The sequence below is a fragment of the Ktedonobacter sp. SOSP1-52 genome (genome assembly GCF_016587395.1).
In genome coordinates, this window is the sequence record NZ_BNJH01000003.1 from 749,731 (window position 1) to 807,401 (window position 57,671).

48 protein-coding genes and 1 riboswitch (2 of these 49 only partly in view) are annotated in these 57,671 nt (G+C 53.4%); of the genes, 28 read left to right on the forward strand and 20 right to left on the reverse strand.

Annotated features, from left to right (window positions below; all coding sequences use genetic code 11):
* Positions 1-352, reverse strand: the start of a protein-coding gene (locus JMJ16_RS28825) for a glycosyltransferase family 39 protein (protein WP_201387226.1). Its footprint begins 1,400 nt before the window's first position; 352 of the gene's 1,752 nt are visible here — the first part of the coding sequence; its start codon is at positions 350-352; the stop codon falls past the left edge of the window.
* A 409-nt stretch (positions 353-761) separates the two neighbouring features.
* On the opposite strand from JMJ16_RS28825, the gene JMJ16_RS28830 reads away from it, so the two are divergent.
* From JMJ16_RS28830 to JMJ16_RS28845, 4 genes are all read left to right on the forward strand, one after another.
* Positions 762-2,336 carry a DUF1800 family protein gene (locus JMJ16_RS28830; RefSeq protein WP_201387227.1) on the forward strand — a complete coding sequence of 525 codons (1,575 nt, stop codon included), beginning with the start codon at positions 762-764 and terminating at the stop codon, positions 2,334-2,336.
* 19 nt (positions 2,337-2,355) lie between these two features.
* Entirely contained in the window at positions 2,356-3,618 is a 1,263-nt protein-coding gene (locus JMJ16_RS28835) for a DUF1501 domain-containing protein (protein WP_201387228.1), read from the forward strand.
* Between the two features lie 294 nt (positions 3,619-3,912).
* On the forward strand, positions 3,913-5,835 hold the full coding sequence (locus JMJ16_RS28840) for a hybrid sensor histidine kinase/response regulator (protein WP_201387229.1): 1,923 nt from the start codon (positions 3,913-3,915) through the stop codon (positions 5,833-5,835).
* Positions 5,836-6,034: 199 nt separating this feature from the next.
* A complete protein-coding gene (locus tag JMJ16_RS28845; protein WP_201379680.1) occupies positions 6,035-6,625 on the forward strand; it encodes a hypothetical protein in 591 nt (196 codons plus the stop codon).
* Positions 6,626-6,700: 75 nt separating this feature from the next.
* Here JMJ16_RS28845 and JMJ16_RS28850 read toward each other — a convergent pair whose 3' ends face one another.
* The 3 genes from JMJ16_RS28850 to JMJ16_RS28860 all read right to left on the reverse strand — a co-directional run bounded on the left by JMJ16_RS28850 (position 6,701) and on the right by JMJ16_RS28860 (position 9,310).
* A complete protein-coding gene (locus JMJ16_RS28850) occupies positions 6,701-7,228 on the reverse strand; it encodes a hypothetical protein (RefSeq protein WP_201387230.1) in 528 nt (175 codons plus the stop codon).
* Between the two features lie 155 nt (positions 7,229-7,383).
* Complete coding sequence (gene mctP, locus JMJ16_RS28855; RefSeq protein ID WP_201387231.1) at positions 7,384-8,997, reverse strand: monocarboxylate uptake permease MctP; 1,614 nt, start codon at positions 8,995-8,997, stop codon at positions 7,384-7,386.
* 88 nt (positions 8,998-9,085) lie between these two features.
* Positions 9,086-9,310 (reverse strand): DUF3311 domain-containing protein, encoded by a 225-nt coding sequence (locus tag JMJ16_RS28860; RefSeq protein ID WP_201379674.1) that lies wholly within the window; start codon positions 9,308-9,310, stop codon positions 9,086-9,088.
* Between the two features lie 414 nt (positions 9,311-9,724).
* On the opposite strand from JMJ16_RS28860, the gene JMJ16_RS28865 reads away from it, so the two are divergent.
* From JMJ16_RS28865 to JMJ16_RS28875, 3 genes are all read left to right on the forward strand, one after another.
* Positions 9,725-10,954 carry a hypothetical protein gene (locus JMJ16_RS28865; RefSeq protein ID WP_201387233.1) on the forward strand — a complete coding sequence of 410 codons (1,230 nt, stop codon included), beginning with the start codon at positions 9,725-9,727 and terminating at the stop codon, positions 10,952-10,954.
* Between the two features lie 250 nt (positions 10,955-11,204).
* The gene (locus JMJ16_RS28870) at positions 11,205-12,371 is read left to right on the forward strand and encodes an FIST signal transduction protein (protein WP_201387235.1); all 1,167 of its coding nucleotides are present in this window, start codon (positions 11,205-11,207) and stop codon (positions 12,369-12,371) included.
* Between the two features lie 54 nt (positions 12,372-12,425).
* On the forward strand, positions 12,426-13,604 hold the full coding sequence (locus JMJ16_RS28875) for an FIST signal transduction protein (RefSeq protein ID WP_201387237.1): 1,179 nt from the start codon (positions 12,426-12,428) through the stop codon (positions 13,602-13,604).
* Between the two features lie 7 nt (positions 13,605-13,611).
* Here JMJ16_RS28875 and JMJ16_RS28880 read toward each other — a convergent pair whose 3' ends face one another.
* From JMJ16_RS28880 to JMJ16_RS28890, 3 genes are all read right to left on the reverse strand, one after another.
* Positions 13,612-14,628 (reverse strand): hypothetical protein, encoded by a 1,017-nt coding sequence (locus JMJ16_RS28880; protein ID WP_201387239.1) that lies wholly within the window; start codon positions 14,626-14,628, stop codon positions 13,612-13,614.
* Positions 14,629-14,878: 250 nt separating this feature from the next.
* Positions 14,879-15,781, reverse strand: a complete 903-nt coding sequence (locus JMJ16_RS28885) for a hypothetical protein (RefSeq protein ID WP_201387241.1) — start codon at positions 15,779-15,781, stop codon at positions 14,879-14,881.
* Complete coding sequence (locus tag JMJ16_RS28890) at positions 15,775-16,320, reverse strand: hypothetical protein (protein WP_201387243.1); 546 nt, start codon at positions 16,318-16,320, stop codon at positions 15,775-15,777. The genes JMJ16_RS28885 and JMJ16_RS28890 overlap by 7 nt, the downstream gene beginning before the upstream one ends.
* A 709-nt stretch (positions 16,321-17,029) precedes the next feature.
* On the opposite strand from JMJ16_RS28890, the gene JMJ16_RS28895 reads away from it, so the two are divergent.
* Complete coding sequence (locus JMJ16_RS28895; protein ID WP_201387245.1) at positions 17,030-19,864, forward strand: amino acid permease; 2,835 nt, start codon at positions 17,030-17,032, stop codon at positions 19,862-19,864.
* Positions 19,865-19,894: 30 nt separating this feature from the next.
* On the opposite strand, the gene JMJ16_RS28900 is transcribed toward JMJ16_RS28895, so the two are convergent.
* A complete protein-coding gene (locus JMJ16_RS28900) occupies positions 19,895-21,079 on the reverse strand; it encodes an RNA polymerase sigma factor RpoD/SigA (RefSeq protein ID WP_201387247.1) in 1,185 nt (394 codons plus the stop codon).
* Positions 21,080-21,806: 727 nt separating this feature from the next.
* On the opposite strand from JMJ16_RS28900, the gene JMJ16_RS28905 reads away from it, so the two are divergent.
* The 3 genes from JMJ16_RS28905 (at position 21,807) to JMJ16_RS28915 (ending at position 25,520) form a co-directional block, all read left to right on the forward strand.
* Positions 21,807-22,394, forward strand: a complete 588-nt coding sequence (locus tag JMJ16_RS28905; protein WP_201387249.1) for a hypothetical protein — start codon at positions 21,807-21,809, stop codon at positions 22,392-22,394.
* A 191-nt stretch (positions 22,395-22,585) separates the two neighbouring features.
* Positions 22,586-23,719 carry a hypothetical protein gene (locus tag JMJ16_RS28910; RefSeq protein ID WP_201387252.1) on the forward strand — a complete coding sequence of 378 codons (1,134 nt, stop codon included), beginning with the start codon at positions 22,586-22,588 and terminating at the stop codon, positions 23,717-23,719.
* Positions 23,720-23,813: 94 nt separating this feature from the next.
* Positions 23,814-25,520: a HEAT repeat domain-containing protein gene (locus tag JMJ16_RS28915; RefSeq protein WP_201387254.1), complete on the forward strand. Its 1,707-nt coding sequence runs from the start codon at positions 23,814-23,816 to the stop codon at positions 25,518-25,520.
* Positions 25,521-25,632: 112 nt separating this feature from the next.
* Here the strand turns inward: JMJ16_RS28915 and JMJ16_RS28920 are convergent, their stop codons facing one another.
* Together JMJ16_RS28920 and JMJ16_RS28925 are read right to left on the reverse strand one after the other, a co-directional pair.
* The gene (locus JMJ16_RS28920; protein ID WP_201371427.1) at positions 25,633-26,925 is read right to left on the reverse strand and encodes an NAD(P)/FAD-dependent oxidoreductase; all 1,293 of its coding nucleotides are present in this window, start codon (positions 26,923-26,925) and stop codon (positions 25,633-25,635) included.
* 10 nt (positions 26,926-26,935) lie between these two features.
* Entirely contained in the window at positions 26,936-28,240 is a 1,305-nt protein-coding gene (locus JMJ16_RS28925) for a DUF1015 domain-containing protein (RefSeq protein WP_201387256.1), read from the reverse strand.
* 732 nt (positions 28,241-28,972) lie between these two features.
* On the opposite strand from JMJ16_RS28925, the gene JMJ16_RS28930 reads away from it, so the two are divergent.
* The gene (locus tag JMJ16_RS28930; RefSeq protein WP_201387258.1) at positions 28,973-30,979 is read left to right on the forward strand and encodes a protein kinase; all 2,007 of its coding nucleotides are present in this window, start codon (positions 28,973-28,975) and stop codon (positions 30,977-30,979) included.
* 113 nt (positions 30,980-31,092) lie between these two features.
* Positions 31,093-31,386, forward strand: coding sequence for a hypothetical protein (locus JMJ16_RS28935; protein WP_201387260.1), 294 nt, complete (start codon positions 31,093-31,095; stop codon positions 31,384-31,386).
* A gap of 107 nt (positions 31,387-31,493) precedes the next feature.
* On the opposite strand, the gene JMJ16_RS28940 is transcribed toward JMJ16_RS28935, so the two are convergent.
* Positions 31,494-32,099 (reverse strand): YbjN domain-containing protein, encoded by a 606-nt coding sequence (locus tag JMJ16_RS28940; protein WP_201387262.1) that lies wholly within the window; start codon positions 32,097-32,099, stop codon positions 31,494-31,496.
* A gap of 505 nt (positions 32,100-32,604) precedes the next feature.
* Here JMJ16_RS28940 and JMJ16_RS28945 point away from each other — a divergent pair.
* Together JMJ16_RS28945 and JMJ16_RS28950 are read left to right on the forward strand one after the other, a co-directional pair.
* Positions 32,605-33,636: an aminopeptidase gene (locus JMJ16_RS28945; RefSeq protein WP_201387264.1), complete on the forward strand. Its 1,032-nt coding sequence runs from the start codon at positions 32,605-32,607 to the stop codon at positions 33,634-33,636.
* Positions 33,637-33,802: 166 nt separating this feature from the next.
* Complete coding sequence (locus tag JMJ16_RS28950) at positions 33,803-35,557, forward strand: serine/threonine-protein kinase (protein ID WP_201387266.1); 1,755 nt, start codon at positions 33,803-33,805, stop codon at positions 35,555-35,557.
* Positions 35,558-35,626: 69 nt separating this feature from the next.
* Here the strand turns inward: JMJ16_RS28950 and JMJ16_RS28955 are convergent, their stop codons facing one another.
* Entirely contained in the window at positions 35,627-36,988 is a 1,362-nt protein-coding gene (locus tag JMJ16_RS28955; protein WP_201387268.1) for a GNAT family N-acetyltransferase, read from the reverse strand.
* Between the two features lie 267 nt (positions 36,989-37,255).
* On the opposite strand from JMJ16_RS28955, the gene JMJ16_RS28960 reads away from it, so the two are divergent.
* The 7 genes from JMJ16_RS28960 to JMJ16_RS28990 all read left to right on the forward strand — a co-directional run bounded on the left by JMJ16_RS28960 (position 37,256) and on the right by JMJ16_RS28990 (position 43,347).
* Positions 37,256-37,519 carry a ferredoxin family protein gene (locus JMJ16_RS28960; RefSeq protein WP_007906263.1) on the forward strand — a complete coding sequence of 88 codons (264 nt, stop codon included), beginning with the start codon at positions 37,256-37,258 and terminating at the stop codon, positions 37,517-37,519.
* A 197-nt stretch (positions 37,520-37,716) separates the two neighbouring features.
* Positions 37,717-38,415, forward strand: coding sequence for a hypothetical protein (locus JMJ16_RS28965; RefSeq protein ID WP_201387270.1), 699 nt, complete (start codon positions 37,717-37,719; stop codon positions 38,413-38,415).
* A 253-nt stretch (positions 38,416-38,668) separates the two neighbouring features.
* Complete coding sequence (locus tag JMJ16_RS28970; protein WP_201379637.1) at positions 38,669-38,893, forward strand: hypothetical protein; 225 nt, start codon at positions 38,669-38,671, stop codon at positions 38,891-38,893.
* A 246-nt stretch (positions 38,894-39,139) separates the two neighbouring features.
* Positions 39,140-39,910 carry a Bax inhibitor-1/YccA family protein gene (locus tag JMJ16_RS28975; RefSeq protein ID WP_201387272.1) on the forward strand — a complete coding sequence of 257 codons (771 nt, stop codon included), beginning with the start codon at positions 39,140-39,142 and terminating at the stop codon, positions 39,908-39,910.
* A 453-nt stretch (positions 39,911-40,363) separates the two neighbouring features.
* The gene (gene trxA, locus JMJ16_RS28980; RefSeq protein WP_201371438.1) at positions 40,364-40,720 is read left to right on the forward strand and encodes a thioredoxin; all 357 of its coding nucleotides are present in this window, start codon (positions 40,364-40,366) and stop codon (positions 40,718-40,720) included.
* Positions 40,721-40,875: 155 nt separating this feature from the next.
* A complete protein-coding gene (locus JMJ16_RS28985; protein ID WP_201387274.1) occupies positions 40,876-41,619 on the forward strand; it encodes a GntR family transcriptional regulator in 744 nt (247 codons plus the stop codon).
* Positions 41,620-41,889: 270 nt separating this feature from the next.
* Positions 41,890-43,347 carry a lipopolysaccharide assembly protein LapB gene (locus JMJ16_RS28990; RefSeq protein WP_201387277.1) on the forward strand — a complete coding sequence of 486 codons (1,458 nt, stop codon included), beginning with the start codon at positions 41,890-41,892 and terminating at the stop codon, positions 43,345-43,347.
* A gap of 110 nt (positions 43,348-43,457) precedes the next feature.
* Here the strand turns inward: JMJ16_RS28990 and JMJ16_RS28995 are convergent, their stop codons facing one another.
* From JMJ16_RS28995 to moaD, 3 genes are all read right to left on the reverse strand, one after another.
* Complete coding sequence (locus JMJ16_RS28995) at positions 43,458-44,294, reverse strand: HepT-like ribonuclease domain-containing protein (protein ID WP_201387279.1); 837 nt, start codon at positions 44,292-44,294, stop codon at positions 43,458-43,460.
* A gap of 239 nt (positions 44,295-44,533) precedes the next feature.
* Entirely contained in the window at positions 44,534-44,947 is a 414-nt protein-coding gene (locus JMJ16_RS29000) for a molybdenum cofactor biosynthesis protein MoaE (RefSeq protein WP_201371442.1), read from the reverse strand.
* Positions 44,948-44,977: 30 nt separating this feature from the next.
* Complete coding sequence (gene moaD / locus JMJ16_RS29005; RefSeq protein ID WP_201387281.1) at positions 44,978-45,250, reverse strand: molybdopterin converting factor subunit 1; 273 nt, start codon at positions 45,248-45,250, stop codon at positions 44,978-44,980.
* Positions 45,251-45,592: 342 nt separating this feature from the next.
* Between moaD and JMJ16_RS29010 the strand changes: the two genes are divergently transcribed.
* Positions 45,593-46,552 (forward strand): ABC transporter permease, encoded by a 960-nt coding sequence (locus tag JMJ16_RS29010; protein WP_201387283.1) that lies wholly within the window; start codon positions 45,593-45,595, stop codon positions 46,550-46,552.
* Positions 46,553-46,665: 113 nt separating this feature from the next.
* On the opposite strand, the gene JMJ16_RS29015 is transcribed toward JMJ16_RS29010, so the two are convergent.
* From JMJ16_RS29015 to JMJ16_RS29035, 5 genes are all read right to left on the reverse strand, one after another.
* Entirely contained in the window at positions 46,666-48,168 is a 1,503-nt protein-coding gene (locus JMJ16_RS29015; RefSeq protein WP_201387285.1) for a leucyl aminopeptidase, read from the reverse strand.
* 241 nt (positions 48,169-48,409) lie between these two features.
* Positions 48,410-48,802 (reverse strand): response regulator, encoded by a 393-nt coding sequence (locus JMJ16_RS29020; RefSeq protein ID WP_201387286.1) that lies wholly within the window; start codon positions 48,800-48,802, stop codon positions 48,410-48,412.
* Positions 48,803-48,859: 57 nt separating this feature from the next.
* Positions 48,860-50,533, reverse strand: a complete 1,674-nt coding sequence (locus JMJ16_RS29025) for a cell wall metabolism sensor histidine kinase WalK (protein ID WP_201387288.1) — start codon at positions 50,531-50,533, stop codon at positions 48,860-48,862.
* A 466-nt stretch (positions 50,534-50,999) separates the two neighbouring features.
* A complete protein-coding gene (locus JMJ16_RS29030; RefSeq protein WP_201387290.1) occupies positions 51,000-51,599 on the reverse strand; it encodes an anti-sigma factor in 600 nt (199 codons plus the stop codon).
* On the reverse strand, positions 51,596-52,132 hold the full coding sequence (locus tag JMJ16_RS29035; protein WP_007906236.1) for an RNA polymerase sigma factor: 537 nt from the start codon (positions 52,130-52,132) through the stop codon (positions 51,596-51,598). The genes JMJ16_RS29030 and JMJ16_RS29035 overlap by 4 nt, the downstream gene beginning before the upstream one ends.
* 448 nt (positions 52,133-52,580) lie before the next feature.
* On the opposite strand from JMJ16_RS29035, the gene mtnA reads away from it, so the two are divergent.
* The 5 genes from mtnA to metK all read left to right on the forward strand — a co-directional run.
* The gene (gene mtnA, locus JMJ16_RS29040; protein WP_201387292.1) at positions 52,581-53,690 is read left to right on the forward strand and encodes an S-methyl-5-thioribose-1-phosphate isomerase; all 1,110 of its coding nucleotides are present in this window, start codon (positions 52,581-52,583) and stop codon (positions 53,688-53,690) included.
* Positions 53,691-53,842: 152 nt separating this feature from the next.
* The gene (locus JMJ16_RS29045; RefSeq protein WP_201387294.1) at positions 53,843-54,469 is read left to right on the forward strand and encodes an HD domain-containing protein; all 627 of its coding nucleotides are present in this window, start codon (positions 53,843-53,845) and stop codon (positions 54,467-54,469) included.
* Positions 54,470-54,524: 55 nt separating this feature from the next.
* Entirely contained in the window at positions 54,525-55,463 is a 939-nt protein-coding gene (locus JMJ16_RS29050; RefSeq protein WP_201387296.1) for a PfkB family carbohydrate kinase, read from the forward strand.
* Between the two features lie 90 nt (positions 55,464-55,553).
* Positions 55,554-56,822: an adenosylhomocysteinase gene (gene ahcY / locus JMJ16_RS29055; protein ID WP_201387297.1), complete on the forward strand. Its 1,269-nt coding sequence runs from the start codon at positions 55,554-55,556 to the stop codon at positions 56,820-56,822.
* A gap of 254 nt (positions 56,823-57,076) precedes the next feature.
* Positions 57,077-57,217: riboswitch (SAM riboswitch) on the forward strand.
* Positions 57,218-57,547: 330 nt separating this feature from the next.
* Positions 57,548-57,671: the 5' portion of a methionine adenosyltransferase gene (gene metK / locus JMJ16_RS29060; protein WP_201389177.1), read on the forward strand. It continues 1,121 nt past the right edge of the window; only the first 124 of its 1,245 coding nucleotides appear in the window; the start codon lies at positions 57,548-57,550; its stop codon lies beyond the right edge, outside the window.

Sequence of the window (57,671 nt, forward strand, 5' to 3'; positions counted from 1 at the left end):
GAAAGAGCGCAGCGACAAGCAAGGTGTGTGTCCAGCTTGTGAGCACGCTGGGGGTAGGGAGATTGTGATGAAACAGGCGGGGGTTGAGTGCTTGCCCCGGAAAGAGCAGGTGCGAGAGCTGGATGGTCCAGGGAAAGAGATCGCCCAGGAGAGAGGGGAAAAACATCAAGCCTTGAAGCGAGAACGCACCACTGAGCAAGAGAAAACATGCCAGCATGGCAGGTAGTAAGGCATGTGCGCGCAAGGGCATAGGGCGCGAGGTGTGCAAGGGCGTTTGTTCAGGGGAGATGGGGCTAGCAGGCAGCGCTTCAGCTACAGTGTGTCGCTCTACTCGACGATCCGTTTTCAACATTACACTCCGTTTTTTATAAAAAGCGCAATAACTCTAGTTAACGCTGTGTGCAAATCATTGCTGGTAGGTGGTGTGCTCAAGCTCAATTGAATAGGAAAGTGGGGAGTGCAGAGGGGCGCCAGCCCCTCTGCGTCTCTCACCCCTGCCGCCGCAGGCGGCATGAATATCTTTTAAATGAAAATTGACAGAGCACTAAGCATGATCTTGCGAAAAGCTATAAGGCCTCTTGAGCTTTTCTTGAATTCTCTCTGGTAGAATCAGGTCGACAAACGATACAACGAATAGGCTCTTATCACAGTGACAAAACCTGAGACAGGAGAGAGAAAAGAGCTACTCGCAGACTCATCTTCAGGGAAGTAGAAAGGCAGCGAGCTCCCAGGAGGAGCAGGCTTAGGAGGTTTTTCCTATCATGGACTTGTATGAACAGCCAACGCAGCCGGATAGGCGAAGCGAGAGCCAGGGGGCATCGCCTTCCAGCACTCGAGGCATGTCGCGGCGCAAGGCTCTAGGACTGGGGGCCGCGAGTTTAGTAGGAATTGGTGCAGTCGGCGCGGGTGGTGTGGCGTTAGAGCGCTGGTGGCAGGAGAGCCATGGGCAGCAGGGAGCCATTGGTGGAGACATCAAGATTGGGCACCTCCTGCGCAAGGCTGGCTTTGGAGCCAGTGCCAGTGAAATTCAGAGCTATGCTGGACTCGGCTTTGAAGGCGCAATTGATCGCTTGCTTAACTACCAGCAGGTCTCGGAGGAGGCGACTGAGCAGCGCCTCTCGCAGCTTCAACTGGACATGAGCAAACCCGCTGAGATGCAGCAGTGGTGGCTGATGCGCATGGCGTGGACCCAGCGACCATTGCTCGAGAAAATGACGCTTTTCTGGCACGGGGTCCTGGTCAGTAGCTACCGCAAAGTGGGAGGAGCCAGGGGGTATGAGCGCATGATCGTGCAGAATAAGTTTCTGCGTGAGCATGCCTTTGATACCTATGATAACATCCTGCTGGGCATCACGGCCGACCCGGCGATGCAGTTTTACCTGGACCTTAATAAAAGCACCAGCCAGCATCCCAATGAGAACTATGCTCGCGAACTGATGGAGCTCTTTACCCTGGGTCTGGGCAACTATTCGCAGCAGGATGTCTTTAATGGTGCCGCGGCCCTGACGGGCTGGCGCCTGAGCAAACAAGATCCCCTCAAGTCAACGTATGTCCCCAGCGCGCATACCAACCTGCAAACGACGTTTCTGGGGCATACCGGCAAGCTGGACTATAAAAATATTGTAGATATCTTAGCGAATCATCCGGCATTGCCCTGGTTCATCTGTCGGAAACTCTTTACCTTCTTTATCTATGAAAATCCTAGCAAGGACGATTTGCAACCCCTGGTCGACGCCTATAACCAGAGCAAACATAATATGGGGGCTGTGATGAAGGCGCTCTTGCACTCACCCCAGTTCTCCTCTTCCCAGGCGTATCGCAGTCGCCTGAAGTCGCCCGTTGAATTTACCATTGGGGCCTATCGTGCGCTGGAGTTGCAGGGAACGGGGAAGGCGCTGCCTGCCATCACTCTCAACATGGGCCAGGAGATCTTCAATCCGCCCAACGTAGCGGGCTGGCCCGGCGACAAGGTGAGCACAGCCTGGCTTAATAGTGGAACCTGGATGGCACGTCTGAACTATATTAATGGCCTCTTGTTGGGACAGAAAGTGGGGAAGAAAGGGACCACGCTGGGCCAGCAACCCCTGGACTTCCAGCATATCGTGGATAGTCAGAAGATAAGCTCTCCAGAGCAGTTTGTGACCTACTTTGCCAACTTTCTTCTTGATGGCAACCTGCCCGCGGAGCGGAAAACTGTGCTGGTAGATTACCTAATCACCAGGGATACGAGCCGTGGGGCAAGCGTGAAGTTTGGCAATGGAACGAGTTACCCACTCAATCGTGTCCGGGGAACACTCTATCTGCTCATGACCCTGCCAGAATACCAGTTGAACTAGAGAAAGCCAGGAGGATAGCATGAAGTTATCGCGGCGTGCAATGGTGCGAGATGGCCTGCTGGTCGTCTCGGCTGGCATGGTCATGCCAGGCATTTTTAGTCGAGGCGTCGCCTCCGCCAAGGAACTCGCGCTCCAGGGAGCGCGCTTCTCACAGCAAGCAGGCACAAAAACATTGATTGTCGTGCAGATGGCGGGCGGCAATGATGGCTTAAATACGGTCATCCCCTATACCGATAGTGCTTATCATCAGCTTCGGCCTACGCTGGCCATTCCTGACGAGCAAGTCTTAAGTCTGGATGGGCGCCTGGGGCTGCATCCTGAATTAGCTCCCTTGAAAAAGCTCTGGGATAGTGGGCATATGGCGGTCATTGAGGGGGTGGGCTATCCTAATTCCAGCCTCTCGCATTTTCAGGCTATGGACATATGGCAGACCCTTGACCTGAATGGTAATGGTCGTGACGGCTGGTTAGGCAAGCTTGTGAGTGGCTGGGTCGATAAGGATGGGCATCCCTTTCAGGCGCTGAACGTGGGGACCCAGACAGCTCAGGCGCTCCAGTCAATCAACGCCCAGGTTCCTACCTTTAATACGGTCAATAACTATCGCGTTACCCCCGATCCAGTGGATAGCGATGGCGGCAGTAGTCGGCTGCAAACCTTGATGAAGCTCTACTCCACTTATCCCAAGTCTTCTCCCTATGCCGCGCTTCTGGAGGCGACCGCTCTGAATGCCCAGGAGGGAAGCAAACAGATACATGAGGCAGCCACTCAGTATCACTCGCTGGCGACTTATCCTCAAGGGCCGTTCAGCGCTGGCTTGCAGGTCCTGGCTGAAGCGATTGTGCAGAACCTGGGCCTGCGTGTGGGCTATGTCACGCTTGGCGGCTTTGACACGCATGCCAATCAGCAAACAACTCATGCTCAACTGATGAAAACGCTGGCAGAGGGACTCTCCGCATTTTATAGCGACTTGCAGGCGCATGGTCGGGCGGATGACGTTGTCGTGATGACCTGGTCAGAGTTTGGACGCCGCGTCGAAGAGAATGGCAGCCAGGGCACCGATCATGGCACCGCGGCCCCCCTCTTTATTCTCGGAAACGCGGTGAACAGGGGCATCTATGGCGAGCCGCCCAGCCTGACCAGCTTGGATGATGCTGGCAACCTAAAGTATACCGTGGATTTTCGTTCTGTGTACGCGACCGTCCTGGATCGCTGGCTGGGGGCCTCGTCCAAAGATGTCCTGGGTGGCGCCTTTGGCAACCAGAGTTTCTTACCATCTCTCTAATTTCCTCTAGCACCTGTCTGCCTGCCTCGCTACGCGAGCCCTCGGGGTAAGGGGTGTGCACGGAAAACGGCTCTGCTGTTTTCCGTGCACACCCCTTACCCCTGACTTCTTCTACACCACAGCCAGGGGTCTGGCTCTGAAACGAAAAGTAGTTAAGAAAAGTGTAATGTCTAAGGGGTGTGGTTGAGTTGTTTTCCATGCACAAGAGAGTTACAGCGAAGAGTGCTTTGCGTATTGGCATAGACATGAAAAGTATTTTTTTGAGCGAGTTGGTACATTGCTTGGAGTTGATCTGTGAGGTTTCTCATTATTGACGATAATGCAGCGGATCGCGAGCTGATTATTCGGCAGCTGCAAAAAGAGTTTCAAGATGCCGAGTTTACTCAGGTGGGGCGACCGACCGAATTGGAGGCCGTTTTGGCTCAGGCTCCGGCTGATTTTATTTTAACTGATTATCAACTGAACTGGGCAAACGGATTACAGATCTTTGAACGAGTCAAGGCGCTTTACCCTGACGTGCCCGTGGTGATATTTACGGGAACAGGTAGTGAAGAGGTGGCGGTTGAGGCGTTGCGCGCTGGAGTAAATAACTATGTCCTCAAAAAGCACCTGGACCGGCTTCCCATTGCCGTACGTGAGAGCCTGGAAAAGACGCGTCTGCGCAAGCAATATGAAGAAGCCATCTCCCAGTTACAACGCTCCGAAGAGCGCTATCGCGAGATTTTTGAGCAAGGACTAACTGGAGTCTTTGCGGTCACGCTTGAGGGAAAACTACTAACCTGCAATCCTGCTTTTGCCCGCATCTTTGGCTTTGCTTCCGTGGAGCAGGCGCTTGAGGCGAACTTGAGCACGCTCTATGGCGGACCTGAAAAGTATGCCAGTTTTGTGCAGCAACTGAGCCAGGAGAAACGCCTGGAGTATAGTGAGTTAGAGCTGTTGCGTCGAGATGGTAGTCCGGTCTATATCGTGGCGAATGTCGTTGGTTCCTTTGATACACAGGGCAAGCTTAAAGAGTTTACTGGCTACTTTTTTGATAACACTGAACAGCATCGCCTGGCTGGCCAGTTACAGCAAGCCCAAAAACTGGAGAGCGTTGGTTTGCTAGTGAGCGGCATCGCGCACGATTTCAACAACATGCTAGGTGGTATCCTTGGCTATTCCAGTCGTGGGCTTTCGCGTATTTCGACCAGCCATCCCCTCTATAATAACCTGGCCCATATCCATGAAATTGCGACAGGCGCGGCGAAAATGACTCAGCAACTGCTGGCCTTCTCGCGCCGCCAGGTGCTTGAGCCAACGGATGTTGATCTCAATAAAGTCGTGAAGAATCTGCTGGAGTTTCTCGGCAAGATTTTGGCTGACCATATTGATATCATGTTTGTCCCTGATCTGGAGCTGCATACCGTTCATGTCGACTACGCCCAGATTGAGCAGGTTGTCATGAACTTATGTATTAACGCACGTGACGCTATGGCTGAAGGGGGCAGGTTAACTATTCGCACGCGCAATGTGGGTTACGAAGAGGCGCAGCGTATCAGCCACGGCGAGATGCCAGCTGAGGCCTATGTGCTTTTGACGGTGCAGGATACGGGCATAGGCATGGATGAGCAGACGCGTAGTCGCATCTTTGAACCCTTCTTTACCACAAAAGAGGTCGGGAAAGGGACGGGGCTAGGTCTCTCGATGGTGCATGGGATTGTAGGCCAGCATAATGGCTACATCTCAGTTGATAGCCAGATGGGGAAAGGCACGACCTTTAATATCTATCTCCCCGCTGTTGATGTCATGCACACACTCCCCTTGCCTTACCTACAGGACGCGAGTGAAGATGTTCAGGAGGTACGTGGTGGTGACGAGACCATTCTGGTCGTCGAAGATGATCCTGACTTGCGCTACTTGATGGAGGAGGCGCTAGGGGATTATGGGTATACGGTCATGAGTGCGCGCGACGGAGTGGAGGGCTTGCGACTCTTTGAGAAGCACAAGGACTCCATTGCCCTGGTGATCTCTGACCTGGTCACTCCCAAGATGAAGGGGAAAGAACTCTATGATCGTATTCACGCCATGAGTGCCGAGACACATTTCTTGTTTGTGAGTGGCTATCATGCCAACCAGATCAGCCAGAACTTTGTGCTTGACAAAGGCTTTGTCTTCTTACAGAAGCCCTTTGACCTGGATGACCTGGCTGCCAAGGTCCGTGAGATCCTGGTTCAGTGACTGCTCCAGCAACGACATTGCCTCTGTCAGGCCTGCATTTTTTAGTGTGGTTCATTGGTACGCGGATTGGCAGCCAGTGGCTGCCAATCCGCGTACCAATGAACCACATCTATTCAGTAGGACCCTTAGCAGGCTTGCACAGGCTTTGCTATAATATGGTTACTAATTTTGACTCAGCACCAGGGAGTTCACATATACAATGACACAGACAGATAAAAAAGTACAGTCACCGCAGTCTGAAGAGGGGGAGACCGTCACACATTCGCCAAATGAGCGCGGAAAATGGGTCACCCTGATCTGGGTTTCGGCCCTCATGGTCGTTGGTATCTTTGGATGCATGTCTTATAGCCACTTGCCGCGGGCGAACGATGCGCAGAGCAACGCTGTTGACACACAGTTGACTCCCACGCCAACGGCAACGGGCCTTGTCGACTCAATCCAGTTGAACAAATCAGTGACTGTAAATGACACGCAGGTTACGGTGAACCAGGTGCAACAGGCAACCGGGTTCTCCGATGTCAAGAAGAAGGCAGGCAACTATACTGTGCGTGTCTATGTGACAATCAAAAACGTAGGCAAGCAAGTAAGTGGTCCGCAATATGATAAAGTACTGCACTTGAAACTAGCTGATGGCACAATTGTTGCTCCAAGCTTCATCTCTGCCTCGCCTGATCTTGTCCCAGGCACCTACCAGAATGGCTCATTTGATTTCGGCGTTTCCAGCCCGGTGACGCTCTCCGACCTGACCCTTTTGATTGAGGATAAGAGCATTTCGTTTAGCAACAAGTAGATTGGTGGCATACGTTGTGGGCAGCGATGATGGGCTGGCTTCGCCAGCCCATCATCGCTGCCCACAACTATTTTTTTAATCAGTTTCGGGAGCGGTCACGCGCTCCAGGCGATGGAGAACCTCCTCAAAGACCTGCTGGCGTATCGCCTGGCTGCCTTCTGCTTCCTGAGGCGCTTCTGTCAGCTCAAGGCAGAGATTTTCGATGGCCAGGTAGTATTCGACGAGTACCCGGTCGCTACTGGTAGTATGAGTGAGGTAATCTTCAAAGAGCTCTTCCGCCTCTGTATAGGCTTGCAGATGATCCTGCGCTGCCTGGAGTTCTTGCTGAAGTTCAAGCACGCGCGTGTAGGGGTCGGTCTGCTGAACGCGGCGTCGCCGAGGACGGCTGGACTCTGGCTCATCCTGCATCAGCATTTGGAGCGCCAGCGCCACCTGGCCAATAGCGAGATCTGCATCTTGCCTACGCCGGGTCAACCAGGCACGGACTGCATGTACACGCACAAGAACATTCGCCCCCTCGGGCAGGCGCAGGTCATCTTCTGAGAGTAAGTCATCGCTGCCGGTTTCGTGTGCGATTGTCTCGAAATCATCTTCTGAAAACATAGAGAGAATACCTTACCAAAATCTTCTAAAAATTGACTTGATCTAGTTATATCACAAGGCGAAGAGAAAGCGTAGGAGCCAGGGACCGGGTGTCTTCTGGCTCCTACGCTTTCTCTTCATAACAGGCTGGGGAGAATGAATGAGTGATTCTGGATCTAGCCCAGCGCCTCCTGCCCAATCTCCGGTGGCTCGACCGGAGCCGTGGCCTCTGCGTAGTCTTCTGGCTGGGTGATGTCTTCACCACGCCTGGCGCCAATCATCTCGAAGACAGGCGTAAGAATGACTGCCAGCACCAGGTTCAGAATGACGCCACTGATAGCGGCATAGACCGCGGGAACGTGGATAAACCAGAAATCGATCGGGGCGGTCGACTTAATATTGTTGCTGAAAACGGTCCAGGTGCCAAAGGCCATGCCTACCAGCCAGCCGATCAGTAAGGCCCAGCGATTGAACCAGCGTGTATACAACCCGAAAAAGACGGCGGGCAGGGTTTGCAGTATCCAGACACCACCCAGGAGCTGGAAGTTAATAACGATGCTCTTATCCAGGAACACAATAAAGAGCAGTGCACCAAATTTGATAAGGAAAGAGGTAATCTTGGCCACGTTGGTTTCTTGCGTCTCATTTGCATTGCGATGGAAGAACTCAATGTAAATGTTGCGCGTGAAGAGGTTGGCGGCGGCAATAGACATGACCGCGGCAGGTACCAGGGCGCCAATTGCGATAGCTGCAAAGGCAAAGCCGGAGAACCAGGAAGGGAAGAAAGCATTAATCAAGGCTGGAATGGAGCCATTATTGCCTAAGTCCGCCAGTGGCTTAACTTTAGCCGCGATGGCCATATAGCCGAGCAACGCTAGCAAGCCCAGCATCAGGGAGTAGATCGGGAGTAGCGACACATTGCGCTTAATGACTTTCACGCTGTTGCTACTGAGAATACTGGTTAAGGAATGAGGATAGAGGAAGAGTGCCAGGGCGGAACCCAGTGCCAGGGTTGCATACGCCAGGTACTGATTAGATCCCAGGAGGTCATTAAAGGCCGGAGCGGTCCCCTTCGCCTTCGCGGTCGTGGCTGCGGCCAGCGTCTTCATATGTGCGGCATCGAAGATCTTGGAGAAGCCACCCAGCTTATAGGGGATATAGATGATCGTGGCGAAGAGCACGATAAAGATCATGACATCTTTGACCAGCGCGATCATGGCTGGTGCGCGCAGGCCACTGGAATAGGTATAGGCGGCCAGGATAAGGAACGCCACAATCAGCGGAAGATCTACATCGACGCCAAAGATGGGGATGACAGTAGGAAAGCCAATTGCCTCCAGGGAGACCTGAATGCCAAACATTTGCAGTGCAATATAGGGCATGGTCGCCAGAATACCGGTAAAGGCAATGGCCAGGGCCAGCCATCTGCTGCCGAAGCGCCCGCGAACAAAGTCCGCGGCGGTCACATAGTTATGCTTTTTGCATACCGACCAGAAGCGTGGCATGACGACGTAAATGAAGGGGTAGACCAGGATGGTATAGGGAACCGCGAACCATCCTGAGAGGGCGCCAGCCCCATATAGTGCCGCGGGAACCGCGATAAAGGTATAGGCGGTATAGAGGTCGCCGCCAAGCAGGAACCAGGTAATCACCGTACCAAAGCGGCGGCCAGCCAGGCCCCACTCGTGAATCTGGTTTAGATCTCCGCGACGCCAGCGCGCGGCCACAAAACCCAGTACCGTGACGAGCAGGAAGAAAAAGATAAAGACGGCAATTGCATCCCAGCGCATAAGCTACTGTACCCTTTCTCAAAAGACAACGGTGTCGTTGATCGACGAATAGCAATATATGAGGTGCGCTTGCGCTCCTGACGAGCAGCTATGAACGTCCTCTGGAGGCCAGGAAGCCTTCCAGGAAATACACGGAGGCGGTGATGATAGCTGTGAGAATAATCCAAAGTAACTGGTACCAGTAGAAGAAAGGGAAATCCAGGAATGTTGGCTCACGAAAATTGTAGAAGCCGGGGAAGAGCAGGCCAAGAAATGGAATGATCAGGAGGAGGCGGAGCCAGCGATGGCCTTGCCTCTGTGGATGAGTCTCCATAGTTGTTGCTCCTTCTGTGTGGTAGCGACCACGAACATCATTGTCTTCTTCTCCGAACACCCTGAGCGCGAAGCGCTAGACACGCCAGTGATGGCTAGTCCCCGAATGGGGATGAGCTTCGGAATAAGATCTGTTAAAACGCAAAAGGAAAGCTGGAGTTCTGCTGCCAATACTATGGGGCTGCAAAATAGTTCTATACATAGTTTCCAGGCGTAGTGTTTAATAAAAAGGGGTATGAAGCAGGTCATGCCATACTGGTGAAAGCTAAATATAGAAACTATCTTAGCCTAAATCGTACGGTATTTTTTTATAAATGTCAATCCAATAAGGCAAGGTGAAAAGCCAATTTTGTAGTATTCGTGTGAATGGGTATAATAGGTTTCAAAGGACAAATTTAAGGTGGAGGAGGGGTATTTGCAAGTGAGTGAAAAAATGCAAGAGCAGATAGCCGAAGAACTGTTCGATTATAGTGATGAGTTAGAGGCGGCGAACCAGGTTACGCGCAGAGTGACGCAAGAACTGGCTTGCCAGGAGACCATGTTTTCCTCGTTAAGCCCCCTTGAGCAGAATTTCCCTCTCGACGTGGGAGAAGTTATTCTCGGGGGGCGCTATCGTGTTGAGCGGCGCCTATACTCGCGCCCTCGCTTGAATCTTTATCTGGGGAGAGCAGTAGGACGACATTGGGAACGCGGTGGCGTATTTTCTGTGTTTCGCTGGTTGGCATGCAGGTGGCGTCGGATGTGTAGGAAGCCAGAGATGACAACAGCGCCACTGGTCGCTATTCGCGAGATCGTCTTGACAGGACTGGACGCGCATCGGCAGGCCTGTATTGAAACGGCTGGCGTTGAAGAATTTATCGAGCCGATTGGTCTGGGTTCGGCCAGGTTGGCGAATGAGAAGGATCGCGTGCTCTTTGAGCGTGGCCGGCTCTACCTGGTACTGCAATTGCAGAGCAGGCGAGCGGGAAAGGACATCGAACCAACAACACTTGATGATTTGCTTGATGGGAAGCCCTGGCCGGAGTGGCTGAGTATCGCCAGGGTCGTGCAGTGGGGCGTACAACTGGGGCGCATGATCGCGCGCCTGCATCGGATGGGGATTATTTTAGGGGAAATCGCGCCAGAGACGCTGCTCGTTGATAAGCAAGGGCTGGCACCCTGGGCGCCGTTGTTGCTGATGTGCTGGCCGCCCGCTCCGCGCTTCTGGGATGGGTTGCCTGAAGAGGAGGCCTATGAAACATATCGGCAGACCTTTCCCCTGGCACGTGGCTCGAAGCAGAACGCCTTTCTGGCACCTGAATTGCTTTACGGTCTCTCGGACGAGCGTACGGATGTATACGCGCTAGGGGCCATGCTCTATATGCTCGTAACACGCGTGGCCCCCATTGCCGCTATGCGCCGCCTGCAAGCCTCACAAACTCTCTGGCCTGACGAGAAGCAAGCTTTGCCTCTGCGGGCAGTGGAGAAGCTGGAGCGATATGAGGGTTTAGAGCTGATTCCGCCCCGGTTCTGGCGTGAGGAGTTGAGTGTGTCACTGGAGCAAATTCTGCTTAAAGCGCTTGCTCTCGATCCCCATGAGCGCTACGAATCAGTCTTCAGCCTGGTCGAAGCCCTGGAGGCCATTGAAGGCGAAAGACAAGGGTAAGTATTGGTCCTGGCTATGGGCGCTGACCTGCTCGAGAAGCAGTCAGCGCCATTTCTGTCGCTTCTGATGTCGGTAGCAAGCATGCAAGAGATGGCTGCATATCCAAATATGAGTAGTACTGAATAAAAAGAGATTGACATTGTTAAACATTGAATGATATTATGATGACGGCAAATTTCGATATATGTATCTTGTGTTGGAGGATGTTAGTTGCTTTAGGCAAGAGCAGAGTATGTCAGGAGGAGACACGATGACTAAATTTGCCGTCGCGTATAGCGACTTGCGTGAGGGGGATGCGGCGGGGATAGCGCTGGGGACCACTCTTCTGGAGAAGATTGGCGGGACCCCAGATGTCATCATCATTTTTATTTCACCTGATAGCGACCAACAAGCGATATTATCTGCGTTGCAGCGAACCTGCCAACCTGAGCAGATGCTTGGATGTTCTTCAGCGGGCGAGTTTACCGGTGAGGTGCTGAGCGAGGGACTGGCCTGTGCGCTGGCGATACGTTCAGATGAGCTATTTTTCTCCGTGGGGCTGGGGCGTGAGCTGAGCAAGGGTCATACACAGGCGGGGCGCACTATTGTCTCCGCATTCCGCTATCCTGAGATGCCGCGTGCACTCTATCGTACAGCTTTACTGCTCACGGATATTCTCTCAGGTGGCGCCGAAGACCTGATCGCCTCGATCTCCCAGCAAACAGATGGAACGTTTCATATCTTTGGAGGCGGCGCTGGCGATAATGCGCGCTTTGCGCGAACGCCGGTCTTCTTTGGCACGGAAATCTACGACGACGCTGCCGTTGCCCTGGAGATCCTCTCCAAAAAACCGGTCGGGATCGGCTCGCACCATGGCTGGCATCCTGTTACCGAGCCGATGCTGGTAACCAGGGCCGATGGCTTGCGCCTTATCAGCTTGGACGGTCGACCCGCGCTTGATGTATTCCAGGAGTATGCCCAGGCCACTGGCCAGACGCTGGACCTTGCCAATCCTGTGCCTTTTTTCTTGCACAATGTCTTGGGCATAGATGCAGGGCTTGGCCTATACAAATTACGTGCGCCCCTGGCGGTACATGCTGATGGATCATTCACCTGTGCCACAGAGGTGCCAGAGGGGGCGATTGTCTCGATCATGAGTGGCGTGTTAGAGGCCGCGGTAGATGCTGCATCACAGGCTGCTCAAATGGCGTTGCGCCAGATGCACGCCTGTGAGCCGGGGATGACGCTCTTTTTTGACTGTGTCGTGACCCGCTTGCGTATGGGTGACGAGTTTACTGAGGAGCTACATGCGGTGCAACATATTGTGGGGGCCCCCGGGTTCGTGGGATGCAACACCCATGGACAGGTTGTCTCTGGTGAGGGACAGTTTAGCGGCTTCCATAATTGTAACGCGGTGGTGTGTATCCTGCCTGCCTAAAGGCCATATTAATCATGGTTGTGGAAAAGAGAGAGAAGGGATGTTTCCGGTGCTATGGCTCCGAATGAGTATGTGACTGCCTCAACCAGTATTGAAGATAGTTGCTTGGCGGGCCGAGCCCTGGGCTGGCAAATACGCGAGGGCTTAAGCGCCGAGCCAGATGTGGTCATCCTTTTTCTCTCTCCTCATTATGAGCACCAGGTCTTTCTCCACGCCTTGAAACAGACATGCCGGCCTGATATGCTCATCGGCTGTACCTCCATGGGCGCGTTTACAAGCTATGTGCAGGGAGGTGGCATGGCCAGCGCACTGGCTATCCGCTCTCACGAGATGCTGTTTCAGGCCACTATAGCCAGGAATGCGAGGGCGGATGTGGCTCAGGCTGCTGAAGGTCTGGTTGCCTCCCTCTCAAGCGCTGATAAGCATCCTACCATGCAGCGGACGCTCCTTCTCTTTGGAAACGGTGAGGCGGGTAAGCTTGATGCTCTACTGTCCCGCCTTTTGCGCCTCACACATGGCTCACATCAGCTCCTGGGTATGTATGCAGGTATGAACACCCATTATCATATGGCGGTCTTGTATGAGACGGAAGCGCTCAGGGAAGGCGTGGTTGCCCTGGAGATCCTTTCATCCAGGCCAATTGGTCTCGCATCCTTGCCAGCCTGGAGTCCTGTCGGCTCCCCAATGCAGGTTACAAAGATACGCGACAATACTGTGCTGAGTATTGATGATGTAGCTCCGCTCAGCCTGTATAGGAGTCAGGCTGAGGCGCAAGGTCTTGCCTGGAACGCAGGCAATGATGAAGAGATTATGCGCTTTCTGCTTAACACCCCACTCGGTATTGACACTGGTATGGGGCAGCATATCTGTATGCCGTGCGCGCACACACTTGCCGATGGCTCGGTCACGTTTCTGGAACTGGTTCCCCTCCAGGGGCTTGTACAGTTTATGAGAGCACCAGCCTCCGTAGTCGTTGAGGCCACTGAAAAGATGACGTGCAGCGCCCTCCAGTATATGCATGGCTACGAACCAGGGGCCGCGCTTTTCTTTGAAGGCGAAGGCTATAGGCCACGGAGCGCGAATGATTTTCGCCTGGAGCTTGACGCTGTCCAGGGTGCTCTAGGTTTAACACCATATGGGGGGTGTAGTACACGGGGGCAATATGCGCGTGTACATGGGCAGTATGGTGCTTTTCAGCGCCATGCCCCACTCATCTGCATTTTTCCTCGGTAGTCATTGGCTAGCCGATGCTACAGATCAGCCCGAGTTGTTGCTGTGCCGCGATACGAATAGCATCCACAAAGACGCCGGCATAGCTTGGCTGAACCTCGTCGATCAGGCGCGAAGTGCGTTTGCTTGCGCTTAACTGCCGCTCTTGCAAGAAGGTATGATAGTCAGTCTCAGCCTCGTGAGGATCAGGAATAGAGATATCCTGCAGACTGGAGGCCAGGAGGGCCGTTTCAGTCGGTGTCAGGTAGCCGATATAGTTGCCATAGGGATCACCACCCTGGTAGCCAAAGGGCATAGCGCGGCGTCCACAGGCCAGGAACTCAAAGAGCGCCATCGCGCGCACAGCGTGAGATGCCAACCAGCCACGCAGGTGCAGTGTTGTTGGGAGGCGCCCAATTATGACGCCATTGTTCGGTACATCTATGTCGTCATCCGCGAGGAGCATGTGCAATGCCTCTTCTGGCAGGTGTTCATGTGGTGGCTGAGACGGTGTCTCCCATGGCGTGCTTTGATGAAGACTGTCGATGAGATCGTTCAGACCAGCTGATTGTAGGAGGGAGATGAGCTCACTGCTCTCCATAGGTGGTAAGGCTTCGCTCGTATTGGCTGGGGAAGCAAGCTCTGGTGTCATCTCAAACTCTGGCGACATGTACCAGGGGAGACAGAATTGTTGGACCAGCGCTCCCCAGACGGTGCGGAGGGCCTCGGAGTCTTGATAGAGCTGAGGGGGATGCGTCTGAACATAGCGGTCGCTTAGCGGCGTAAATTGCCCTGGATCGCAGAGAAGTGCGTATTCTTGATGTGTATGCGGGCCACGAGGAAGACCCTGAGCAAAGGCTTTGGCGCGCGTCCAGGTGCGCAACTGGCGCATGGGCTGTGGCACAAATAATTCTTCTTGCGCGCAACGCGTTTGCTCAAACAAGTGGTAGGTGTGGGTATCATCGCCATCGACAAGCCAGCGAGCAAAGGCTGGCATAACACGCCCCGTATAGACCTCCCAGGCGAAACCTTGTATACGTACGATCATAAACTCTCTCTCGTTAACTACAACGCTAAATAGCTACAGTGATGAGGGAAGTATGCGTAAACACTTGGAAATGCGATCTGGTTACTAGGAGCGGCCCTGCTGACGATCAAATGTATGCTAACCGCAGCATCTATAGATGCTGGGTGCCAGTCAATGCTTATACCTGAGATACATAGTACCCGTGTGACCTCCTTTTTGCCAAGTGTATGGGCTGTTAGTAATGGCTACACGGGTATTGAAACAGACGGGTTTATGCCTTTGTGTCTTGCTCTGCGTTGTTGTCGTTTGTCTTCTCCTGGGTGGGCATGACGAAGATGCCCATTTGTGCTTGTTGCATCATCTCCTCCAGGAAAGGATCATCCTGAAGTCCTGAGAAGGAGAGGGGACCCTGGGATGGCTTAGGTGGCCGTTGCTGGTTTTCCAGGCTCGCCTTGAGTTCAGGAGGCAGATCCATTGAGAGCGGCTGGAAATTGCCTGCGACATTATAGGGATGTATCGGGGGCTGTTGGATATTGGCAACTTGCCCTGGATGTTGGAGGGAAGCAAGGGGCTGCGAAGGCGCCACCGTCTGCGGGCCAGTTGGCGGGACGACAGGGTATGGTCCCGTTCCATTAACGCCATCCATCGTGACGGTGGGGTAGGCCCCTGAAGGGGAAGCCCCGGCCGACATGGCTGCTAAGCGCGGTTGTGTGCCTTCTGTATTGGACATCGCCATCGTCGCAAACGGGTTGGTGTTCCCTGTGCCGCCAGGGGTAGGAATGGCGGGATCGATTCTGGTTGGCATCGCGGGAATCAAGCCGCTGTTTGGATTGACGCGTGGCTGGGTGGGTGGCACCATATTCGACATGGGACCATTATTGGGATAAAGCCGTGGCTGAGTGGGTGGAACCATAGATGACATAAATCCCGGCTGCTGCATTCCGGGGGCATTATTGGAGAAGGCTGCACCATTTGGCTCAGCAAAGATATTTTGCAGAATATTATTCACCGCCGGGCTGGCAGGTGTACCAGACATGGGTCCAAAGACCACATTGCCTTCCTGAGGATCAATCCAGGGAACATTGCGTGGCATCTGCTGGGCCAGGCCCGCTTTTTGATCTTGCTTGCGTTTCATGAGGAGGATAGACACAACCGAGGCTCCGATAATCACCATAAAGCCGATTCCCCCCCAATGGGGAGAAGCATAGAGGTGCCATTGTCACCGCCCTTGTCATGCTGATTGCTCGTGGTTGCTGGCTGGGCGACAGCGGTAGGTGTAGGGCTATCAGGCTGAGTGGCCTGGGCCGTAGGCATCGCGGTGGCCGTCGCGGTTGCTTGAACTGTAGGCGTTGCGGTCGCCTGTACGGGAGGCGGTGGCGGTGGTGGAAGTGTTGGCTGAGGTTGCTGTGTGGGGACCCGAGTCGGGGCCTTAGTAGGTGTGGCTGTAGGGCTGGGCGAAGGGCTAGGTGTAGGTGTAGGTGTAGGTGTATCCGTAGGAGTTGGGTCTGGGTTAGGCGTTATATCTTGCGGACTCGCCAATGCTGTGTTGACTGGTTGAGCGAGTGTGGATTGCGCGGAACTGGTATATGCCGCCCCCGCGGTTGAGTGAGAGATAAGCGCAATGGCACCAATAGCAGAGAAGAAAAGTAGCGCAAAGCAGAGAGCCATCATCCGCAATGTCCACTGGGCGTTCCCATAGTGACGCTTTTTCACAGTTTCGAGCCTCCCGGCTTAAATAATAGCAAATACACACAAAATAGCCATAAATAGCTTGGATAGCCTCTCATTGCGCTCAGATGGTATAGCGAGTTCCCCATACATTGTGTATGACTGTACCATCCGCCTATCCACTGGCCTATATCGTGCAAGAGAATAGAAAAAAAGAGATAAAACAAGCAAGGCAAAATAAAAACAGCGCCCATGGGCGAGCAATGAACAAAAACCGAGCAAAACTAAGAAGATAGAGGCAGTTAGCGCAAACCTCGTGGTTATAGTGTATGTATTAAGAGGGAGAAGCGTCAAGCTGTCAGCTAAAATGTACTATAAAAAACATGAATGGGTGAATATCAGTATTTAAACATTATAAGTATAGGAGCTGAAGAAAAGATATATAGAGTTAATAAAATTGGATACAAGAAAAGTGCTGTGTGTGTGATTTCGTGGCTAAGAAAGAGGGGAATGCCTGGAGTGATCAGGTGGATGCATGCAATGGGGCAGATATTTGTGCATCTGTGTATGGTTTAACGCCTGCCTGTATACTAATAGCAAATGTCAGGCGTCTTTCTTAAAGAAGACCAGAGATGTGATCCCAGGCTTCTTGTAGCGAACCCTCGATTCTGGGTGTGGGAAGATGTGGAAAGTGCCATCACGAGATTGCACATCCTCCTGAGCACCTGCTGAAACCTTGAGGCAGGAACCGCTTATGGCTGTAAAACATCGGCTTGAGAGTATTATTACGACCAGCAGGCACAAGGGAGGACAATCGTACGAGGTTGAGCCCCCCAATGAACTCCACGCCAGGCATTTGCTTGCCGTTCTCATGCTCGTAGTACTGGCGGTTTCAAGTTTCAATGGACTGCGCCTGGTACTGGCTGCTGGTGGCGTCTTCTGGCTGCTGGGATGGGTCTTTATTCTCTGTTATGCCTATGTCCTTTTCTGGCTGGGGCACAATGTTTCTCTGGCTGGTGGACATTTCGCCTGGATCTCGCAACTTGCCAATCAGCAGTGGGGCCGCTTAGCCGGGCTGTGCATCTGGATTTGTTGCATTTTGTTTATTTTCCCTACATTTCAAAGTGCTCTCCTTTTCCTCTATGCTGTCAACGGCGGCCTTATCCCCGATATAAACGCTGTTCTTTGGGGAGGAATGGTGTGCCTTGTTATGGCTACGGGCCTGGCCTGTATTCCTATGCGCTATCTAAAGCATATCTTGCTGCTGGTTGGTGCGCTCTATACAGGGATGTTTATTGCCGCGGGGATACTTGGCATCTGGTGGGTTGGAACCGGCCACACGTCTGCGTTGGAGCAAATCGCCTGGCAGAATCGCGTGCCACACCTTCCCAATGAAGGGGCCTTTGGCATGATTATCTGGACGTTATTAGGGATCGAGACGCCTTTCCTGTTGATGGACGAGATAAAAGGAGGCGTCATACAGCAGCGACGTGCCTGTCACTTTATCTGGTGGGGGATACTTGGCCTGGCTATTGCATACACGCTGGCGAACCTGGGATTGCTGCTGATTGTACCATCCAGATTTGCGGGAGAGGTAGGAAGTTTTCTCCTGATATTTACCATCTGTTTAGGCGAATGGGCGGGGTGGGTTACCCTGAGTGTGCTTGTCGTGAGCCAGGTGGTAATCGCGGCTGTGTGTCTCTTGTTAGCGGCTCGCATGTTTATATTTATGGCTCGGCAAAGGCTGTTGCCGCAAAAGCTGCTCTCCCTGGATCGTTCTGGCGTACCGCGTTATGGAATCATGGTTCAGGCACTTGTGACCTTTGTATTTCTGTTGTTTATATATGGTCTTGTCCCACATTTTGTTTTGTTTCCTGCCGCGCCTGTTCCTGGCTTACGTATCTATATCATTACTGAAGCTATTACCACAATTATCTGGTTGCTTCCTACCGCACAATTGTTTGTTCTTGTTGCATGGTCCATGCTCAAGGTGGAGAAAAGGTGCCAGCACAAGGAGGGCTATGAAGGAAGAGCTATGCAGAGAGGGTATACAAGGTGGTTGCTTTTTGGAGTCTCCCTGGTAGGATTACTGCTGGCGGTGTATGGAGTGTTCTCAACCCTGAGTCACTCATGGATACCTGACCTGATAGCTACGCCAAAATGGATGTGTTACGTTGGTCTCTGGTCGCTGATATTTTTGATTGTCAGCTGGCTCTGCATTGAGGTTCCCTATCAAGGGCGTCGCCTGGCGGACTTGAAGAAATTAATCACGAGCGAGAGGCAGTTACGGCAACAATTGCAAGCATCCTACCATGAGCATGAATTCCTTGCTCTCTCCCAACAAAAGCTCCTCCAGGAGCGCGATCAGCTCTATTGTGAGCAACGGTTGCTAGCGATTACCGATGCTGTGACGGGTTTATCTAATCATCGCGCATTGATGATGCGCCTGGATGCGGCGTTTGCGTACCATGGGAAGCAGAGAGAACATTATGCGCTCTTTTTTATTGATCTTGATCACTTCAAGCATGTGAATGATCGGTATGGACACCTGGTTGGCGATTTGCTTTTGCATGAGGTTGGCGTGCGCCTGGCGCGGGTGGTGGGGGATGGAGGAATCGTAGGGCGGTATGGGGGAGAGGAGTTTGTCGCGCTGTTGTGGGTGCGTGATTTCTCCCATATGCGCGAGGTTGCTGAACGGCTGCGCATGGAGATAATGAAGGAGCCTTTTCTCTGGCGGCAGGAGAGGGAGTCTGTCCCCATTTGCTTGCGGATGACGGTGAGTATAGGTGTAGCTGTCTATCCCTTGCACGGGACCAGGCGACAAGAGTTAATTGCCCAGGCTGATAGGGCTATGTACCGGGCCAAGAGTAGTGGACGTAATTGTGTCTGTATCGTGGATCTGGACGAGAGGGTGCAGATTGCAAAATGGGATGGAGAGCAGAAGTCAGATGCGGAGGAAATGGCTCTTCAGGCTTTACTGACCATGTTAAAAGTCCATAACGAGCCAATATATTGGCATGGGCAGCGCCTGGCTGTGCTGGCTGAAGCCGTCGCCAGGCGGTTACATTGTCGCGAAGAAGATATCGCGCACCTGCGCGTAGCGGCCATGCTCCATGATGTGGGTAAGATTGCAGTCCCTAAGGAGATTCTCTTTAAAAAGGAGCCTCTAGACAGGTCTGAATGGAGGCAAATGAGGCAACATCCGATCATTGGCAGAGCCATTATGGCGCAGGCAGGGGGAAGCTTTTCTCTGGTGGCGTCGATTATTGGTGCGCACCACGAGCGTTGGGATGGCACTGGGTATCCAGATGGGCTGGAGCGAGAGGAAATCCCTCTCCTGACACGTATTCTCAGCGTGGTGGATGCCTATGACACGATGACCTCTGTGCGCCCTTATCATACGCCAAAGCGAGTCGATGAGGCGTGTAGTGAACTGGTGCAGTGTATGGGAGCACAATTTGATCCTATTGCGGTACGAGCTTTTCTAGAGGTGTTATCGCAACGCGAGACTGAGGCCTATTTGCAACATGTACGGATGGGTGAAGCGGTCAGTAGTAAGCAGAAGCAAGAGAGGGGAGGAAGCACCTAACTCCCTCCCCTCCCTCTTGCGAGGAAGATCTTAAGCGTAATCGTGCAGCAGATGGATCTGGATGGGGTGGCGTAGCGTGCGCAACGCCTTGACTTCTATCTGTCGGATACGCTCGCGCGTCAGCTTAAAGTACGCGCTTAACTCTTCGAGTGTATGGCAGTAACCATCATAGAGTCCATACCGAAGCTCGATAACCTGACGTTCACGTTGGCTCAGTGTTTCAAGGGCGCGCGAAATATGATCGCGTAGTACCTGGTGCGTGACGACTTCAGCCGGAGCGGCCGCATGCGTATCCTCAAGCATATCAGCGAGATGGTACTGTTCATCCTCAATAAGTGGCGCATCTAGAGAGATGGGGGCCTCTGCGATACTTTGTAGCTCTACCACACGTTCTTTTGTTAGATTGATGGCCTGAGCGATTTCTTCGGGGAAGGGGTCGCGACCGAGATCCTGGTAAAGCTGCCGTGTGATGCGTTTCATCTTGTAGATAAGCTCAACCACGTGTACCGGCACATGAATGGTACGGGTGTGCTCGGCGACTGCGCGACTGATCGCTTGACGAATCCACCAGGTGGCATAGGTGCTAAAGCGAAAGCCTCTTTGAGGGTCGAACTTCTGTACGGCGCGAATAAGGCCGAGATTGCCCTCTTGAATGAGATCGAGGAGCGATATGCCCTGATTATTATAGCGTTTTGCGATGCTTACGACGAGACGTAAATTGGCTTCGACCAGGCGTTTTTGTGCTTCCATATCACCATTGGCGACGCGCCGGGCAATAGCAAACTCCTGTTCAGATGTCAGCAGTGGGAAGCGACCGATCTCGGCCAAATATTGACGAATGGCATTGTCGACCTCTCTATCGCTTTCTCCCTCAGTTTCAGCCTCCTCTTCCTCTTCGAAAAAGACATCGTCCTGCATTTCGTTCTGGGCTGCTTTCCCTCTGCGGCGTCGGGTTGGCCCACCTGACTCCTCATTTGAGGAATCTCCATCGAGGAAGCTTTGTTCGCTGGAGTCTTCTTTCTGCCCTGAAGTCTTGCGTGTTGAGGGGCGTCCAGGTTTGCGGCCTCGCTTGCCGCGACTCTCCGTGGTTAATTTGCTTGCACCCTGGTGTGTATGCTGACTGGCGGATAATCCTTCACCCGTCACAGAACTTTGCTCGGGAAGAGCGAGATGAACAAGTGATTCAGTCTCTTGACGTTGTGTACTGGCTACCATATACCTACTCCTTATACCTCAAAACCCATTCCACTAATTGGTAACCGGGACTGGTGATGCATCATAGCAGCCGTTGTCCTTTTCAGGCTGCGTTTTGGTGTGTGGGCTGCATCGCCTATGCTCTTATGCGGAAACCAACCCCCCTTCGGGGGCACGGCGTCACTGTCGTGACTGGCGCTTCCCCCATTCGGGGACAAGCGCGCTCAAGTTTCCGAATAGGCAGTATGTCCAAAAGTTTTTTAGACACATCCCCCCTATCTCTCTTAGTTGCAAGATGTGTGCCAATAGTGAGGTGCGAAGATATAAAAGTGTGAATGTTTTTATAAAAATAGATGTAAAGGGGCTTTAGAAGCTACTGGAGGCTTAATTGATAATAATATATATTGGCACCATTTAAGCGGAATGGTGCATTTAATCTCAATGGGACACACCAGAAAAAATTTACGGGTATTGTGGATATATCCACAGTTTAACTGGTGATCTATTTCACTCCGATGCAAGGCTTCCATGCTCTCTCCATGAGAAAAAAGCCTTGAGCCACGTTTATTTGTGCTAGAGCAGACAAACAGTCGTTCGCATGCTGAAGGGGACAACTACCGTGGGACAACGCAAAAAAAAACATCCAAGGTCTCTCCCTGCCTATGTGCATCAGGCGCCTCAACCTCCTATCCAAAATTTAGCGCAACCTCAGGCGGAGTCCCAGCCGCGGCGAGCGCCTGAACAACGAATGTCACAAAGGAACAAGCTTACCGAGAATATTACGCGTCTCCCTACCCGCCCCTCGGGGCAGCCTTCTGAGCGGCGCGAGACCTCAGCCCTTTTTGTTACTGAGAGCAGCCTCCAGGCACTCTCGCTGATCCTCGCGGAGACGTCACCTGCGTTGTCGGCTGTAAGCGGTGAACCCTCTACATTAAACATGGATGAGTATAAACAGGCCTTAAGACGTGAGACTCCTGTGCCCCCAGCCCTTACCCCTGCTACACCACCCAGGACTATGTCACAAGCCGTTCGAGACGATAGACCTGCTTGGGCAACCAGCGCCGCTGCTATGCAGCCTCGGCGTGATAGACATAGCTCTCAGGCTGAGCCTCTCTTGCTCTCTCGGCCCTCCTGGCCACATGCAAACGGCCCATTTAAATTTGGTTGGCGCGACGCGTTGCGCTGGTGGCTCCTCTATCCGGGACGCATGGAGTTCTTACTCTGGCTTCTTGGCTCCCTCCTCCTCACTATTGTGACTGGCGCCTTGATTGTTGCGGTGTTGTGGAGCGTGGGCTGGCTGCACCTGGCCATATCCACATCTCTGATCCTGAATTAGAGCTTGCATTGCTGATAAAGAGAAAGTCCCACTTATATTAGTATATGCCGGTATAAAAGCATGTATTTGTTATAATGTTTTTTGGGGTTAAGTAAAGCCGAAATTTTTACCATCTATTTGTACATAGGCTGCTTGTTTTATAAGCATGGATGGGGATGTTGTAAAGTTGTAGGGAAGGTTGTTTCACGTTTATGAGGATGCGTTGGAAATCTCTCTCTCGTCGTGTTTGGGGTTGGGGTTGTGGCATAGTAGGGGGCGCATTGATCCTGGCACTCGTTCCCCTTTGGCTGGCCTGGCAGGCAGAAAACAGGGCCGCAGGCGCCGCTCCCATACGTCGTAGTACATATACCACGCCTGCCGCACTCCCCTGGCGTGCCGCTTCTGATCAGAGTGGGCACATATGGGTGACGTTCCCAGGATGTGACCCCGCTCCACGCTGTGCGTATCCCTCGCCCGGAACGTTGGCCACCTTTAGCCTGGCCGAGAGGCGTTGGCAGCAGACAGTGACGTTACCCCAGGGCTTTAGCCAGCCGCTCAACCTGGTGGTGGATCGGCAGGGGCGTATCTGGTTTACCATGTTTATGACCAATGCCCTGGGGATGTATGATCCCGGGCTGAAGGTATTTAAACAGTGGTCGCTGAAGACCAGGGACGCTGGCCCGTGGGATCTCGCCATCGATAGTCAGGGGCGTATCTGGTTTACCGAGCATTATGTCAATAAAATTGGCTCTTTTGATCCAACGACCTGGGAGATGGGGCGAGAGGTAGCAACGCCAGCGCCTGATAGTCATCCATACGGCCTGGCTATTGATGCTCATGATACGGTATGGTTTACAGAGAATAATGATGTTGTGGCTTTGATTGCCTGTTACCACCCCAACACGCAGGAGGGCTTACGCGAGTACCGTATTCGCTCAAGGGGAACCTCTACGAGTGGTGTTACGCCGCATAGTATACGCGTGGCCTCGGATGGCAAAATCTGGTGGACCGAAGGCTGGGCGAGTGCTTTGGGAGTCCTGGACCCGGTGCTGGCAGTGGCGGGGACCAATCAGGGGGTGAAGGAGTATTTCTATCCAGGTATGGGGGCGACTCATACCTCGGGACTGGCCATGGGCACGCGTGGGGAGGTCTACTTTACCGATTCCTTGCGAGAAACGGTAGGGGTGCGTACACCAAATGGTCACTTCGCTTTTCTGAAGCTGGCGCCGAATGCTCATCCTCATGATGGCATGCTCCTGATTGGAGGCGAAACACTCTGTGTGCTGGAAGAGTTCGCGAACAGGCTTGAGCTGCTCGCGGTGCCTCTGAGCATAACCCATTCATAGGGGCTTGCTCGACTTGTCTTTCTCAAAGTGGTACAATGGCCTGCGATGAGCACAGGGGATGCACACACCGCCCAAGAAATGTAAGGAGAGTGCCATGCCGCGAGGTCGGGATAAACACGAGACGCCTCAAGAGAGTATTGATAGTATTCTGCTTGCTGTGAGTAGGCGTGAAGATATCGATCATGAAACCTTGTCGCATTATTTTGATCGCTTAGATGAAGAATGGACACAAGGGGCACGTGAAAAGGTCTTGCATCTGCTGCGGAGCCACGATGTCTCCGCGCATACCGCGGCTATTCTCATTCTCTCTGAACTGGCGACCGACTTCGACCTGGAAGAGCTTGAGGACTTTGTGACGGATCCTACGGTCAGTGATATGGCCAAACTGGCGCTCTCGCCGATTCTAAAAGAGCTTGGCTCTGAGATGGCCGACGAAGGCCTGGTGGAATATCTCAATGATCCAGCCGGGGCGATGTTGCGCATGCAAATGAATCTGCTAGAGCTGGTGGGGCAGAGCGAGAAGGGTGTGGAGTCGGTACTGGAAGATGTTGCCTCCATGCCGCTTGAACGCAAAATGGCCTTTATCAACTGGCTGGGGAACAGCAATGATCCACGAGCAGCAAAACTGCTGATCCCGTTGATGGAGAACCAGGCGGGGAAGGTTGTCCTGGCGGTGCTTGAAGCCCTGGAGCAGTTGGGCGCGACTGCCGCGACCCAGACCATTCCCGCTTTAAATTACCTGGTGTCGACGACCTCTAATCGGCAGGTCAAACAACAGGCGCGGGCCGTGCTTGGGCGCTTGATGATGCATGTCTCACCAGATATCGAGATGGAAGGGAATGTGGTCGCGCTCCAGCATCTGCATCCCTACCAGGCCCGTGTCAGTTTTATCGACGGTTCGGGTGCTCAGATGGTCTTGCTGTCCTGGCGGCGTCCCGATGGACGGCTCAAGGGTGTCAATGTCTTTATCCATGACCAGTGGGGTGTGAAAGATTGCTATGGCATCGATGATATGGAGTTGGAGCGTTGGGTAGAGCTTATCAATGAAATGCAGGGCCAGGGCTTTGGGAGCTTCCATGTCTCCTTTGAGTATGGCCGTGCCCTTATTATAGAGCACCGTACCCTGTCGAAGCGCCTGCGCCATAAGCTTCCCATTGCCTATAACGTCTGGCGCCCCCTGATTGAAGCACGCCCAGAGGAATACGAGGACGCGCAACATGCAGAGCAGGCTCCACCAGAGGAGGCCCTGCCCGCGGTGGTCGCGGAGCCTCTGACGCTTGACGAGAAGACGCGTGCTCTTGTCGCCAAGGGAGCGGATCTCTATAAGCTTGCCGAGTTTGCCTCCTGGATGTTTGACCCGGTTGCACGCCTGGAACCCTATATCAATCGCTACTGGAGCACGCACAGCGCTCAAGAACTCCTCTTTCCCCCCACCACAAAGCGCAAGCGACGCGGCGTAAGCGAGGAGCAGGAGAAGCAGGTCCAGGAAGATGTGGTACTGAACGAGGCCATCGACGAACTGATAGATGAGCAGTGGCAGATCCTCTATGAGACGCGCCTAAGAAAGCAAGCTGCACTCTTCGCCTATGCCGGGCGCAAGAAAGAGGCCCGGCTGATGAACGCGGTTGCCGCGGCCCTACATCCTGCATCGGGCATTCCGGCGCGTGAGCAACCCTTTGTGCGGATGTTGATGAAGACCTCGATTGAGCAGGGGCCCCTGCGTATGATGGTTGAGGCCCTCGGCTCAGGCAGCGCGGGACCCCTCCCAATAGCCCTCTTTGGTGATGAACCGGGCGAATAAGTCCAGTTCTGATAAATGATGTGCTACGCCCTGGTTGTCTTCGGCAACCAGGGCGTAGCACATCATTTATCAGAACAAGCGCCGTAGGCGCGAGAAGTCAAGCGCTACGTAGTTAGCGCGCCGAGGCCAGGGCGGGTGCCTTCAGAAGCTCCTGGGCCGCATATTCACCGCTGTGCATGGCGCCCTGAATACTGCTGGATTTGGTATATTCACCGGCCAGATAGAGTCCTTCAATCTTTGTTCGATTGCCTGGAAGCGTGTCATAGATACCAGGCGGTTGCTCGAATTGAGAGAAAGGGACGCGATAAACGGCGAGCAGCTGCCAATGAGCGAGATTGCGCTCGGGAAACCAGCTCGCAATCTCTTCGCGGCAGCGCTCGGCCAGCGTCTCATCATCCTCCGCGGGATTTCCCAGAACGGTTGCGCTCAGCAGATGCTTGCGCGGTGGGGCGTACGTTGGTGCAATGTTTGTCAGGAGGACGGCGTTGTTGACATAGGCGTGCTCATTGGCGTTCAGCAAGATTTTGCGTTGAGAGTAGAGACGTTCATCGCCCGCGAAATAGACGCAGACCGACCCGACTGTCTGAGTTGGTAGTGGCTCCTTGAGCCAGCGAGCCGCGACCGTGCTGGGGGTTGCCAGGACGACCTGCTCGGCGTGAATTTCCTCGCCATTGCTCAGGCGTACGCCATTGATACGCCCTTCGCTGATGAGTAACTCTTCGACACGTGTGTTAAAGCGGATGCTCCGTGGGGGGAGCGCGGCTGCGAGCTGCTCAGGAATACGCTGGATGCCTTCGGCGGGGAGAATGATGTCTCCTGTTGAGAGCGTCTTAAATGTGAACTGAAACATGCGTGCGCTGGTGCGCAGTGAGCGATCCAGGAAGATCCCGCCATAGAAAGGACGCGCAAAGTTTTGGATAAACTTCTTCTCCGAGAAGCCCAGGCGGCGCAAGTAGTCCTCAGTCGATTCGTCCTGTCCCTCGGGCTGCTCTTCGCCTGCGAAGATGGCGCTGGTGGACTCCCCCACGAGCTTGTTACGCAGGTAGAGTATACGTGCTTTGTCGGCTGGCGAGATCAACGGATTGAAGATGCCAGGGAGCAGAGCCTTGGGATCGCGCAGGGGATCTGAAATTTCATAGCGTTTCCCCTTTTTGACCAGGATGGCGCCCGGCTCAAACTTGCGGATCTTGAGCCGCTCATAGTCGAGGTGACGGCTGGCTGCGGCGTACGCGGTAAACAATACCTGAAAACCACGATCCAGGCGATAGCCATCCTCATGGTAATCTGTGCGCATGCGCCCCCCAACCTGGTCCGTAGCTTCCAGGACCAGGACGTCTTGTCCAGCCTCTACCAACTTTTTCGCGCATGTCAGTCCTGCCAGACCAGCACCGACGATGAGAATCATCTTCAGCTCCTTACCATAATGGGTTCATCACTAGTCCAGTGATGAGCTTGGGATATAGATAGGTGGATTTCTGCGGCATACGATCATCTGCCTGGGCTACTTCGCAAACCTGTCGCAGGGGTGTGCTATTGAGGAGCAGAGCGGCCTGCGCCTCTCCCTTTTCTACGGCGGTAAAGACGTAGTCCGCGTCATGTGAATAGCGCACATAGGTTCCCGCCGTCATATCTTCTGCACGTAACCCCAGCGTCTCCTCTAGCAAGAGGCGTTGGGCGATCGCGACATCCAGACGCTTCCAGGCCTCAGAATGCTCGCTCGTTTGCATATAGTGGCGGCCTTGCTCCGTCAAGCGCAACAAAAGTGCCTGCTCGTTAGTGAGGATGACAAACGCAGGTTGCTCCTGCCCGGCCTTCTCCAGGTGTGTGGTTACGTCCTTGCTGGCGCGTGTCGCGAGCGCCTCTACCGTAAAGTAGCGCTTGAGCTGCTCGCCCGTGAGTTGAGCTTGCATTGTGGGCGCCAGGTTGGTGAGCAGGCGATGAGTCGGTAGGACCAGCATGCCTGGATCGTCGACATCAATGAGCGACATCAAGGTGAAATTGGCGGCGTCGTCAGGGTGTAGTTCTTTGCGCTGCTCTTTCAGTTCGTCTCGATATGCCAGCGCTGTCTCGTAGCGATGATGTCCATCCGCTATATAGAGTTGACGCTCACTGAAGAAATCCTGGATAAGCGCAATATGCTGTTGATCTTGAATGGGATGGAGGCGATGTTCTACGCCCTCTTCATCTTGAAACTGGATCTGAGGATGTTCGGCGTAGGTCGCGAGCAGGCGGCGCATGCGACCCTGTGGATCCTCAAACAGGCTCATAATCGGACTCAGGTTCGTCGCGCATGCGCGGTAGAGATTGAGCCGATCTGCTTTGGCCTTTTTCATCGTGTGCTCATGAGGGAGGACGACGCGGGCGCTCCAGGGTTCAAGGCGCACACGAGCTAGCAGGCTGGTACGTGTATATACCTGGTCCGTGTGAGTAAATAGTTGCTGATAGAGGTAGTAGCATGGCTGCTCCTCCATATGGAGCACACCCTGGTTGCGCCATTCAGAAAGATAGGCCGCGGCACGTGTATAGACATTGTCTAGATCATTATCGTGATCGGTAGTCTTGCCTAGTTCCAGGCGAATAATATTATAAGGATCACGCTCATAATAGCGCGCTTGTGCCTCTGGAGTGATAATGTCATAAGGAGGAGTAACCACGCGAGCCAGGTTCGACACGCGGTCCTGTGCATAGCGTAGTCCACGCAGCGGTCGTACATCAGCCATAAAACGGAACTCCAATCTCTCTATTTACTTCTTCTCCGAAACCCTGAGCGCACTTGCCGTGCCACCTTTAGGTGGTCCCCGAATGGGGGAAGTGCTAGGCACGCCAGTGACGTTGGGTTTCGGAATAAGATCTTACTACCTAAAGGAAGAAGTTATGGATGTTGGTGTGTAGAAAGTGATCAATCTGCCTTGAAGATGTACCAGGAGGGTGTTCTTGACCCTGTCTGGGCTAATATATCTCTTGCTCATTGTATCACAGGGCCATCGACGGGAAGAAATGCAGCCTTTTCTGGTACAATAAGAAAAAAAGTTCAAGAAAAGGCTTGACAGAGGGATGAGGCTATGGTAGTATATCGCTTGTAGAACAAAGGTTCTAAATGCTCTCCCAATCCCCATAGACTCCTCCGTATCGTCCTCATTCAGCGGTCGGGTTCTCCTCTCTCTCCCTCCCGACCGCTGGGGGTGGTGGAACTAGAGGTCCCTGCTTTATCAAGCTCTTCATTTTATCCTTTCTCTCTTATGCACATACTGGTTATAAGCATCAAACGCTCGATATACCCACAAGTCCTACTTCGTGCGGAACGCATTGACGTGCACTGATACGGTATGTAGACTGATTGTAAGAGATTAAAGCCTGAAAAGAGCATCTTTGGATGGATACTAAAGAAAAGCGAGCTTCTATGGGTGTTCTTGCATGCATAATCGAATGGTAGACCGTATCTGGAGTTGCATATGCACACATTTGTAGTGGATCAGCTTGTAGGACAAATTGTAGGTGGGGATGACTACCTCGTCGAGCGTTTATTGGGGAAGGGGCGTTTGCAGGCTGTATACCTGGCGCGCCAGATTTCTACACAGGAGCATGTTGCGCTCACACTTTTTATCATGCCAGAGCACTTCTCGTCTGAAGCGTGTGAGCGTTTTCAACAGCGCTTTGAGCGCGAGGCAGGTAAACTTCAGGGGCTTAAGCATCTACATATTCTGCCCGTATATGCGTATGGCATATACCAGGGCTATCCATATATGTTAACGCCGTATATGATGCATGGTTCGCTGGTAGATGTCATCAAGCGGAAAGAGCGCCCGGCATATACGGACGTGGCACAGATCCTTGGGCAGGTAGTTGCGGGACTCAGCTATGCACATCGACGTAATATTGTGCATGGGGCTCTCAAGCCTGCTAATATTGTTCAGAGTGCCCAGGAAACGATGCAGGTGGCTGGTTTTGGTTTGATGCATATCCAGCAGATGTATGGTATTGAAGAGCATAAGCATCCATTCGCACATCTCCTGAGCGTGGCTGGCACGTTTATCACGCCACCGGCATACCTGGCACCAGAGGTTTTGCGCGGCGAGAAGGTTGATGTGCGTTCAGATATCTATGCATTGGGCGTGATCCTCTTTGAGCTCCTGTGTGGGTGTGTTCCATTTTCCGGAAAGAAGCCAGCAGAGGTCTTGCAGCAGATGCAGCAGGAACCTCTCTCTTCCCTCCGAGGGCTCTGTCCCGATATGCCTATCGCACTAGAACTTGTAGTGAAGCAGGCATTAGAACAAGAGCCGCAGCGTCGTTTTGCGCAAGTGGAAGAACTCGCCGAGGCCTTTTCCCAGGTCGCGCGCGGCTTGGGAAAGAGCGTCCGCCCGGCGCTGTATAAGAAGCCTCAACGCGAAGACGAGCCGCTACAGGATGAGCGAGACCCCTGGCAGCTCTTGCCTCCCATTATTACCGGTAAAAGTCCTGCATTGCATATTTTTCCTGAACCGCAGAAGTCACAGCCTCCACTGGCTGCACCTCTTGCGCATATGTTACAGGAGGAGCAGGTTGCCCGCTCTGCCTCAGTGCTACAGCACGATGCTCTGGTGCTTCCGCAGTCTCCTCGAGCACAAAAAGTCATTCTTCCGCCTCCCGACGCTGTCGCTTCCCACCAATATGTCGAGAGCGAAATTGATCTACCTCCAGACAGAGGAACGCGGTCAAGAACGCAGGGAGGACGACCCGCGCCGCGACGTGCCGCGTCCTCCTATGAGCAACGAGTCCAAAGGCCGGAGGCGCAGGAATGGGAGCAACAGCTACCAGTATTACCTCCTCTGTCCTCCGGGAAGCGTGCCGATCCCTGGCTCTCCCTGGCTGGTGGTGACGAATTTGAGTGGTCGCCTGATGTACGTGGTCCGCAGAGCGTAAAGCGTCCACTTGTTATCCCGCCTGGAGCTGGTCGGCAGCGCTCTGGCTCACGCGTTGTAAATCGGAGACGTGTGCTAGCGTCATTGGCCACGGGTGGCGTCGCGTTGGCGGGTCTGGCATTTGTGTTGCATCCAGCCTTGCCAGGAATCCAGGCACAGCCTGCTCCCAAGACTGGACAGGGACAAACGGCAGCCACGGGAACACAGCCACAACCTGGTTCTGGGGGCGCTCCGAAACCTGGAGCGGGCAATGTCGTCTCGCTGCCAGGAGTCAACCAGTTGCCAGCCAATGACGCACTTAACTTTACCAATCCTGTGGATCAGAAGGCGAGTATCCTGGTGCATATGACGGATGGGACATTTGAGGCTTTTGAGCGCGCCTGCACCCATGTGGGGGTGAGCGTCAACTATGACAAGGGGACACAGATGCTTGTGTGCCCAGCCCATGGCGCAGTTTTTGATCCTGCCAATGGCGGGGCGGTTGTCCAGGGACCTGCCACCAAACCCCTTCCTAAGCTGGGTGTAAAGGTCAATGGCGATGGCACGCTTGTGATCTCGTAGCGGCACCAGGGGCAGGGCGCGGCGATGTATGCTAGCTTGCTAACGGCTGTACAAGGCGCTACAATACAATCGTGTCTATTGTTGCTGCCTGGAGAGAAAAGGATCTGTGCTTCATGAACCCGACGCTGATTACATATCTTGGCCTCATCGTCGCACTGGCTATTTTAGGCTGGGGTGGGCTTGTGTTGTTGCGTTACTACCATAAACCGCGCGCGAGCACGCGCCAGCATGCGCGGAAACTAGATGCATGGGTCCCCTTCAATCCGATCTCTTCCAGTGAGGAGGAGTACCTGGAAGCGATTGGCGAGGATGAAGAGGACTCATCCAGTCGCTTGCATGCGCGCGCGCGCCAAAACGGTCACTCACAAAATGGTCACTATAATACAGAGCATAAGCAAACCCGCTAGCGATTAGCTTCTGCATAGAGAGGAACTAAGAGACAGAGACGGAAATAGAGATCAGAGCAGATCCTAGCCTCTCCTGGGCGAGCGGTAGCAAGTGGCCGTCTCAGTGTCTATTTACCCTGGCTCTCGAGTATGCGTGTGACCTCGGCAAGAATGTCCTCCACATTTAGGTCAGGCAGTTCTTCCGTGGTTGTCTGCTGAGAGGCATACTGCTCTGTATCGGTGCTCTCCTGACTTGACTGGAAGAATTCACGTTCACAGCCCTGGATGGCCTCCAGGATGGGTTGATTCTGTTGAATGATGCGGGGGAAGAGGCTATGATAAATACCCACTGTTTGCATGATGGCGCCAACTGCCAGCTGAAATTGCTCAAAGGAGAGATAGTGGGTGGCGAGAGGAATCGTTTCTTCCAGGCGAACCTCACCATCTTCGAGGTCCATACCAAATTTTCCAATTGCGATACGATAGTTGACGGCCATCAATGCCTCCAGGCATTCCAGGCGCTTGCGCTGGGAGACGCGCATGAAGTGAGGCACGACCAGCATCAACTTGCGTAAATCATCGCGACGCTGTAGCCCGACGATTAAACGCCACTGGCCATGCTCACCGTGAAAGACCATCTCTAATAATTCCTGCTGCTCATCGATGCGAGTGATCTTCAGGCCCATGCGATTGAGATAGTCTATAAGTTGTGGAATGCCAAAGCTGTGTGACATGAGGTCTCTGCTCCTTCGTATTTCCATGTCCAAAATATTGGAGAAATGCTGCTAGTTTGCGTTCTACTGAAGAAGGAGGAGGTATAAGGATCGTCTCGTGACCGCCTCTCTTCTGCTGTGTTGCTGAGCAGCACCATGTGGTCGGGTTCTCACTGTCTATAGATGTAGATTCAGCTATTTGTCCAAGTATAACATATTGCTGTGCTCGTTTCAGGCAAAAAAACAGCCTGGTGGAGCCGCTGAAAACTGGGAAATGAAGACTTGCATACGCTTTTGATGGAATATATACAGGCCAGATAGAAGTAATGTATGCTTATAGTACTGTTAGGTGCCCAGGGGGAAGGCTGATATCATTGCCCGATTATAACCCTCTATAGAGGACGTACCTATGGCTTTTCTTGCTCTAGAAAATGGAGAGGTAGAGCTTGAGAGCGACCCTGGTCATGTCCTACTTTGATGACGACGAGAAGAACAGTAATGTATAGTGCTGAGTGGAGAAACTAAAATGAGTATTGAACAGCAACAGACGAATACGCAAGCCCCCCTTGATGCTCGCTTGCAGCGTGGAGCGGAGAACGCGGTCAAGTGTATGGGGATCGGCGAGACAGATCGCGTCTTTATTATTACCGACGAGGCACGCCAGGGAATTGCGGACCGAATTGCCCAGGCGGCCCGCGCACGCCACGCCCAGGTCGAGACTGTGCTCCTGGAGCAGTTTGGTTCGCGTCCACTTACCGTATTTACCGACGAGTTTCGTCAGACAATCCAACAGGCACAGCCGACAGTGACCTTCTATATCGCGACCGCTCAGCCGGGCGAGATTAGCTTCCGTATCCCTTTGCTACCATTCTTGCAGCAACTGGGGGTGCGTCATGGCCATATGATCGGCATCGACGAGCAGTTGATGATGGATGGCATGTGTGCTGATTACGACGAAGTCTTCGCCATGACAAATAAGGTCTACGCGATTGTCCGCGAAGCGAAACATATTCGCGTGACCTCGCCCAAGGGAACCGATGTCAGCGCAACCTTCCACCCAGAGTGGAAGTGGATACCCTGCCATGGACGCTATACAACTTCTGGGGCCTGGGGCAACCTGCCCGAGGGCGAGGTCTTTACCGCACCTGCCAGCGTGGATGGCGTGCTGGTCTGCGAAGTGCTGGGAGATTTCTTCTCGGAGAAATACGGGGTACTTGAGCAGCCATTGACCATTAAAGTGGAAAATGGGTATATTACAGAGATCAGCAGTGTGAATAATGCCCTGGCGCAGGAAGTGCACGATTATCTCTTCTCGACGCCTAATGGCAATCGCGCGGGCGAGTTCGCCATTGGTACCCTGACCAGCTTAAAGCGGTTGGTTGGTAACCTGTTGCAGGACGAGAAGATGCCAGGACTGCATGTGGCCTTCGGCAATCCGTATCCCGAGTTTACTGGCGCAGATTGGGATGCCAAGGTGCATGTCGATGTCATTCCTACCCAATGTACAATTGAGATCGATGGGCGTATCATCATGCGCGATGGAGTATTCACACTCTAGGTTGGTTTTCTGGTTCCTGGTAGGGGTGTAGTGGACCCTGGTAGTTTCAGACTAGCCAGGACAAACCACATCCCCTACCAGCTCACCTCTCGATGAGTAACTGAGCACTTCGACGGACTTCCCAGACCTGAGCCGCAGCTGGGAAGAATGAAAGAGGAGATGCCATATGGCCGTGGCAAGAGGGCAGCACCTCATTGGCAAAAAGCTTGGTTCATACAGGCTGGAGCAGGTACTGGGCTATGGGGGATCGAGCGCGGTATTTCTCGCGCAACAGCTTGAGCCAGAGCGCAAGGTAGCAGTGAAAGTTTTCCTGCCGCGTCAGACGATGGATCGGCAGATGTTGCGCGAATATTACGATCGTTTTCTCCACGAAGCTGAGGCCGCCAGCGCACTCGATCACCCGCATATTTTACCCATTTATGCCTATGGCGAGCAGGATGGGTTGCCTTATATCGTGATGCCGTATATTTCAGGAGGCACGCTTGCTCAGCATGTGCAGAAGCGAGGTGCACTTACATTACGCGAGGTGCGGAAGTATCTCTCTCAGATCGCCATGGCTCTGGATTACGCGCACGCGCAGGGGCTTGTACATTGTGATGTCAAACCCGCGAACATTCTTTTGACAGATGATGGGCAGGTGATGCTCTCTGACTTTGGCATTGCGCGCATTCAGGCTACGCAAGCCCAGAGAGAGGGGCACAGTGGGGAGGGGCGTAGCGAGATGTTGATGGGAACACCAGATTATATCTCGCCTGAGCAGGCAATGGGCCTGCCTGTGGATGGACGTTCAGACTTGTACTCTCTCGGCATCACCCTTTTTTATTTGCTCACGGCCCGGTTGCCCTTCAACGCTGACTCAACAATTGCCCTGGCGTTGCTACATGTGCATGAAAAGCCTCTGCTGCCTGGAGCGGTGCGCAAGGATATTCCACCCTCGGTTGATCGTGTGCTGGCCAGGGCGTTGGCTAAGGCGCCGGAGGATCGCTATCAGAGTGCTACGGCGTTCAGCGAGGCGTTTGCAGACGCCCTGTCCCGGCAAGCGCAGCCCAGGCGTCTACCTTTCTCCAGCTCTCCATCGGCGCTTGGGATCGAAGGAAGCCCCCACAGGATAAAAGTCGCGAACCATAGCGGCTTGATGCCCTCACTTCCTGGTCGTAGGCGTAGTCGTGCCTCCCGGCGCAAACTCTGGTTGGGAGGAGTCGCGCTCCTGCTCTTCTTGATGAGCGCCATGGTGGCCTTAACAGGGGTACTCTCCGTACGCTGGACGGGTGGATATCTCGTGGCTCCGCCTATTGCCGCCAAAGGGGAGGTCCGAACGCCAGTGGTCTCCAGCCCAGACCTCTTTTCTGAGCACTCGGCATGGCCTTTGAGCCAATCGTTTTTCTTTGACAAGACGAGTGCGCGCTATCATGTAGTGAATACGTTACCGCAACAGATTCCCTTGATCTCACTGTATCAGCAGCAAGAGTTTAGCGATTTTCGCCTGGACATCGTGACTCAGGAGGTACGTACCCCTTCGCCTGCTGATGGCGGCGACTTTTATGGTCTTGTCCTGCGTGCCGACCCGGACCAGGCGCGTTATTATCTCTTTGAGGTTCTTACCTCAGATAATGGACAGTACATCTTCTTGCGTTACGATAGCACCGCCAGTCATCATTGGACGACGCTGGATTCAGGTCCGGCCCCCATGCTCAACATTGGAGTGGGGAAGCAGAACAAGCTCCATGTTGAGACCTCTGGTTCGACCTTTCGTTTTATGATTAATGACCAGAATGTAGGATCGGCGGTAACCGATAGCTTGCCAGGGGCTGCCCTGCTGACCAATGGTCAGATTGGCTTGTATGTGGAGGAGAAGGATACCGAGGTTGCTTTCTCGCAGTTACATGTCCTTTCACTGAAGAAGCAAAAGCCGCTGAACTAAGAATAATGGGGAATGTGATACGCCCTGGCAGCCGCAGGCTGCCAGGGCGTATCACATTCCCCATTATTCTTAGCCAAATACGAACGAGGGGCGTGTGGGGAAGAGTGCGCCAAGCAGCGCCTCGGCTTCATCGGCAACATTGGTATCGGGAAAGGCATACCGCAGATCCTCTAAACTGCGATACCCAAAGAGTAGTTGCAGGAAGACCAGGGGGGCAAAGCTAGCGCTTGCGTCCGCTTCATAGATGGGGACACGCCAGGGCGTGACCTGCTCAAGCTTCCCCGTCTTGAAGGTGAGCTGTACGCCATCGCGGTAGAAATTCAGTTTGAGGCCACCGCTGTATCCTGCGAGGGCCGAGGTGGCTAGACGGCGCTCTAGAACTGGAGCTAGGCGGTAGAGAAAGGCTGGAAGATCATGTACCCGTACATACCAGGCGTATGGTTTGTTTATAATGGGTACCAGTTGTTTGCTGATTACGGTATAAAGTGGATGCGAGCCTCCCAGGCTGAGCGAGAGCTTTTGTAGTGGTCCAACGTTTGTCTGCGTCACAATGGCCTGTTCGCCCAGAGCTTTGAGTGCGCGCAAGAGCGAGGGCATGATTTGCTGTGCGTTAACACCTGGCGCGATATCCATGGCCCACACGGTGAACCTAGGTCCCCCACGACGTGCCATGGCGAAGATGTAGCCGAGGCGTTCTCCGGCTGGATCAAGAATAATCTGCAAATCATTATGCACATTGAGTGGAACCTGATGCCAGGCGTCAATGTGGTATTGCCAGAAGGCATCGGGAAGGCTGTTCCAGACGATGCTATCGGCCTGGCGGCGAGTATAGCAGTGCTGAATGAAGTCGATGTCTGCACGTGTGGCGCGCCGAAACTGGCAAGTCTCTTGCTCACCTGCTTTGAGTTGTGGCAGGAGCGCCAGGTTGATAGTACAACTTCCACCCAGGTCAAGCGCATACTCATAGCCGAATTGGCGGTAGAAATAAGGGATACCGGTAATGGCCTGTACGGGATGCCCCTCAGCCTCGCTGCGCGCGTGCAGGAGCGCGAAGAGTTCGCGAATCAAGCCACGATTACGATACTGGGGGTCGGACGCCACAATCTCAGGACGCCCCACCGGGAAGCGCAGGCCTTCGTATTCCCACTCATGCCGCCAGAGACAGGCGCAGGCGACGACAGGATTCCCCTCTTTGTGGGTATCTTCAACGAGCCCATAGTCGTAGGGACTCATAAGAGGGTGATCGCCCTGCATAAGAGCGCGTGCGTACGCGCCCATATCTTCGTTTGGAGGCTCCTCGGCTTTGTCGCGGAAGACATGCGCTGCCAGTTGCGTGAGGCGTTCTGTATCGGCTGGCGTTGACCAGCGTAGCACCAGCCCATCTCCGAGCTCCTTGCGGTACGAGCTAGACGCGGCCGTTTGCGAATGCATGGTAAAATATCCCTTTTTAAAGTAACTATAAGCATGGAGGAGAGCCTCTGTCAAGGAGGATAGTGTGTAGTGTGAGGTGCGACCACAGCCGCACCTCACACTACACACTATTCGCCTTGAGCGTCGCAGGCGTGAAGGCGCTCCAGAGAAAGGGATTGCATTTGACATCGCTTGCACAACCCTCTATACTGAAACAGACTAAAAATAGAACTTAGCCGCTATGTTGGCTTTGGCTTGCATAGTAGGCCAAGAGGAGGATAGCTGGACATGGCTTATGTGATTACTCAGCCCTGCATTGGTGTCAGGGATGCATCCTGTGTCGATGTTTGTCCCGTTGACTGCATTCATCCCTCTTCTAACGAGCCTGGATATGAAGAAGCGGAGCAGCTCTTCATCAATCCTGATGAGTGCATCGATTGCGGCGCGTGTGAACCCGCTTGCCCGGTGACAGCCATCTTTGAAGAGTCGGCTGTTCCTGACGAGTGGAAGAGCTACATTAAGATCAACGCTGAGTTCTTCAATCGAGGTTAGTACCCGCGCTGAAGCGGGATGGCACCACCATATCTTCGATTTGCGTATCTATGGGGCAAGCAACGTTTCGATAGACAGAGGAGCGAGCTTGCTCCCATTGTTGTCCGGTATCTTTTTCATCTCTACGTGCTGTGATATAATACAGGTGCTACATTCTTTCAGTGTACACACTTATCTTCTGTATGGAGCGTACCCCAATGCCAATAACTCGACGTAGACGTGCTAATCCACCTGAACAGCCCGAGAATACTAACCAGAATCCCGCTGAGCAAGCAGAGAACGCTGCTGAGGTTGTGGAGACGCCCGCCACCGAGCAAACAAGTGAGAAGAAGTCAGCTCCCGCCGAGAATGGAACGGGTGGGGCAAGTGGTGAGGTCAATTACTCTCCTTATCAGCAGGCAGCGCCCAACCAGTCTACGGGCGTTGTGCCGCCTTTCAACGGTGAGCATCGCTCCGAGTTTAGAGGGGATCGGCCCGAGTATCCGCCTGCAATGGAGTCTACGCCTCCTCCGGTTACGCGCCGCCCTACTTTCCGTCGCCCTCCTTTGTCGTCCGCCAATGCGCTCAATGGCCCGACCCAGCCGGTGATTCCTCAGACTCCGCCGCCTGCACCAGTGGTGACCCCACCCGCATTGCCGACGCCAACTCACGAGATCAATTTGCCGCTGGGGAACCTGTTACACCTGGCATATAACCCTAGCTATACCGGCTCAGACGAGGCCCGTAAGACGCTATTACAGAAACTGGCGCAAGAGAGTAAAGCTGGTGGGCGCGCGCGCTGCTGGAGCTGTGGCTCTCTGGCGATTGTCTATGATAACTGGAATACGCGCAGCAAGAACTTTGGCGAGGTCGGTGTCGCGTTCTGTGAAATATGTGGTGTGTGGAGTGTAATGTAGCGGCTCGTTTTCTAGTGGTTGAAGTGAATGGTGGCAAGGGTATGGGTGCCTCTCTACGTCTTCCTGGGCATGTTCCCCGACAAGATCGAGTATCCAGTTGAGGGATAGGGGCGCAAAATGTGCCCCTATAGCATTCTTATGCATCGTGGATAACTGTCATATGTATTGTTGTCTGCCGTAGTCGTGTCGCGCATATTGTACTGATATCGTACTGCTCTTTTAGCTTGCTTAGGACGATATGAGGGAGTGCCATATGACCATGGACCAGGATGTCCCGGTAACATTTCTCTGTCCCCGTTGTAAAAGCCCGATGTATAAGCCAAATGGGAGCGTTTTATATTGGCATGCCGATACCAAGCATCCAGCTTGTAGTATCACAAATATACCCGACGCTGCTCCAGGCATACAGCCCGTACGTGAGCTAGAGGCACAGGGCGCGAGCGGCAACGCCTTCCTGCCTCCGCAGACCTTGCGCTAGTTTTCTGGATGCCTATGTGGGGTTCTCTTTGCTGTACGCGCTCTGTTAGCCTGGTCTGTGGGCCGGTTTGGAGGGAAAGAGAAGCAACTTCAAGCCGCCTATGTACGTATATGCTAGTGAGTGGACGTGTAAAGGCGCGCAATAGAGATGTGTGGCCTGCCCCTGTATGCTGGCAAAGAGTACGTGCCGTATGCTCTAATAGAAGAGAGCGCGTGCTTTTGCTAGATTTGTCTGCGAGGTAGACTTATGTACAATCCAAGAAACAATAATCCGTACGGCGGAGATCCCTATGGCAATCCCTACGGTGGTGGCAATCGCCGCAGGAGCCGCTTTGATTCGCCTTATCGGTATCAAACGTTGCCCTATGGGTATAGCAATACAGCGGCCCAGTCCAGCAGCTTGATGGCCAAAGTGCTCAATATGCTGGGTCTCTCGTTCCTGGTGGCCTCGATTGGCGCCTTTTTCGGCATTTCCATTGGTCTGTCAAGTGGAGCGTCAATTCTGTTTGCCCTGCTGGGCCTGGTGGTGCTGATCGCGCTCCAGTTTCTTATTCAGCGGCCTGGTATCAACCTCTTCTTGCTCTATAGCTTTACCTTCCTGGAGGGCCTGTCGCTGGCGCCCTTGCTGGGCTATTACCTGTATCACGCATCGGGTATTCTCTTTGAGGCTTTTGCCATCACAGCAGTAGCCTCACTTGGACTGGGCATCTATGCCTGGACGACGAAGCGCGATTTCTCGCGGCTGGGAGACTATCTCTTCTGGGGCCTAATCCTGCTGATTGTCGCCAGCCTGATCGGCTTCTTCTTCCATTCGCCACTTTTCTATACTGTGATCGCCTTTGTGGGCGTGGCCATCTTCTCGGGTTTTGTGCTGTTCTATATTCAGCGCGCCAAGTATATGGCCGATACCACACCAAACGCGATTGGCTTGACAATCTCCATCTTCTTGACGGTTCTAAACCTCTTCCTGTACATCCTGGAGATCCTCTCGATCTTCCAGCGTGGAAATAACCGGTAAGAGGCAGAAAAAAAGAGGGGCTACGCATGTTGCGTCGCTCCTCTTTTTTTCGTGCTCATTCAGTGTAAGGAGAAGCATTTCACTTTTCCCTGCTGAGCGCGTATACTGGTGGTAGGTTGTCGCGAGACGCGCAAGCTCATGGGAAAAACCTGGAATAGAATGAGGAAAGGTTTTGTTTTCCTGAGTAGCAGTCAAGAGTTACTGGTAGAAACGCCGTTTCGAGCATAAAAAACTGAGACAAGGCGGGGAAGCCAGGGGTAGCCTTACAACATCACAATTTTGTGATATTGCCGCAGTAGGTGCGCGATTGTAACCGTTAAAAACTGATGTAGCCAGCGTTTTTCTTGCGCCTGGCCCGCAAAAAATAAAGTGAAGAGAGAAAGGAGCGTGGCGTTTTCCCCTTCTAATTGGAAAGAGCGTTGGAAATGAGGGTTGACGTCGCAAAAAGAGAGTATGAGCACACATAGCAATCTCATTTATGTTGGCGACCAGGATTTTGAGGAGAAGGTGTTGAAGTCTTCAACGCCTGTTATCGTGGACTTCTGGGCAGCCTGGTGTGGCCCCTGTCGCATGATCGCACCCCACTACGAGCGCCTGAGCGATGAGTACCAGGGGAAACTGGTATTCGCGAAGATGGATGTGGATGAGAACGGCAACGTGCCGCGCCAGTTTGGTGTGCAGGCGATCCCCACCCTGCTGGTCTTCAAAGGTGGTGAGCTCATTGGCCGCATGGTCGGTGCTGCGCAGCCCGCGAAATTGAAGGCCGACATCGACCGCATTCTGGCGGAAAATGGTGCTGCTACCGCATAAACCTATACCATAAATCTGGCCCCCGAAGGGGCCAGATTGCATTTTTGCCCGTATTACCACTCGACGCTTTCCTTTTTTTGTGATATTATTCTTCCCATACACATACAATACATATCTCATTTTTAACTGTTGTATGGACATAAGGGGAACCGTATATGCCAATTTTGGAACGATCAAATCCACTGCCACTGTATTATCAGCTAAAGGAAGTGCTTAAGCAGCAGATTCAGGCAGGCCATCTCGCGCCGCATACGGCGATACCATCGGAGCCGGAGCTGGTGGCGCAATATCATGTAAGCCGTGCGACCGTACGCCAGGCATTGACCGAACTGGTACATGAAGGGTTGTTGTATCGACAGCATGGGCGGGGCACATTTGTCTGTGAGCCACGTGTGCAGCAGCGCGTCGCCAGTGAGTTGACCAGCTTCTCTGAGGAACTGCGCCGCCGTGGTCTGAAGCCTGGAGGCATGCTTTTCGTCAGCGAACTGGTACGTGGCTCACAACAGGTGCGCGAGCAACTGCGCCTGAGCGATGAGGAGCAGGTGGTGCGCCTGGAGCGTCTGCGCACGGCCAATGATGAGCCAGTAGCGTATGAAGTGAACTATCTGCCTTATCCTCGTTCAGCCAACCTCTACCAGCGTGCGAAAGAGGCGGGAGATGGTTCTCTCTATCACTTGATGTCAACCGAAGGACTTGTCCCCTACATGGTTGAACACGCCTTTAAAGGCGATCTGCCTTCGAAGCGCGAGGCTGAATTGCTGCGTATTAAAGAGAGCGAGTGTGGTATGCGCTCAGCCTGCACGACCTTTGATGAGACGGGAGCGCCCATTGCTTTTACCGAGGCATTTTATCCCAGCGACCGTTTCGAATATCGTTTGACTTTGCGCGTTACCAAGTAAGATCTTATTCCGAAATCCAATGTCACTCACATGACTAGCGCTTCCCCCATTCGGGGACAAGCGCGCTCAGGTTTTCGGAGAAGAAGTAAACCCATTATTGCTGGGCATGGACCATACCTTGTATCCCGATCAGCACGGCTGTTACAGTATGTTGAGGTGGGTGCGCCTACTTATAACAGAAGTAGAGCATGTGTGATCTGGTAGCGTTGTTGTGGCATGATGTATGTGGACTTTTTGTCTGCAGTGCAATAATGAGAAGTAAAAGAGAGAATGATGGATAACGAGCAAGATACACAAAACTCCGGGTCGAGCAATAATACCTTTCCGCTGCACTTTGTCAGCCGGGAGGAGATGCGTGAGCCTGATCCGGCGGATGGGCAGGCCTGGACTGACCGCGGCAATAACGCCGCGGCCAACGAAGACTATGAGACCGCCGCGGAATGCTTTGAGCGTGCCGTGGCGGCTGATCCTGAGGATGCGCGTGCGCGTTACAATCTCGCCCTGGCGCAGCAGTATCTCGGCGATACAGAGCTGGCCATTGCCGGGTATCGTCGGGCGATTGATCTTGATCCAAACCTGATCGATTCCTACATCAATCTGGGCAATCTTTATGGCGAGATTGGCATGTATGAGGAGTCGCTGGAGACGTTCCAGCAGGGCCTGGAGCTGGACCCCCAGAGCGACGAACTCTATTTGAGCGTAGGTGATACCTACAGGTTGCAAAACCTCTATCGTGATGCTATTCAGGCCTATCGGCAGGCCCTGATGCTCAATCCAGATAATGCGCTGGCGGCTGACAATCTGCGTGACGTGCGCGAGCGCGTGAATGACCAGTACCGGCGTATGATGGAGCAGGAGCACCGCATCGATGAGGATCCCGCCGATCCCACGCGCTATGCGGAACTGGCAAGCATTCAGCTTGATATGCATCGCTATGACGAGGCGCTTTCGCTGGCCAATCAGATGATCGCGCTTGATCCCCAGGGGCGTGCTGGCTACGATATGCTCGCGGCAGTGTACGAGCAGATGGGTGATGCCGAGCAGGCGGCAGAGATCTATCAGCGTATCGCGAACCAGTACCCAGAGGATCCCGACGTATGGGAGAAACTGGGTTTCTGGCGTTCCTTACAAGACCGCACAAATGAGGCCATCGTCGCGTATGAGCGTGCAGTTGAACTGGATGCGCAGCGCACAACGGCACGCTTCAGCCTGGCGGAGGCCTACCTGGAGGCGGATCGCTATGCCGATGCGCTCCCCATCTACCAGAACATGGTGGATACAGGCGAGGGGCTGTTGCAGGATGACGATCTTGCAGCCGCCTTCGCGGGTCTGGCAGAGGCCTACAACTCGCTGGGGCGCCATGATGAGGCGATGCGTGTGTCTCATCAGTTGCTGGAGCGCTTTGAGGACGACCCTGAAGGGTACTATCAGCTCGCTGTGGCCTATGATGGTTTGAATCGCCCCAATGATGCGATTGAAAACTATCTCAACGCCATTGATGCCGATCCGTTGAATGCCGATTACTATAACGACTTGGCAGACACCCTGCTGACGGAGAAGCGCTACGACGAGGCCCTGGAGTATGCGCAGCAAGCCATCGCCATGGACCCCTCGCTCACAGTAGCCTATGAGACGCTGGCCCAGGTCTATGACGCACTTGGACGCGGTGACGAGGCTGAGGAGGCCCGCATCCAGGCCCGGGAACTACGTTCCGCGACCGGGGCCTAGCGGTTCCAAACAATAAAAGCAATGAAGCGTCCTGAAAGCCTACGGCTTTCAGGACGCTTCATTGCTTTTAGCCAGGCGAGCGCCGCAGGCGCGAGGTTATAGATTAGAGATTATAAGCTAGCCTCGATTGCGGTGCTGAACTCTTCCAGAGTCTCCAGGCGATACTGGAGATGCTCGTAGACCAGCTCTCGTGTTTGAGGCGAGGTCGTGCGAAGCAGCTCTTCGCGCAGATTCGTAAGCAACTCCAGACGGAAGGCTAGCGTGCGTGGGATAAGCTGCTGCGCCGCGAGGCTGCTGAGTAGATTATGGAAATCATCAGGTTTGGGCAGTCCCATTGCGGTCACGAAGATGCTACAGATGTAGAGGTAGTTCTCGATTGCCTGCTGGAGATAGCGCTCGGCCAGTCCATAGAGGCGATGATCGTTTAAGAATGTCTCGCGTGGTTCGGCCTGCAAGTTACGTAGAATGCGGATAGCCTCCCTAAGTTTTGCGAGTGGTGGACGGATAAGTTCAGGATCGACAGGCTGGCGTGCGGGGCCACGTAAGCGACGACTAAGTGCTTGATTCTGTATCTCATCAAATTTCTTAAAGTCGAGGTAGGCCATGACGGCGCGCGACTCGAAGAGGATTCGCTGGCGCTCATCGCGGCTGAAGAGGATCTGACCATATTTGATGATCTGAGACTTTAAGAGGAGAGAAGCCTTGTTGAGAATGACGACATCTATACTCTCGGACTCCAGGCGTTTGGCCAACTCGCTGAAGAAGTAGAGCTGGTAGTCGAGAAACTGATCGGCTTTGACCTGGTCCATGAGCAGAATGGCGATATCAACATCACTAAGCTGACCAAAGGAGGCGCGATTGGAGAGCGAACCCGTCAGGTAGGCGGCATTAACGGGATTCTTCGCAAAGAGCTGAGTCAATTGAGTCTGTTTTTCGAATAAGTTCATCAACGATCTCCAAGTTTCATCCGGGGACCTGTCTCAGGTCGTTGGCGAACACAGCAGGGCGGCTTTTTTAATGAAATCCTTGAACTCTCTGAACTCTTCATTGTTAATTGTAAGGGAGTTTTCTTTACTTAAAATATACCATAAAAAAGGCGCTTTGGGGGATATATGCCAGGAAGAAATACTCTGGATGAAGGAAGATCGATGGGGCGATGTGGAGAGGAATGGGTAGAAGGTTGGGGCTAACCTTCTACCCATTCCTCTCCAGTGGTGGCGACCTCTTTTTTCCAGATAGGGACGCTGGCTTTGAGCGTATCGATGATATAGCGGCAGGCATCGAAGGCTTCGGCGCGGTGAGGGCTGGCGACGACGATAATCACGCTGGCCTCTCCGATTTCCAGGCGTCCAAAGCGATGTGCGACGGCGACACGCTCGACTCCCCAGCGCTGTTCTGCCTCCGCAATAATCTCCTGTATGCGTTGGCGTGCCATCTCTTCATAGGCTTCATATTCCAGGTGGCGTACCTGTTTTCCGCGCGCATGGTCGCGTACAACCCCTTCGAAGACGACGATGCCGCCTACGCTGGGATGGCTGACCGCGGCAACAAGCGCGTCACGCTCAAGGGGCGCATGGGTTAGTTGGATAATAGGCTCCATATCTCTCTCCTGACGTCTCTGATGGATTGCTTACGACGTGCCATTGTCTTGTGGCTCGCTCCCGCCACCCATAGGCGGAATAAAGACCAGCTCGTCGTTCTCATGCAATGCTGTCTCCGGCGGGACATAGGCGCGATTGAGCGCGCAGAGGCAGCGCTCCAGGATGTCCTGTAAACGCGGATAGCGCGTCACCAGGTTTTTTTTGATCTCAGCGATGCTCGTTCCATCGGCCATATCTAGTAGCTCGTCGCTCTGGCCTGTAACCTCGCGTAAGGAGGCAAAATAGCGAATGCGAATTTTCATGGCTCATAGTATAGCACAAAATAAGGTAAAGTATGCGCAGCGAGCCGAGACAAACGCCAGAGGAGATGAAGGATGACTTTCTGCTAGAAATGGTGATGTTTGTTCTGCTATGAGACGTAGTATATATAAATTGAAAGAACCAGCCCGATAGAATAGTAGCAATCTACAAGCAACAACTGTTTTTAGTAGGAAATGTTTGGCTATTTCCCTCAATTTCTCTTGCCAGAACGTAGAAAATCTGGTAAATATAGTGAATGGCAGCAAATAGAAATATTTGAGAAATTGTAGGCCATCGCCCGACACCTCTGTCAAAGTACTTTCCTCCGCGAAAAGGAGTACACCATGGTTCAATTTCTTGTGAAGCGGCTCATTGGATTTCTCTTCGTCGTTCTCTGCGTCTCGTTTATTACCTTCATTCTAGGTTATCTTGCTCCTGGCGACCCCATCCGGGCACTGTTGGGTCAGCACCAGGATCCCGTTCTTTATGCGGCCTTAAGACATCAGTATGGCCTGGATCAGCCCTGGTACCAGCAGTATTGGCGCTTTTTGACTGGCGCCGTTCACCTGGACTTTGGGTATTCTTTCCATACCCAGGGACGCCCCGTCTCTGAACTGATTCTTCAGGGTATCCCCTACTCATCTGAATTGGGCTTCTGGGGGACTGTACTTACCCTGGTGCTTGGTATTCCGGTTGGTATCGTCAGCGCCTTGAAGGCCAATAAATGGGTTGATACCCTGTTAATGAGTATCGCCCTGGTATGCTGGGCCTTGCCGACATTTATTGTTGCCATTTTCGCCCAGGTAGGCATTGTCTGGTTCGACAAATGGACTGGTGTCCAGTGGCCGGTGGCAAACTGGGGCCAACTCTGGCAGTATGGGCCTGATGATATCAAGTATAAGCTTTTCCCCATTCTCATTTTTGCACTTGTCGGTTTCGCGTTCTACGCACGTTATGCACGTACAACGCTCCTGGAGACCCTGCGCCAGGATTATGTGCGTACCGCTCGTGCGAAGGGCCTGGCTGAGCGTGTCGTCGTTTATCGTCACGCCTTCCGCAATGCCTTGATTCCGTTGGTGACCTCGATTGGCCTGGCCTTTGGCCTGGTTATTGCTGGCGCGTTCTTTATTGAGCAGATCTTCAATATCCCTGGTGTGGCCTCAACGGGTTTGCAGGCCATTAACGACCGTGATTATCCTGTCATTCAAGCTTCAGTGTTGCTGGTTGCAGCCTGTGTCGTTCTGGGCAACCTCATCTCTGACTTGCTCTACACCGTCGTTGACCCACGCATTAAACTTGATTAGTGAAGGATCAAGCGCGTATCTGAAATGTCGGATACAGAGAGGCCCTCGCTCCCTGACGTATATGTTAGGGAGCGAGGGCCTCTCTTGTTTCCTGATTTTTGTGTAGGAAGCGCCTAGCGTGCGCTTCTGAGGGCCAGTTCTGTCAAGGTGCGGACACCGAAGCCTGTGCCGCCTTTCTCCATGTTTTTGGCGTTCTCAGAGAAGGCTGTGCCTGCAATATCCAGGTGCGCCCACTTCGCGCCGTTGCCCACAAAATGTTCGAGGATCTTAGCCGCCGTCACAGAGGAGGCGCCGCGACCACCCGTCTGTTTGACATCAGCGATATCGCTCTTGACCAGTTCGCCATATTCCTCGTCGAGGGGCATGGCCCAGTATTTCTCACCTACGGCCTGGCCTGCCGCAATGATCTCCTGCTGTAGACCCTCATCATTGCTGAAGAGGCCCGACATGACGTTACCGAGCGCAACGACGATACCACCTGTGAGTGTTGCCAGGTCGATGATTGGTGAATGACCCTCCTGTGAAGCATAGGAGAGCGCATCGGCCAGGATGAGGCGCCCCTCGGCATCGGTATTGAGAATCTCAATAGTTTTGCCATTCATGAGACGTAATACGTCGCCTGGGCGGAAGGCGCTTCCACTGGGCATATTTTCGCAGGTGGGCACGAAGGCCGTGACATTGGTTTTTGGCTTGAGCGCGGCGATGGCCTGCATGGCACCGATAGCGGCGGCGGCACCACCCATGTCGCTCTTCATCGTCTCCATGCTGCCAGCGGGCTTAAGGGAGAGGCCACCACTATCGAAGGTGATGCCTTTGCCGACGAAGGCCAGACCCTTCTCCTGGCTCTCAGGGGCGCCACGGTAGCGCAGAATGATGAAGTGTGGTGGTTCGACACTGCCCTGAGTGACTCCAAGGATGCCACCCATGCCTAGAGATTCAATCTTCGCCTGGTCGAAGACCTCGCACTCCAGACCGTATTGTTGGGCCATGGCGCTGGCCCGGTTGGCAAGCTCGGTGGGGGTCAGGACGCGTGGAGGCTCGTTGACGAGATCGCGGGCAAAGTTGGTGGCTTCCGCGAAGATCTTGCCCTTCTGCACGCCCTCTTCGACGGCGGCTTTATTACTCTCGGACGTTTGTAGCTGAACGTCTTTGAGCTTGCGCTCTCCGTTCTGATTCTGCTGGTACTTGCGGAACGCGTAGGCACCGAGGAAAAGACCCTCGGTCAGAGCCTGCACGGCCTCTGAGACTGCGGAACTCTCTGCCAGGGCCAGGGTCGCGCTGCGAGCATTGGTGCTATGCAGGTGACGGACGATGCTGGCGCCAATTTTGCGTAGCGCCTGTGGCTCGACCTTTTCTGCTGCTCCAAGACCAACAACCAGGATGCGCTTAGCTGCTAGCTTCCCCAGCGTATGGATGGAGAGCAGTTCACCTGTGTTGCCCTTGAACTCTTCGTTTGTGCCACATTCGCTAATGACGCCGCCCAGGGCCTGGTCAATGGCCTGTCCGGCAGAGGAGAGCTGGATGCCCTTTGCCTCACCAGAGGCACGCGTGGCCGTGATGACGAGGACATCGCTTGAGATTTCGTTTAAGGATTGGGTTGTTACACGAAGATCCATACAAACACCTTCTAGGAACCTTCTCGTCGCTTGATGCGGGTTCTGGCTCCTGGTTCGCGAGACGAGAAGATTGCCTTCTCTGCTATCGCTACTATTCAAGGCTGAAACGGGCGATAGAGGACAAATAAACACCGCGGCTAAGATTGTCGCGTATGTATGGGATGGGTACACTCTGTATGATATTGCAGTTTGCCAGCTTTCCGCAAGGTCAAAGCGCTTATTTTTACTATAGACTATCTCTTCAGGGAAGCAGGCGTTCAACAATTTCAAGCAGCTGGCGTGGCTTGAAAGGCTTGGTCAGGTACTCTGTGCATCCGATTTCGCGGGCAGCCTCTCCCTCGTCATGTAAGGCGTAGGCGGTAACCGCAATAATGGGTATCTGCTGCATGCCGGGCCGAGAGCGTATGAGTTGGGTGGTGCGATAGCCATCCAGCACGGGCATGGAGAGATCAGTCAGGATGAGATCGGCGTGTTCACGATCAAGAATGGAGAGAGCTTCGCGTCCATTGGAGGCCGAGATACAACGATAACCACGTGTCGATAACACGCGCTCAATCAAGATGCGGTTCGAGATCTCATTTTCAATAATGAGGATGGTACGTTGTGGTGTGGCTGATGGCGTACTTTCAAACATCACTATCTACCCCTTACTAACTTGTAGTCTGCTAACGGTTTGGATCTTGTACTGATTTTACACCAATGGGCGCTGCGCTTCGGGTGTGCGTGTAGATGGGCTAACGGATGCGGCGACGGGCAAGGTAAAGGCAAAGGTTGATCCTCGGCCAGGAATGCTCTCGACGGCTATTTCCCCGCCCTGTAACTCGATCAGTTTTCGCGCAATGGTCAGGCCCAGGCCAGTACCGCCAAAGCGGCGCGTTGTACTTCCATCGGCCTGGCGAAACGCTTCAAAGATATATCCCAGGGCGGCTGGCGAGATGCCAATACCGGTGTCATGCACCGAGATCAGGACCTGGGCGCGTTCAGGCATATGCTGGCAGTGGATCGTTACGCCCCCTTTTTCGGTAAACTTTAAGGCATTTGAAACCAGGTTGAGTACGATCTGGCGCAGACGATGGCTGTCCGCAAGCACTTTGGGAACCTGGGGGTCGCACTCCAGGTTAAGATACAAGTCTTTATTGAGCGCCATGGGCTTGAGTTGATTGACGACTTCGCTCAGGCTAACGCTCAGCTCAAGGGCCTCCGGCTTCATCTCGATGCGGTCGGCTTCAATTTTTGAGAGGTCAAGCATATCGTCGACCAGGTGTGAGAGGTCTTCGGCGCGCCGGACCATAAATTGAATGTGTTCTTCCTGTTCTGAGCTTAGCTCACCCTCGACATAGCCCTCCAGCAGTAGGGCGCCATAGCTAATAATACTATGCAGGGGCGTGCGTAACTCATGTGTCACATTGGCCAGAAATTGTGACTTTAAGTGATTGGCCTGTTCCAGGGCTGAGTTTTTCTCCTTGAGTTCGGAGAAGAGCAGTGTATTCTGGATGGCCATTGAAGCCTGAATAGAGGCTGAGCTGAGCAGGAAGGTTTCGTGGTTACGAATAGGCCGTGGCTCCTGCGCATAGAGCATTATTGCACCAATTGCCTGATCCTGGAGCAAGAGCGGGACCGCGATCACAGAATGGTATCCCATTTCAAGCGCCAGCTCGGCCCAATGCTCCTGGCTCTCCTGGTAGACGCGTGTAACATCCTCGCCATAGGTGATTTTCTGACTCTGGATAACCAGGTGTGCCAGGAGCATATCCAGCTCGCGCAGAGCTGAGCCTGGAATGGGAGTTCGGCTTGCCTCTATTCCCCCTGATGAGGGGAACGGAGACGCGAAAGCGCTATTGGTGTTGGTCTCTGGCATGTTATATGCTATGCTACCACGCGCGGGCAAGGCGGCCATCTTTGTTGTGACTGCAAGCGTAATATCGCGATTCGGGTCAGCGTAGACGCTAATATTTTTGGCCTGGGCAAAGCGTATGCCATTGAATGGAGTCACGCCTGCGCTAGCTTGCGCCCGTGCACCGTTCTCTGTTGTTGGGCGCTCCCAGTGGGCAACAGCCCAGGGCACAGGCATCTCACGGCCATAGAGCAGCAACGCGATATGGGTGGACTGCATGATGGTTCCCAGGCGTGAGACAATCTCACCAAGGAGCGGCTCAAGATGGAGTGTCGAAATAAAAGCATCATTCATGAGCAGGAGGTGGTTCATTTGCTCGACGATGGCTTGATTTTCATGTGCTAGCGACTGGGTAAGCTGACTGAAGGCATGTTCTGCTTCTAATGCATCATGTGGACTTGAGGGCGGAGCTGATGTTGGTCGTTGTTCATTTATTAACTTCGTCTTGAATAATCTTGATAGAAAACGCATGCGACCCCTTCTAACACCGTGAAAAGTAAGGAGAGGACGGGGTGCCAGCTCGTCCTCCCCTTACCACGTGTACGCAAACCTGCACACACGAAGCTCCAGGAAGGTGCGCGTGCAGACCCCATGGGGAAAAGGTCTCACGGAAAAGTAGATGTACGCTACAAGCTGCTCGTCGAGGTGGATTTGCTTGCTCACGCACACCCCGCTCTCCATCCCAGGCCTATGTATTATAACGTATAAGAACGCAAATAGTTATCACTTTTAAGGTTAAATTTCTGTTTCTACAGAAATTCGTTGAAAATAGTAATTAAAGAGGGTGAAAAACGTAAAAAAACAGAAAAATCTCTTTTGCAGGTTTGCACGTTTCAAGATAACGTCAACCTTTCCCTTCAGGAACCTTGTTTTGCCAAATGCAGGAAGGAAAGAAACCAAAGAGAATGTAGGGTCCCGGACGTCGAAAACAATCCATTTAGATGAAGTGGCTCAGTACGGGCGTCCATAGATAAATGCCAATGAGGAGACCTGCGAGAAAGGAGAGAAAGAGTGCCCCAAGAAACAGCAGCAAGGTGAGTGGACGGCCTTGTTGGGTCCCAGGTTTCGAGGAATGCTGTGGTTGTAAGTGGGAAGGTGTGATGGGTTGTAGAGGGCGGATGCCTGGTGGGAGCGCGACTTTATCGGTATTGACCTCGCGCTCATCGTTGGCTCGTCGTGTTGTGACAGAAGGGATGTGGTCGCGCCCTCCCTGTAAGGCCACGAGGTGTGGACGCCCTGCCCTAGCGAAGCGAGGGAGAGACGTTGCGGTGATATTTTGTTGCTGTGTATGTGAAGATGCATATGCGCCACTGGACACCTGGCGGGAGGGCGAGGTGAAGATGTGTGCATAGAGTGAGGCATCTGGTGCGACGCGCGGGATGCGGGCAAGTAGAGTATCAAAATAGCGAAAATCCGCAAGTGCCTCACTACAGGAGCGGCAATATTGAAGGTGGTAGGTTATCTGTTGATAGATATCGGCTGCGAGCTGTGCGTCAAGGTAGGGGCTAAGAAGTTCCTTGACCTGCTCGCATTTCATTTTGCCGCTCCTCCCTGTTCCAAGGACCGATAATGCTCTCGAAAGGACTGACGCGCGCGCGATAGGTACATTTTAACGCCGCTCTCAGCGATGTTGAGGGTGTGTGCGATCTCGCTATAGGAGAACCCCTCCTGTGTATAGAGGATGAGGGCCGCCCTATATTGTTGAGGCATACGGCGAAGCGCGGCACGTACCAGCTCAGTGGTGCCATAAATTTCCTGTGGATCCGCGCTCTCAACATCGGCTGGTTCATGATCGAGATCTTGCCAGGGTAACCAGGCAATCAACTTGCGGCGACGGAGCGCATCATAAGCGGTATTCGTCGCGATACGATAGAGCCAGGCCGACAATTTGAGATTAGAATCCATTTTAGGAAGGGCGCGAAAGGCCTTCAAGAACGTGTCTTGCGTTAGATCGTCAGCCTGTTCGCGGTCACCCACTAAATGATAGACATAGTTATAAATAGCTGTCTTATATTCGTCGTAGATTTGCTCAAAGGACCAAGTACATTCCTTTGTTTCCACCCGGGCCATGCGTTGTTATCCCTTCGATGGCTACAAATTATCACCTTGTCCGTTCCAAGCAAGAGATAAGCATCCATAAATGGGCAACATAACACGACCAGGCGCGTACACCTGTCGGGATGGCTTCATCCTTCTGTCTAGTGGAACGGACAACTACTGCAATCAGTAACATGTTTAAAGTCGTCTTAAGAGACTTGCAGTTATGCTATGTTTCGTCTATCATGGTAGCATACTTTAGGGTATTTCCTGCTATTTTGGCATGATGGTGTAGTACTATTGGGCGGACAGTGTTTACTTGCTTTCCCCTCTCGTTACATTAAGGGAGCTTTTAGGCTTTTGCCAACGCAGAGCTTGGTGGTGTGTTTAGAGGGCGTGTATTCCCTCTTTTCGATACCCGGCAACTCTCCCTGGTGTCTAGTGTCCAGCTAATATCTTGAAGGAGGCTTGTGCCCTCATTATGAAGAGTCAAATCCAGCGCCAACAGGTACGGACGGTTTGGTGGGAGGAGGATGAGCAGGGGGCTGCTGTCTGCCTGGTGGATCAGAGTCGCTTACCGTTGCAGGTGTATGTACTGCGTTTGCGCCATGAGCATGAGGTGGTCGAGGCGATTGTATCCTTAAAGGTGCGGGGCGCGCCTGTAATTGGGGTGACGGCGGCTTTAGGGATGGCGCTGGCGGCTCAACGCCTGTGGCGTGAGCAGGGTGAGCGCATGCCCTTACATGAGGTCTATGCCGCATTGGGCGAGGCCAAGCGACTCCTGGGGGCAACGCGCCCGACCGCTGTCAATCTCTTTTGGGCGCTGGAACGCATGCAGGATTGCGCTCGGCGTGCTTCTGATGAGCTACAGGTCGAGACCCTGCGGCAATTAGCTCAACTGTTACAGCAAGAGGCGCTCCAAATTGCGGATGAGGATGCGGCCTCTTGCAAGCGTATGGGCGAGCTGGGTGCGCAATTTATTCAGGATGGGGATACGCTGCTAACACATTGCAATGCAGGTGCTCTGGCAACCAGCGGCATGGGATCGGGGCTTGCACCTATCTATATTGCGCAGCAACAAGGCAAGCATGTGCATGTGTTTGTGGATGAAACCCGGCCCGTGTTGCAGGGGGCACGTCTGACGGCCTGGGAATTGCAGCAAGCGGGGATTCCTTTAACGTTGATTACTGACAATATGGCGGGCCATTTTATGCGGCATGGGGGGATCAAGGCGGTCTTTGTCGGGGCTGATCGTATCGCCGCGAACGGGGATGTGGCAAATAAAATAGGCACATATAGCGTGGCTGTCCTGGCTCATGCCCATCACATTCCGTTCTACGTCGTCGCGCCCTTCTCGACGGTTGATTTGACGCTTGCATCCGGTGAACTGATCCCGATTGAGCAGCGGAATGCGGAAGAGGTTACGAGCATACGCGGCGAGCGGGTGGCGCCCTGGGACGTCACGGTTGCTAATCCCGCGTTTGATGTTACTCCTCATGAATATATAACGGCGCTCATTACTGATTGCGGTGTGGCGCGCGCTCCCTTTACAACTTCACTGCGGGAAATGATGTCCAGCAAGTCCGAGTAAGAACCGGGTGGCGCATGCGCTCTTTTCCGCGAACATGAGCAATGATAATACTGCTGCATGCCAGCAGGTACAGCGTATCTTCCCACCTGGGAAGCATAGATCAGAGCACAATCAAAGGCGATACATAATTTGACTATAGGGAGGTTCTGCTGATGGAAACCGATATTGTACATGCGACCGCGCAGTATGTGGAAGAGGTGTTGGGGAGCGAGGGATTGCGCTATGCCAGCGCGGTAGTCGCTAATTGTAAAATGCTCGCCCTCCAGTTGGAGGTACAAGAAGATGCGGCGCCTATCGATATGGAAGCGCTGGTTGTATCGGCATATTTGCATGACATCTCTAACGTTGCGCATGGCTTTGCGGATCACCATCGCAAGTCAGCGGATATGGCTCTCTCTTTCCTGCAGCGCGAGCAGGCTCCTGATGCCCTAGCGCAAAAGGTGGAACAGATCATTCTAACGCACACTTTGCAGACGAGCGATACCCATCCGGACGTTCCTGTGGAGGCTCGTCTTCTCTATGATGCCGACAAATTGGGGCGTTTGAGTGGGTTGGCGGTTGTAACCTCGCTAATTGAGTTTGGCGCGCGCTATCCCAATCGCGCGGTGAATGGCGATGTCCTGGCTGCGGTCTTGCGGCATGTTGAAGAGCGCTTTATTGAACTCTACCAGTCCTTGCAGACTGACCCAGCCCGTGACATGGCGCAGGAGAAGTTTCACCGCACACTGGCCTTTCTCGATGGTGTGATTGAGCACTTGAGTGATGCTACGCCTGTATAGAAAAACGTGGTACAATCCCCTCTGATGAAGAAAACTCTTTTGGAGGCTGTAAGTAGTGTCGATTCTTGTTGTGGGTTCTGTGGCCTTAGATGCTATTGAGACCCCTTTTCAGAAAGCCGATCGCGTCCTGGGTGGCGCGGCTTCCTTTTTCGCGACGGCGGCATCGCTCTATGACGAAGTCAACCTGGTCGCTATCGTTGGCAGTGATTTTCCCCGCGAGCATTTAGAATTCTGGCAACGTCATCGTATCGATCTCAGTGGTTTGCAGATACAGGAGGGCAAGACGTTTTCCTGGGGTGGGCGCTATCACCTGGATATGAACCATCGCGATACGCTCTACACTGAACTGGGTGTGTACGCGGATTTCCACCCGGTCGTTCCAGAGACCTATCGCCAGAGCCCCCTGCTTTTCCTGGCAAACATCCAGCCCTCCCTGCAATTGGAGGTTTTAGAACAGGCACCCAATGCGCGCCTGACCGTGCTAGATACGATGGAGCTATGGATTACGACCGCGCGCCAGGAGTTGACCGAGATCATCAAGCGCGTCGATGTCCTGCTTATGAGTGAGGAAGAGGTACGCCAGTATACCGAGCAGGCGAGCATCCTTGCGGGCGCGCGCCAGTTGCTGGATATGGGCTTGAAATACCTGGTGGTGAAATTGGGAAGCTATGGCGCGCTCCTCTTTGGCGCGGATGCAACCTACTTCAGCGCTCCAGCCTATCCTCTCGAAGAGGTCATCGATCCAACAGGCGCAGGCGATGCCTTTGCGGGCGGCCTTCTTGGCTATCTCTCTACGGTCGAGCCTGATTCCAATGGTGCCTATAGCGCGGAAGATATGAAGCGTGCAGTGGTCCATGGCAACATTATTGGCTCCTTTGCGTGCAGTGACTTTAGTATCAATGGTCTGCGTGAATTGTCGATAGCGGATATCGAGCAGCGTTATAACGAGCTTGTGACCTATTCGCATTTTGATCCATACTGGAACGTGCGCTAAGAACCTGTACCTGGCTCTCTGCCAATCGAAGCGATTTGTTGTACAATACTATTCAGTTTTGCTGTTGTTTAAGAAGGGAACATTTATAGAATGGCTATTTCAACGCGTGGTGATGTAAAGGATCTCTCGCTGGCTGCTCGCGGTAAGGACCGCATTGAGTGGGCCGCGGAAGATATGCCGGTACTGCGCCTGATCCGTGAGCGCTTTATCAAGGACCAGCCGCTGAAAGGCGTGCGCATGTCTGGCTGCTTGCATATCACAACTGAGACCGCGAATCTGGCGATTACACTTAAAGCTGGTGGTGCCGACCTGGTACTGTGCGCCTCCAACCCGCTTTCGACGCAGGATGATGTCGCGGCCGCCCTGGTAAGCGAGTACGGTATTCCCACCTATGCTATCAAGGGCGAAGATGAGGAGACCTACTATCGTCATATCAATGCGGCGCTTGATCACAAGCCGAACATGACTATGGATGATGGTTGTGACCTGGTCTCGATCCTGCACACCTCGCGTAGCGAGCTGGTAGAAAATGTGGTCGCGGGCCTGGAAGAGACAACTACGGGTGTTATTCGCCTGAAGAGCATGGAAAAGGCAGAGGTGCTGCGCTTCCCCGTGCTGGCCGTCAATGACTCTGATACCAAGCATATGTTCGACAACCGCTATGGTACGGGCCAGAGCACACTGGATGCCATTATTCGCTCGACCAACAGGCTGCTCGCGGGTCGTACCCTGGTCGTCTTTGGTTATGGCTGGTGTGGTCGCGGTGTCGCGTCGCGTGGTCATGGCCTGGGCGCAAACGTGGTCGTCTGCGAAGTCGATCCTACACGCGCGCTTGAGGCTGTCATGGATGGCTACCGCGTCATGCCTGGAGTCGAGGCCGCCGCGATCGGTGACATCCTCGTGACTGTCACCGGAGACATCAACGTGATCGACCAGGATCACCTGGAGCATATGAAGAATGGCGCGTTGATTGCAAACTCCGGCCACTTCAATGATGAGATTAACATCCCCGCGCTAGAGAAGCTGGCGACCAACAAGCGCCGCGTACGTGACTTCGTTGATGAGTACACCTACAGCGATGGCCGCCGCGTTTATCTGTTGGCTGAGGGTCGCCTCGTCAACCTCTCCGCCGCCGAGGGTCATCCCGCGAGCGTGATGGATATGAGCTTTGCCAACCAGGCCCTTGGTGCTGAGTATATGCTCAAGCTGGCCAAGGACCTTGAGCCTCGCGTCTACACCATCCCGGCTGATATCGATAAAGAGATCGCCCGGTTGAAGCTCCAGTCGATGGGGATTCGCATCGACACGCTGACCCCTGAGCAGGAGAAGTATCTCAACTCCTGGGAGTCAGGCACCTAATCTCTACAGGTTCTTAAGGATATATTGTATGGGGGTGTGGCGCGGGCAGATCGCCCGCGCCACACCCCCATACCTTACCCCAAGGCGAGCTTGCGAGCTGAGGCAAGAGCTGGAAGAGTATTTGATGGTTCTACCTCTTGTATAGTTGACAATGGCTGAAGCTTTGACGTAGAATAAATTTAATAAAAAGCGTTCAGGCAGCATTCTGCTGAAGCGCTGTACTTCGAAAATGAAACAAAATACGCATGAGATCGCTCTCATCAAGAGAGGTGGAGGGACACGGCCCGACGAAGCCCGGCAACCCGCTTAACTTGTTTTGCAGTTATGAGTAATGAGGCAAGACGAGGGAGAAGGGTGCCAATTCCGGCGGACTTTTTATAGCCGCAAGATGAGGGGAATGAGCATAAATGCCATACCCCTGCTAAGCAAGGGTTTTTTTTATGCCTACAATTTGCTAAGATCTTATTCCGAACCACAACCCTCATTCGAGGGCGCGCGCCACTCGCGTTGCTAGCGCTTCCCCCATTCGGGGACCACCTAAAGGTGGCACGGCAAGCGCGCTCAGGGGTTTCGGAGAAGAAGTAAGGCAAGAGAAAATATCCCGCGTCGCTCCTCGCGCTTACAGGTGTGACCCTGGTTGTATACTATTCCACCTGTTTCTGGCGTACGTTCACGTAGATGAACCTTGTTGTAAGAGAGGAAGGTGCCAACCTTTGAGTAATTTTATGGAGAGCCCAAAGTCGTTTTTTACCAGTGAGTCGGTCACAGAGGGGCACCCAGATAAATTGTGTGACCAGATTTCTGATGCCATCCTGGATGCGATTATCGCGCAGGATCCCCTGGCACGCG

Bases quoted from the DNA above. Each gene is read 5' to 3' on its own strand.
- JMJ16_RS28945 (WP_201387264.1), top strand. From the start codon at position 32,605: ATGAGTATTGAACAGCAACAGACGAATACGCAAGCCCCCCTTGATGCT.
- JMJ16_RS28970 (WP_201379637.1), top strand. From the start codon at position 38,669: ATGACCATGGACCAGGATGTCCCGGTAACATTTCTCTGTCCCCGTTGT.
- JMJ16_RS28905 (WP_201387249.1), top strand. From the start codon at position 21,807: ATGTCACAAAGGAACAAGCTTACCGAGAATATTACGCGTCTCCCTACC.
- JMJ16_RS28845 (WP_201379680.1), top strand. From the start codon at position 6,035: ATGACACAGACAGATAAAAAAGTACAGTCACCGCAGTCTGAAGAGGGG.
- JMJ16_RS29025 (WP_201387288.1), bottom strand. From the start codon at position 50,533: ATGCGTTTTCTATCAAGATTATTCAAGACGAAGTTAATAAATGAACAA.
- JMJ16_RS28965 (WP_201387270.1), top strand. From the start codon at position 37,717: ATGCCAATAACTCGACGTAGACGTGCTAATCCACCTGAACAGCCCGAG.
- JMJ16_RS28860 (WP_201379674.1), bottom strand. From the start codon at position 9,310: ATGGAGACTCATCCACAGAGGCAAGGCCATCGCTGGCTCCGCCTCCTC.
- JMJ16_RS28985 (WP_201387274.1), top strand. From the start codon at position 40,876: ATGCCAATTTTGGAACGATCAAATCCACTGCCACTGTATTATCAGCTA.
- JMJ16_RS28940 (WP_201387262.1), bottom strand. From the start codon at position 32,099: ATGTCACACAGCTTTGGCATTCCACAACTTATAGACTATCTCAATCGC.
- JMJ16_RS29000 (WP_201371442.1), bottom strand. From the start codon at position 44,947: ATGGAGCCTATTATCCAACTAACCCATGCGCCCCTTGAGCGTGACGCG.
- mtnA (WP_201387292.1), top strand. From the start codon at position 52,581: ATGAAGAGTCAAATCCAGCGCCAACAGGTACGGACGGTTTGGTGGGAG.
- JMJ16_RS28875 (WP_201387237.1), top strand. From the start codon at position 12,426: ATGGCTCCGAATGAGTATGTGACTGCCTCAACCAGTATTGAAGATAGT.
- JMJ16_RS28990 (WP_201387277.1), top strand. From the start codon at position 41,890: ATGATGGATAACGAGCAAGATACACAAAACTCCGGGTCGAGCAATAAT.
- JMJ16_RS28975 (WP_201387272.1), top strand. From the start codon at position 39,140: ATGTACAATCCAAGAAACAATAATCCGTACGGCGGAGATCCCTATGGC.
- JMJ16_RS28895 (WP_201387245.1), top strand. From the start codon at position 17,030: ATGGCTGTAAAACATCGGCTTGAGAGTATTATTACGACCAGCAGGCAC.
- JMJ16_RS29020 (WP_201387286.1), bottom strand. From the start codon at position 48,802: ATGTTTGAAAGTACGCCATCAGCCACACCACAACGTACCATCCTCATT.
- JMJ16_RS28920 (WP_201371427.1), bottom strand. From the start codon at position 26,925: ATGATTCTCATCGTCGGTGCTGGTCTGGCAGGACTGACATGCGCGAAA.
- JMJ16_RS28850 (WP_201387230.1), bottom strand. From the start codon at position 7,228: ATGTTTTCAGAAGATGATTTCGAGACAATCGCACACGAAACCGGCAGC.
- JMJ16_RS28955 (WP_201387268.1), bottom strand. From the start codon at position 36,988: ATGCATTCGCAAACGGCCGCGTCTAGCTCGTACCGCAAGGAGCTCGGA.
- JMJ16_RS28925 (WP_201387256.1), bottom strand. From the start codon at position 28,240: ATGGCTGATGTACGACCGCTGCGTGGACTACGCTATGCACAGGACCGC.
- moaD (WP_201387281.1), bottom strand. From the start codon at position 45,250: ATGAAAATTCGCATTCGCTATTTTGCCTCCTTACGCGAGGTTACAGGC.
- JMJ16_RS29030 (WP_201387290.1), bottom strand. From the start codon at position 51,599: ATGAAATGCGAGCAGGTCAAGGAACTTCTTAGCCCCTACCTTGACGCA.
- JMJ16_RS28960 (WP_007906263.1), top strand. From the start codon at position 37,256: ATGGCTTATGTGATTACTCAGCCCTGCATTGGTGTCAGGGATGCATCC.
- JMJ16_RS28915 (WP_201387254.1), top strand. From the start codon at position 23,814: ATGCCGCGAGGTCGGGATAAACACGAGACGCCTCAAGAGAGTATTGAT.
- JMJ16_RS29045 (WP_201387294.1), top strand. From the start codon at position 53,843: ATGGAAACCGATATTGTACATGCGACCGCGCAGTATGTGGAAGAGGTG.
- JMJ16_RS28880 (WP_201387239.1), bottom strand. From the start codon at position 14,628: ATGATCGTACGTATACAAGGTTTCGCCTGGGAGGTCTATACGGGGCGT.
- JMJ16_RS28995 (WP_201387279.1), bottom strand. From the start codon at position 44,294: ATGAACTTATTCGAAAAACAGACTCAATTGACTCAGCTCTTTGCGAAG.
- JMJ16_RS29035 (WP_007906236.1), bottom strand. From the start codon at position 52,132: ATGGCCCGGGTGGAAACAAAGGAATGTACTTGGTCCTTTGAGCAAATC.
- JMJ16_RS28835 (WP_201387228.1), top strand. From the start codon at position 2,356: ATGAAGTTATCGCGGCGTGCAATGGTGCGAGATGGCCTGCTGGTCGTC.
- trxA (WP_201371438.1), top strand. From the start codon at position 40,364: ATGAGCACACATAGCAATCTCATTTATGTTGGCGACCAGGATTTTGAG.
- JMJ16_RS28870 (WP_201387235.1), top strand. From the start codon at position 11,205: ATGACTAAATTTGCCGTCGCGTATAGCGACTTGCGTGAGGGGGATGCG.
- JMJ16_RS28885 (WP_201387241.1), bottom strand. From the start codon at position 15,781: ATGGTGATTATCGGAGCCTCGGTTGTGTCTATCCTCCTCATGAAACGC.
- JMJ16_RS28930 (WP_201387258.1), top strand. From the start codon at position 28,973: ATGCACACATTTGTAGTGGATCAGCTTGTAGGACAAATTGTAGGTGGG.
- mctP (WP_201387231.1), bottom strand. From the start codon at position 8,997: ATGCGCTGGGATGCAATTGCCGTCTTTATCTTTTTCTTCCTGCTCGTC.
- JMJ16_RS29015 (WP_201387285.1), bottom strand. From the start codon at position 48,168: ATGGATCTTCGTGTAACAACCCAATCCTTAAACGAAATCTCAAGCGAT.
- JMJ16_RS28900 (WP_201387247.1), bottom strand. From the start codon at position 21,079: ATGGTAGCCAGTACACAACGTCAAGAGACTGAATCACTTGTTCATCTC.
- ahcY (WP_201387297.1), top strand. From the start codon at position 55,554: ATGGCTATTTCAACGCGTGGTGATGTAAAGGATCTCTCGCTGGCTGCT.
- JMJ16_RS28910 (WP_201387252.1), top strand. From the start codon at position 22,586: ATGAGGATGCGTTGGAAATCTCTCTCTCGTCGTGTTTGGGGTTGGGGT.
- JMJ16_RS29010 (WP_201387283.1), top strand. From the start codon at position 45,593: ATGGTTCAATTTCTTGTGAAGCGGCTCATTGGATTTCTCTTCGTCGTT.
- JMJ16_RS28830 (WP_201387227.1), top strand. From the start codon at position 762: ATGGACTTGTATGAACAGCCAACGCAGCCGGATAGGCGAAGCGAGAGC.
- JMJ16_RS28950 (WP_201387266.1), top strand. From the start codon at position 33,803: ATGGCCGTGGCAAGAGGGCAGCACCTCATTGGCAAAAAGCTTGGTTCA.
- JMJ16_RS28935 (WP_201387260.1), top strand. From the start codon at position 31,093: ATGAACCCGACGCTGATTACATATCTTGGCCTCATCGTCGCACTGGCT.